Annotated in this window: 48 protein-coding genes (2 of these 48 running past the window's edge); 33 read left to right on the forward strand and 15 right to left on the reverse strand. The window is 37.6% G+C overall.

Going from position 1 to position 57,671, the window contains the following annotated elements; translation table 11 throughout:
- On the forward strand, window positions 1-2,022 hold the 3' portion of the coding sequence (locus MUB24_RS06915; RefSeq protein ID WP_244702585.1) for an N-acetylmuramoyl-L-alanine amidase. It extends 420 nt beyond the left edge of the window; only the last 2,022 of its 2,442 coding nucleotides appear in the window; its start codon lies off the left edge, out of view; the stop codon is at window positions 2,020-2,022.
- Window positions 2,023-2,104: 82 nt separating this feature from the next.
- On the opposite strand, the gene MUB24_RS06920 is transcribed toward MUB24_RS06915, so the two are convergent.
- Complete coding sequence (locus MUB24_RS06920) at window positions 2,105-5,371, reverse strand: SH3 domain-containing protein (protein ID WP_244702588.1); 3,267 nt, start codon at window positions 5,369-5,371, stop codon at window positions 2,105-2,107.
- Between the two features lie 439 nt (window positions 5,372-5,810).
- Window positions 5,811-8,504 carry a CDP-glycerol glycerophosphotransferase family protein gene (locus tag MUB24_RS06925; protein ID WP_244702591.1) on the reverse strand — a complete coding sequence of 898 codons (2,694 nt, stop codon included), beginning with the start codon at window positions 8,502-8,504 and terminating at the stop codon, window positions 5,811-5,813.
- 1,065 nt (window positions 8,505-9,569) lie between these two features.
- Between MUB24_RS06925 and MUB24_RS06930 the strand changes: the two genes are divergently transcribed.
- The gene (locus MUB24_RS06930) at window positions 9,570-13,058 is read left to right on the forward strand and encodes a CDP-glycerol glycerophosphotransferase family protein (RefSeq protein WP_244702593.1); all 3,489 of its coding nucleotides are present in this window, start codon (window positions 9,570-9,572) and stop codon (window positions 13,056-13,058) included.
- Between the two features lie 292 nt (window positions 13,059-13,350).
- Here MUB24_RS06930 and MUB24_RS06935 read toward each other — a convergent pair whose 3' ends face one another.
- The 4 genes from MUB24_RS06935 to MUB24_RS06950 form a co-directional block, all read right to left on the reverse strand.
- Window positions 13,351-13,509 carry a hypothetical protein gene (locus MUB24_RS06935; protein WP_212966904.1) on the reverse strand — a complete coding sequence of 53 codons (159 nt, stop codon included), beginning with the start codon at window positions 13,507-13,509 and terminating at the stop codon, window positions 13,351-13,353.
- Between the two features lie 518 nt (window positions 13,510-14,027).
- Window positions 14,028-14,327 carry a hypothetical protein gene (locus MUB24_RS06940; protein ID WP_158322381.1) on the reverse strand — a complete coding sequence of 100 codons (300 nt, stop codon included), beginning with the start codon at window positions 14,325-14,327 and terminating at the stop codon, window positions 14,028-14,030.
- Window positions 14,328-14,341: 14 nt separating this feature from the next.
- Window positions 14,342-15,763: a radical SAM protein gene (locus tag MUB24_RS06945; protein ID WP_244702596.1), complete on the reverse strand. Its 1,422-nt coding sequence runs from the start codon at window positions 15,761-15,763 to the stop codon at window positions 14,342-14,344.
- A 2-nt stretch (window positions 15,764-15,765) separates the two neighbouring features.
- Window positions 15,766-16,545, reverse strand: a complete 780-nt coding sequence (locus tag MUB24_RS06950; RefSeq protein ID WP_244702599.1) for a prolipoprotein diacylglyceryl transferase — start codon at window positions 16,543-16,545, stop codon at window positions 15,766-15,768.
- Between the two features lie 161 nt (window positions 16,546-16,706).
- Between MUB24_RS06950 and MUB24_RS06955 the strand changes: the two genes are divergently transcribed.
- Window positions 16,707-17,003, forward strand: coding sequence for a hypothetical protein (locus MUB24_RS06955; protein ID WP_244702602.1), 297 nt, complete (start codon window positions 16,707-16,709; stop codon window positions 17,001-17,003).
- Window positions 17,004-17,105: 102 nt separating this feature from the next.
- On the opposite strand, the gene MUB24_RS06960 is transcribed toward MUB24_RS06955, so the two are convergent.
- Complete coding sequence (locus MUB24_RS06960; RefSeq protein ID WP_244702604.1) at window positions 17,106-17,420, reverse strand: type II toxin-antitoxin system RelE/ParE family toxin; 315 nt, start codon at window positions 17,418-17,420, stop codon at window positions 17,106-17,108.
- A complete protein-coding gene (locus MUB24_RS06965) occupies window positions 17,413-17,811 on the reverse strand; it encodes an AbrB/MazE/SpoVT family DNA-binding domain-containing protein (protein ID WP_244702607.1) in 399 nt (132 codons plus the stop codon). The genes MUB24_RS06960 and MUB24_RS06965 overlap by 8 nt, the downstream gene beginning before the upstream one ends.
- A 176-nt stretch (window positions 17,812-17,987) precedes the next feature.
- Here MUB24_RS06965 and MUB24_RS06970 point away from each other — a divergent pair, with 176 nt between their 5' ends.
- The 6 genes from MUB24_RS06970 (at window position 17,988) to MUB24_RS06995 (ending at window position 24,097) form a co-directional block, all read left to right on the forward strand.
- The gene (locus MUB24_RS06970) at window positions 17,988-18,161 is read left to right on the forward strand and encodes a YjzC family protein (protein WP_212966906.1); all 174 of its coding nucleotides are present in this window, start codon (window positions 17,988-17,990) and stop codon (window positions 18,159-18,161) included.
- Between the two features lie 128 nt (window positions 18,162-18,289).
- Window positions 18,290-19,264 (forward strand): nuclease-related domain-containing protein, encoded by a 975-nt coding sequence (locus tag MUB24_RS06975; protein WP_212966907.1) that lies wholly within the window; start codon window positions 18,290-18,292, stop codon window positions 19,262-19,264.
- A gap of 889 nt (window positions 19,265-20,153) precedes the next feature.
- Entirely contained in the window at window positions 20,154-21,086 is a 933-nt protein-coding gene (cysK, locus tag MUB24_RS06980) for a cysteine synthase A (RefSeq protein ID WP_244702610.1), read from the forward strand.
- A gap of 78 nt (window positions 21,087-21,164) precedes the next feature.
- Entirely contained in the window at window positions 21,165-22,007 is an 843-nt protein-coding gene (locus MUB24_RS06985; protein ID WP_244702612.1) for an ABC transporter ATP-binding protein, read from the forward strand.
- Entirely contained in the window at window positions 21,940-22,692 is a 753-nt protein-coding gene (locus MUB24_RS06990) for an ABC transporter permease (protein WP_244702614.1), read from the forward strand. Before MUB24_RS06985 ends, MUB24_RS06990 begins: the two co-directional genes overlap by 68 nt.
- A 433-nt stretch (window positions 22,693-23,125) precedes the next feature.
- Complete coding sequence (locus MUB24_RS06995; protein WP_244702615.1) at window positions 23,126-24,097, forward strand: aliphatic sulfonate ABC transporter substrate-binding protein; 972 nt, start codon at window positions 23,126-23,128, stop codon at window positions 24,095-24,097.
- Between the two features lie 1,113 nt (window positions 24,098-25,210).
- Here the strand turns inward: MUB24_RS06995 and MUB24_RS07000 are convergent.
- Complete coding sequence (locus tag MUB24_RS07000) at window positions 25,211-25,360, reverse strand: hypothetical protein (protein ID WP_244702624.1); 150 nt, start codon at window positions 25,358-25,360, stop codon at window positions 25,211-25,213.
- Window positions 25,361-25,778: 418 nt separating this feature from the next.
- Window positions 25,779-26,564: an SGNH/GDSL hydrolase family protein gene (locus MUB24_RS07005; protein WP_244702627.1), complete on the reverse strand. Its 786-nt coding sequence runs from the start codon at window positions 26,562-26,564 to the stop codon at window positions 25,779-25,781.
- Between the two features lie 154 nt (window positions 26,565-26,718).
- Here MUB24_RS07005 and MUB24_RS07010 point away from each other — a divergent pair, with 154 nt between their 5' ends.
- The 22 genes from MUB24_RS07010 (at window position 26,719) to MUB24_RS07115 (ending at window position 51,883) form a co-directional block, all read left to right on the forward strand.
- The gene (locus MUB24_RS07010; protein WP_244702629.1) at window positions 26,719-27,459 is read left to right on the forward strand and encodes a YveK family protein; all 741 of its coding nucleotides are present in this window, start codon (window positions 26,719-26,721) and stop codon (window positions 27,457-27,459) included.
- Window positions 27,452-28,147 (forward strand): CpsD/CapB family tyrosine-protein kinase, encoded by a 696-nt coding sequence (locus tag MUB24_RS07015; protein ID WP_244702631.1) that lies wholly within the window; start codon window positions 27,452-27,454, stop codon window positions 28,145-28,147. The genes MUB24_RS07010 and MUB24_RS07015 overlap by 8 nt, the downstream gene beginning before the upstream one ends.
- A 351-nt stretch (window positions 28,148-28,498) precedes the next feature.
- Entirely contained in the window at window positions 28,499-29,266 is a 768-nt protein-coding gene (locus tag MUB24_RS07020; RefSeq protein WP_244702633.1) for a tyrosine-protein phosphatase, read from the forward strand.
- A 635-nt stretch (window positions 29,267-29,901) separates the two neighbouring features.
- Window positions 29,902-31,725: a polysaccharide biosynthesis protein gene (locus tag MUB24_RS07025; protein ID WP_244702635.1), complete on the forward strand. Its 1,824-nt coding sequence runs from the start codon at window positions 29,902-29,904 to the stop codon at window positions 31,723-31,725.
- 24 nt (window positions 31,726-31,749) lie between these two features.
- Window positions 31,750-32,628, forward strand: coding sequence for a UTP--glucose-1-phosphate uridylyltransferase GalU (galU, locus tag MUB24_RS07030; protein WP_244702637.1), 879 nt, complete (start codon window positions 31,750-31,752; stop codon window positions 32,626-32,628).
- Window positions 32,629-32,819: 191 nt separating this feature from the next.
- Window positions 32,820-33,956, forward strand: coding sequence for a DegT/DnrJ/EryC1/StrS family aminotransferase (locus MUB24_RS07035; RefSeq protein ID WP_244702639.1), 1,137 nt, complete (start codon window positions 32,820-32,822; stop codon window positions 33,954-33,956).
- A 301-nt stretch (window positions 33,957-34,257) separates the two neighbouring features.
- Window positions 34,258-34,875: a sugar transferase gene (locus MUB24_RS07040; RefSeq protein ID WP_244702641.1), complete on the forward strand. Its 618-nt coding sequence runs from the start codon at window positions 34,258-34,260 to the stop codon at window positions 34,873-34,875.
- Between the two features lie 23 nt (window positions 34,876-34,898).
- Window positions 34,899-35,840, forward strand: a complete 942-nt coding sequence (locus MUB24_RS23440) for a UDP-3-O-(3-hydroxymyristoyl)glucosamine N-acyltransferase (RefSeq protein WP_244702644.1) — start codon at window positions 34,899-34,901, stop codon at window positions 35,838-35,840.
- Between the two features lie 12 nt (window positions 35,841-35,852).
- The gene (locus MUB24_RS07050; protein ID WP_244702646.1) at window positions 35,853-36,503 is read left to right on the forward strand and encodes a PIG-L deacetylase family protein; all 651 of its coding nucleotides are present in this window, start codon (window positions 35,853-35,855) and stop codon (window positions 36,501-36,503) included.
- A 76-nt stretch (window positions 36,504-36,579) separates the two neighbouring features.
- On the forward strand, window positions 36,580-37,116 hold the full coding sequence (locus tag MUB24_RS07055; protein WP_244702648.1) for a GNAT family N-acetyltransferase: 537 nt from the start codon (window positions 36,580-36,582) through the stop codon (window positions 37,114-37,116).
- A 14-nt stretch (window positions 37,117-37,130) separates the two neighbouring features.
- The gene (locus MUB24_RS07060) at window positions 37,131-38,084 is read left to right on the forward strand and encodes a 1-aminocyclopropane-1-carboxylate deaminase/D-cysteine desulfhydrase (protein WP_244702650.1); all 954 of its coding nucleotides are present in this window, start codon (window positions 37,131-37,133) and stop codon (window positions 38,082-38,084) included.
- Window positions 38,085-38,088: 4 nt separating this feature from the next.
- Entirely contained in the window at window positions 38,089-39,066 is a 978-nt protein-coding gene (locus tag MUB24_RS07065) for an ATP-grasp domain-containing protein (RefSeq protein WP_244702651.1), read from the forward strand.
- A gap of 23 nt (window positions 39,067-39,089) precedes the next feature.
- Window positions 39,090-40,397: a phenylacetate--CoA ligase family protein gene (locus tag MUB24_RS07070; protein ID WP_244702653.1), complete on the forward strand. Its 1,308-nt coding sequence runs from the start codon at window positions 39,090-39,092 to the stop codon at window positions 40,395-40,397.
- Between the two features lie 41 nt (window positions 40,398-40,438).
- Window positions 40,439-41,506 carry a glycosyltransferase gene (locus tag MUB24_RS07075; protein ID WP_244702655.1) on the forward strand — a complete coding sequence of 356 codons (1,068 nt, stop codon included), beginning with the start codon at window positions 40,439-40,441 and terminating at the stop codon, window positions 41,504-41,506.
- A gap of 43 nt (window positions 41,507-41,549) precedes the next feature.
- Window positions 41,550-42,830, forward strand: coding sequence for an O-antigen ligase family protein (locus MUB24_RS23445; RefSeq protein WP_244702657.1), 1,281 nt, complete (start codon window positions 41,550-41,552; stop codon window positions 42,828-42,830).
- A gap of 12 nt (window positions 42,831-42,842) precedes the next feature.
- Complete coding sequence (locus MUB24_RS07085; RefSeq protein ID WP_244702659.1) at window positions 42,843-44,330, forward strand: lipopolysaccharide biosynthesis protein; 1,488 nt, start codon at window positions 42,843-42,845, stop codon at window positions 44,328-44,330.
- Between the two features lie 403 nt (window positions 44,331-44,733).
- Entirely contained in the window at window positions 44,734-44,952 is a 219-nt protein-coding gene (locus MUB24_RS07090) for a hypothetical protein (RefSeq protein ID WP_396426704.1), read from the forward strand.
- 146 nt (window positions 44,953-45,098) lie between these two features.
- Complete coding sequence (locus tag MUB24_RS07095; protein WP_244702661.1) at window positions 45,099-46,265, forward strand: nucleotide sugar dehydrogenase; 1,167 nt, start codon at window positions 45,099-45,101, stop codon at window positions 46,263-46,265.
- A gap of 149 nt (window positions 46,266-46,414) precedes the next feature.
- Window positions 46,415-46,720: a hypothetical protein gene (locus MUB24_RS07100; protein WP_244702663.1), complete on the forward strand. Its 306-nt coding sequence runs from the start codon at window positions 46,415-46,417 to the stop codon at window positions 46,718-46,720.
- A gap of 65 nt (window positions 46,721-46,785) precedes the next feature.
- Entirely contained in the window at window positions 46,786-47,232 is a 447-nt protein-coding gene (locus tag MUB24_RS07105) for a hypothetical protein (RefSeq protein WP_244702665.1), read from the forward strand.
- 465 nt (window positions 47,233-47,697) lie between these two features.
- Window positions 47,698-48,960 carry a transposase gene (locus tag MUB24_RS07110; protein ID WP_212964998.1) on the forward strand — a complete coding sequence of 421 codons (1,263 nt, stop codon included), beginning with the start codon at window positions 47,698-47,700 and terminating at the stop codon, window positions 48,958-48,960.
- 163 nt (window positions 48,961-49,123) lie between these two features.
- The gene (locus tag MUB24_RS07115) at window positions 49,124-51,883 is read left to right on the forward strand and encodes a DUF4062 domain-containing protein (RefSeq protein WP_244702667.1); all 2,760 of its coding nucleotides are present in this window, start codon (window positions 49,124-49,126) and stop codon (window positions 51,881-51,883) included.
- 954 nt (window positions 51,884-52,837) lie between these two features.
- Here MUB24_RS07115 and MUB24_RS07120 read toward each other — a convergent pair.
- Window positions 52,838-53,137 carry a hypothetical protein gene (locus tag MUB24_RS07120; protein ID WP_244702669.1) on the reverse strand — a complete coding sequence of 100 codons (300 nt, stop codon included), beginning with the start codon at window positions 53,135-53,137 and terminating at the stop codon, window positions 52,838-52,840.
- 128 nt (window positions 53,138-53,265) lie between these two features.
- Between MUB24_RS07120 and MUB24_RS07125 the strand changes: the two genes are divergently transcribed.
- Together MUB24_RS07125 and MUB24_RS23620 are read left to right on the forward strand one after the other, a co-directional pair.
- Entirely contained in the window at window positions 53,266-53,682 is a 417-nt protein-coding gene (locus MUB24_RS07125) for a PH domain-containing protein (RefSeq protein WP_244702670.1), read from the forward strand.
- A gap of 281 nt (window positions 53,683-53,963) precedes the next feature.
- Entirely contained in the window at window positions 53,964-54,038 is a 75-nt protein-coding gene (locus MUB24_RS23620; RefSeq protein WP_373306810.1) for a putative holin-like toxin, read from the forward strand.
- A 595-nt stretch (window positions 54,039-54,633) separates the two neighbouring features.
- Here the strand turns inward: MUB24_RS23620 and MUB24_RS07130 are convergent.
- The 4 genes from MUB24_RS07130 to istA all read right to left on the reverse strand — a co-directional run.
- Window positions 54,634-54,816, reverse strand: coding sequence for a PLP-dependent transferase (locus MUB24_RS07130; RefSeq protein ID WP_244702672.1), 183 nt, complete (start codon window positions 54,814-54,816; stop codon window positions 54,634-54,636).
- 6 nt (window positions 54,817-54,822) lie between these two features.
- Entirely contained in the window at window positions 54,823-56,253 is a 1,431-nt protein-coding gene (locus MUB24_RS07135) for a Na+/H+ antiporter NhaC family protein (protein WP_244702674.1), read from the reverse strand.
- 105 nt (window positions 56,254-56,358) lie between these two features.
- Window positions 56,359-57,081 (reverse strand): IS21-like element helper ATPase IstB, encoded by a 723-nt coding sequence (gene istB / locus MUB24_RS07140; RefSeq protein WP_057989004.1) that lies wholly within the window; start codon window positions 57,079-57,081, stop codon window positions 56,359-56,361.
- On the reverse strand, window positions 57,081-57,671 hold the final stretch of the coding sequence (gene istA, locus MUB24_RS07145; RefSeq protein WP_057989006.1) for an IS21 family transposase. It continues 927 nt past the right edge of the window; only the last 591 of its 1,518 coding nucleotides appear in the window; its start codon lies off the right edge, out of view — the gene reads right to left on this strand; the stop codon is at window positions 57,081-57,083. The genes istB and istA overlap by 1 nt, the downstream gene beginning before the upstream one ends.

The raw sequence follows: 57,671 nt of genomic DNA on the forward strand, positions 1-57,671 counted from the left end.
GAGGTTGGTAGAGAAACAGAGCAGGAAGAAACTGAAAATGTTGATTCGGTGCAAGAACCAACAGAGAAGATGGATAAACCAGAAGAAGGATTTTTAGAGAATGATCAAGAGATGGATAAACAAGAAAAAGAAGGTGCAGGGGAAGAAAGTTTAGTAGAAATGAAAGAAGATAAACCAAAGAGGGAAGACACCAAATCCACTGTAGTTGGGCGAGAAGATATAGATATTTCCGGCAAACAGAAGACAGTGGAGCCCATGAATGTAAAAATGTATCGCGGGATTACACTTAAAACAAAAACCTATATCCGAACGGAGCCTGCAACTACGTCAAAACCATTAAAAACATTCCCTATTGGCACAGTCTTAGAAATACAGCCTTTTAATGCTAATTGGTATACACTGGCAAAAAAGATTGATGGGCAAATTGGATATATCCATAAAAAACATCTGGAAAAGGTTACTGAAAATCAAGAGAAGTTGCGAGGGGTTGCTCTTAAGTCTCCAACCAATGTACGTATGGGCCCTTCAACAAAGGCGCAAATCATACAGACTTATCCTATTGGCTCTATTTTAGAATATAAGACATTTTCTACCCACTGGTATGAGCTATCAATTGGGGGGAAAACTGGTTATATTCATAAAAAACATGTGGAGAATGCTGTTGAACAACAAAAGAGCGAGATCGGAATTACTTTGAAATCACCAACTAATATGCGTGCTAGAGCATCGACTAATGCTCCAATCATCGCCACTTTTCCAGTAGGTTCCATTTTAGAGTATAAAACATTTTCAACCTATTGGTATGAAGTTTCTGTCGAAGTAAATGGGAAGAAAATGACTGGATACATACACCGTAATCACATAGAAAAGGCAGAAAATAAGATGCTTCGAGGTGTAGCCCGAAAACAAACGACCTATATTAGGTCAAAGCCATCAACAAAGTCGGACCCCTTAACAACTTATCGAATCGGTACCGTATTGAGCTATCAGGTTCATAATGCCCATTGGTACAAAGTTTCAATAGCTGGTAAAGGAGTGGGCTATGTTCATAAAAAACATGTGGAAAACACGGTGATGAATCAAAAGACACTCCGGGGTGTTACCTTAAAACCGAAAACATATATAAGAGAATCAGCTTCGACAAAATCAAGTGCTCTAGCTACTCGACCAATTGGAACAATATTTAATTATAAAACTTTCTCTGATCACTGGTATGAAGTTGATTTAGGCAATCGCCGTGGTTATATCCATAAAAAGCATGTAGAAAATGCTACAGCGACGGGAAAGGCTTCAAAGGGAGTTGCGCTGAAGAAAAAGACTTTTATACGCATGACACCGTCAACAAAGGCAGGATCGTTAACAACTTATGCGCAGGGAAGTATAATCCACTATACTCCATTTAATAAAAATTGGCACGAAGTTCAAATGAATATAAAAGGAAAAAAAGTTACAGGCTTTATACATAAAAAGCATATTGGTAATCAGAAGGTCGTTTTCATAGACCCGGGGCACGGCGGCTATGATTCAGGTGCATCGGGCAACGGATTACGCGAGAAAGATATTACTTTGGATATAAGCAAACGTGTGGCCGCTCAACTAAGGGCAACTGGTTATATAGCCATCATGTCCAGAGATAACGATCGTTATGTAAGTCTTGCTAACAGAACCAAGCATGCAAATTCCATGGGCGCGGATATCTTTGTCAGTGTACACGTCAATGCCGGAGGTGGAACCGGAATTGAAACCTGGATGATGAACAAGGGACCTGAGCCTGCAAAGAGTAAGGTGTTAGCTGACAATTTACAGAAGGAAATGATTAATCAAACAAAAACTACTTCACGTGGTGTAAAAGATGGCAATTTACACGTTAATAGAGAGTCAAAAATGCCAAGTGCGCTTGTTGAAGTTGGGTTTATTGATCGAAAAACTGATGCCGATAAGTTAAAGCAAGCATCCTATAAAGAAAAACTCGCAAGAGGCATAGTGAATGGAATTAAAAAGTACTTCCAGATATTCAAATAATGACTAATTCCCTCTTAATCATGTAATAAAAGCCGCCTATACCTATTTTCTAGGTATAGGCGGCTTTGTTAATTTAAAAGTATTAATACTTCAGACTGACATATTGGGCACTAACCCAACCAGTTTTGGCTTTATATTTTACCTTATACCAACCATTAGGATTCGAACCAATGATCTGGACCTTTGAGCCTTTTGGAATTTTACCAAGAGAATGATAGATCGTCCCTGGTCCATTTCTGAAATTAAGCTTATCAGCCGTTGTTGACCCGTATGCATCGTTATTATAATTGGGTAAATGATTGAACGTAGGGACGTCGAATACGGCATTATAACTATTTAACGAGTTATAAATATTATAGATATTCCTAGTTTGTAAAACGGCCCACTGAACATGAGTTGCATATTGTGGATACCCTGGACTATCTGGATTCCATCTCATCTTATATAACGTGTCTTGACCCCGATTAATATAGTTTACAATGTTTCCGGCGCCGCCAACAATAGCAGTAGGTAATGAAAACCATTCGTGATCAAAAGCATATTTGGCCCCACACTCTATTGGACAACTATCTTTGGCACCATAGCCATACATATTATAAACAATCTTAGCCGTTTTGGAAGTTTTAGCAATTTCACCTTTGGAATTTCTAGTGACAGACCCATTTTTGTCGACAGGAACACCGCTTGCTAAAATGGAATTTCCATTTCCTGTTTCATGTAGAGCGTGAGAAATTAAATAAGCCTCATTTATATTGTACTTTTTACCAGCATCAATAAAAGCTTGGCCCATACCATCTAGTACCCCTTTACCTTTGAGCAGTTTTTCATTTACCTCAACAGCATCTAATCCAGCTGGTTGAGATAGAACTAAAAACTGAAAATATTCAGGAGTACCTTTCAAAAAGTTGGAAGGGTTGGTGTAAAATTCAACTTGCCCTTTTGTAGCATTCACTTTACCACTGCCATCAGCTTTAGGTGTACCTGCCATCTGCTTATCTACCATATATTTAAAATCATATCCATAGTTAGTCCGTTTATGATATTCAGCCTTTGTTCCAACATGGTTTCTATGAATATAGCCAGTTTTTTGTACGCCATTGACAGTTACGGTTATTTCATGCCAGTAGGTGGAGAAAGTTTTATATCTTACTTTTGCTCCTTCAGGAAAACTAACTATAACCTTCGCTTTTGTTGAAGCATATGCACGAACATTTGTAGGAGACCTCAAAGCGTATCCATCGATCATTTTCTGATTCGTCTCTGCTTCTTCAATATGTTTTTTATGAATAAATCCAGTTCTTTCTTTTCCGTTCACAGTCATTATCGCTTCATACCAATGCTCATTATAGAGGTGATATTTTATAATTGTACCAATTGGAACGGTAGTTAATGGATTGGCTTTGGTTGATGGTTTTGTACGAATATACGTAGTCGGGTTAAGCGCAACCCCTCTATATATTTTGTTTTTTACATTATCGATATCATTATCAGAAATATAGCCCGTTTGTTTCTTTCCATTAACTATTACATTAACCTTACTCCAAGATTCGTTATGGAAACGATATTCCAATATTGTGCCTTTTGGATAAGTTATTAATGATTTCGATCCAGTAGAGGGCTCCTTCCGAATCGCTGTTGGCTCTCTTAGCGTTACCCCACGGAATATTTTACTATCAGTTTTCCCTAGATGATTTTTATGAATATATCCAGTTTTTTTCTGGCCATTTATTTTAATGGTAACTTCATTCCAATAAGTAGAAAATGTTTTATATTCAACGATTGAATCAACCGGAAAAGTGTAAATTACATTCGATTTAGTTGATGCTTTCACACGAACATTTGTCGGTGATTTAAGAGCTAGACCATATTTGGTTTCTTGCTTTGAGACAGAATTTTCGACATGTTTTTTATGAACAAAACCTGTTCTTTTTACTCCTCCAATGACTACATCAACTTCATACCAATGATTATTGAAAGTCTTATAGCTTATCACGGATCCAATAGGATATGAGGTTAGCACTTTCGATTTTGTTGAGGGTGTAGTTCGAATATTTGTCGGAGATTTAAGCGTAATCCCACGAAAATTGTCTTGAGTGGATACAGCATCACCCACATGTTTTTTGTGAATATAGCCAAGCCTATTCCCGTCTAAAGCAATCTCATACCAATGTGTAGAAAAAGTTTTGTATTGTAGTATGGAACCAATTGGAATACTTTTTATAACTTTTGATTTTGTTGATGCCCTCTCCCTAATATTTGTTGGAGACTTTAGTGCTACCCCACGTATAGTAATTTGGTTGTCCACAGTGGTTTCAAAGTGTTTTTTATGAATATAACCTACTTTGTTCCCGATCGAGACTTCGTACCAATTTTCATTTTTTGGATATAGTCTAATATCCAGAACGGTTCCAGCTGGTACAACTTTTAACGAATTTGCCTTCGTGGAGGGTTTCGTTCTAATATAAGTCTTCGATTTTTGCGCTACTCCACGTTGGTTAAAGGAGGAAGTGCTAAATTGTTGAAGTGAGAACGTTTTGGGCGTATTTATCTCTTTGTTCTTATTATCCTCACTAATTTCCTTCTCAGAGTCAGAATCCAGTTCGTTTTCAGCGCTATCTTCTTCAGACGCCAGCCCTTCATCTAGCTTGTTTTGCTCCTCAGAAACGATGCCATCCTGATTACTCTCAACGTCATCTTCCAAATAACTGTCATCCATGGAGTCTAGGTTACTACTATTTTCCTCTTCAGACACCAGCTCTTCATCTAGCTCGTTTTGCTCCTCAGAAATAGTATCTTCTTGATTATTCTGAGTATCGTCTTCTAAGTAACGATCATCCTCAGAATCTAGATCATTATTATTTTGTTCATTTTGGTTGCTATCATTGTTGGTACTATCGTTATCCAGTTCAATCTCCAGATATTTGTTTGCTATGTAACCTTGCCAAACATTTGATTCTTCCAGCCCCGTTTTATTTAAATCAGAGACCACTTCAGTATTTTTTGTTTCCTGTACAAATTCGACAAAAGAATATGAATCAAATTCTTCTATTACGGATACAATATCATTATTCTTTAGGTAGAATATGATATTGCTAGATTTGGAATCCTCAGACGAAATATCCTCTTCCTCTGTCGCTTCAGTTTCAATTTGCTCAACTTTCTCGTACAAAGGAACCTCATCGTTAGTATTTGCAATAACTTTTCCGACCTTTATAGAACCTACATCAGAATTTAATTGACGGGTCTTATCATTATTTGCAAATGATTGTAATGGGAAAGATAATGTATGCCCCATTAAAATAAGTACAACAAACAATATTTTTAACTTACTCTTAAATATTCCAATCACTCCTCCTTAAAACTAGAAAGATACTTTAGTACTACCAATTTATAGCAAGTCCACAACTATTGTAACATAAATAGGATGTAAAAAATGGAAGAAATTAAGAAAATGTTGGAAGGTGGATATTTTGACTTATGAAAAAGGATTCATAAATAGGAAGGTGTTGGAGGAATGGTATTGAGGACCGAGCAGATACAAATTCGGGATCCGTTTGTTTTTGTAAATCAAACGGAGGGAGGATACTTTTTTGGGATAGTACGAAGTTATTTAAATAATAATCAGCCCCCATCTAAAAAGTGAGATAGGGGCTATTTGATGCTTTCATACTTGATACATATTATTAATGTTATAAAGTTTATTTGTGGCCGAGGATGATGAACTTAAGAGAGTACTTGGTGATCTAGATGTTGATGTAGGGATGTTTCCATTATACAATGCAAAGTCACTAATCCAATGTACTTGTCGCCTGAATACTTTCCTGCAAAGCATTCCAGTAATTAGAATTTGTTTCATAGTTAACAACCTCATCAAACCGGCTGTCACCAAATAATCGTCTAGCTTCACGTTTAAATGACTGTTTATAGGCGAGCTCCATTTTCTTATTAATAAACTTTCCTTCAGAATGAAAATAATTAATTGCTGCGGCTTCTTCGAGAGTTGTTGGCATATTCTTGTCATGTGCTATAAGATTAATATCTGAATTTAGTTCCGTAAGCATTCCTAGCTTGTCTTTATCCTTCGACAATTCTTTTTTTAACATTATAGAGACAGTATTGCCATTTTTCTTAAGATGATTAAGTTTATTGACGAGATTGGGAATACCTGATTTATCACGTAACACTCCTCCCAAATAGAGGTAGGATTTTCCAGATTTTACACGATCAACAAAATTTATATCTTGATTATCGCCGTAAAAAAACCATTTTACAATTCTTTCAGAGGATCTTCCATCATCATAGGGACAAAATCTGTTTTTTGCTGCTAAGTAATGTGAACTAGGTTTATCGTTTTGAAGTTTGTTCATAACTGCATCAATTAATTGTTGGCTGTTTTTTGCCACAGTTCCAGGCAATTCGTCTTCGCTTAAATTTAAACCTCGTTCTTTGGTGTACACATCCACATCATAGAGATAATGAATAATTGGTCGCTCTGTAACCAAAAAGTCAAAAAATACACTTGAGTAATCACTAATAACGATATCAGCTATGCCTAGCAGTTCGTTAGTCAAAATATCTGGCGGCGGAACGATAATATTTTCTGGAAGTTTCACTTTCTTCAACAGGCGATTTGATATCGGATGTCCCCGAAATACGACGTTCACATCGAGCTCTGCTAACATTTTCAAATCTTCAATCAGTTTGGTTGAATCAAATTTAGTGTTGGCTTTAGTTCCACGCCAAGTTGGCACATAAAGAACAATTTTTTTTGATGAATCAATCCCTAACCTGGATGTTATTTGATGTTTGGCTTCATCCGTGATATTAATTGTTACGTCTATACGTGGGTAGCCAATCTTTGCAATTTCACCGTAATTTATACCTTTTATTGAATAACTCATTGGCTGTTTTTCAGCCATATATTCGTTAGGCACGATAATATGAGTTGCTTGCAGCAAATTACGAGTACTCCCCGCAACCCCGACCGGATTAGCCGCACTGTCACGACCAACCGTTTTATAAAATATCCCGTGGCTTGTCTGTAGATAAAGCTGGTCTGGCTTACGCACAACATAAGGCTCAAATGTTGAGTTGCATATCAGATATTTAGCACTGGCTATATATTTAAAGTAAGCATCGGAATCCTTTTTGACGAATATAATATTTTTCATGGATCTGAATTTGACCGGTATTACTTCAAATGTGTTCACTACCCATATGTGGGTGTAATTTTTAAAATCCTTTTCATCGACTATATATTCAAAAATAGCATAAGGGCTGTCCATCATCCGAGTTCCACCCAGGCTTTCATAAAAAACTATCTTATCATTTACGGAGTAATGCTCGTAACTTATAGCATAGCGAACTTTGGCTTTATTGATATGTTTTTTATAAAACTTTTGATCAATCATGCTAGGTTTATCGAAGAGCTCGGCTTCTTTGTATGCCGCTAAGGCTTCCTCGGTTTTTCCAAGTTGCCCCAGAACATAACCCAATCGTCTATAGTTTCCAGGGCGATGTTTTTCTTGTCGGGCAATTGCGCTTTCGTACCATTCAGCTGCATTTTGATAATCTTCTAGTTGTTCGTAACAGTTAGCCAGTGCAAAGTGCCAAGGTGATCGAATCTTGTCTAATTCCAGAGCCTTTTCATAATACTTTAGAGCATCTTCGGGCGCATATAATTTTTTATCTAATAATGAAGCTAATTTAAACTGCAGTTCCGCATCCTTTTCGTTTTGCTGCAATTGACTTTTGTATGCTTCTATCGCATATTCCCATTGCTTAAAATGTTCATGAAAAACACCTATACCAAAACGCTGACTTTTTAATTTCTGATCCAGTTCAATGGCCTTATTAAATGAACGAAAAGCTTGATCAGGATTATGATTCCTAAGTTGCATTAAACCCAGCCAGTAATGGGAGTCAGCAAGTGATTGTCCAACATGTTTATGATCGAGATTACTTACAGCTTGTCGATAATTTGCCTCGGCATGCTGATAATCTTCCAGCTTACGATAACATTCTGCCAATTGAAAGCTAGCTTTTGAATCTTCTGGATGTAGCTTAAGATAGGATTCAAAGCTACTAGCTGCATCTTTCCATTGGCGGAGTTTGTTATGTTCATTTGCCAGTTTATGCCAAGCTTGAGCATCTGCTGGTTTAGTCGATAAATATTCAGTAAGGTATGATACTGCTTCAGCTGATTCACCTAATTGAATATAACAATCGGCCTTAAACAGGTGATACTTGTCGGGAGAATGGTTGCCCGCTAGTTGCATGGCGCTATTAATATGGTCTAATGCTTGCCTCCACTTCTTTTGACGATAGGCTAGCCTCGACAAACGATAATAATAGTCAGTTTTATTCTTATAAATAGGCTTCAACTTTAGAAGATTCCGATACATCCCTTGTACATTATTACGTTTTGTATAGATCTTTAGTGCTACATAGCGGGTCAACAAATTATCCAGTTTATTTTTCATAAGAAACATACCCCTTACAATTTTTGGCTTTAAACGAGCTTTCTAGTTTAATAATTTTATTTGTCAAATTAGGCAATACAACATACTTTCATCAAAATTCTTACCTACCAATATGTCCGCATATTGTTCTGAACCATGCCTAATTCCAGAAATATCGATGAAATGGGTGTCGTTTTGACGTTCCAGCACATCTCTTTCCTAAATTTGCTGAAATTTCGGGTCAAGTTCGTTTCTACCTTTTACATATCGATCACAAGGTCTTTGATAGTATGATTTTTTACACAACCGCTGATCACATCGGTACCATGTATGCCAACGGAAAAAGAATGTCTAATCTATATGGATATTATAACCACATCCCTATCAAAAGAAAAGCCTTCATTCATTTAACTTGTGCTCAAACGGGGGCGCGCTTCGGCGAAGCTCATAACATCTGTAGGGAACCCATTTCTCGAGCAAGGAAACCCATAATTCGTGCGGGAAACCCATTTAGTGTATAGAGAACCCCATAAGTTTGTAAAAAACCCCATTCAGTGCTCAAATAAGCCCATAAATCCATGAGGAGACCCACTCTGTGCGAAGAAACCCATAAGTTCGTTAAGAAACCCATTTAATGAGCGAGGAAACCCGTTCAGAGAATAAGAAACCCATATTTCTTCCAAGAACCCCATTCTAAGCATGAAGAACCCCATAAGTTTGTAAAGAACCCCATTCCGTACGCAAATTTCCCCATACTTTGTCTAGGAACGCCCCATTCAAAACATGAGGAACCCCATAAGTCGATTAGGAACCTCATTCAGAACTTGAAGCCCCCCATAGACACGTTAGATGTTACGACGTGTTCGACAAAATCCCAAGCACACCAGGCATGATTATATTTTCTGTTGAATTTGGGAATAATGAGGTCGGGAATATTTTGCAAATATTGCCCGGGAAATGGAGAAATTTCCAAGTTTCGACGATAGGTGGTGGCAAGAAATTTTAAATAAAAAAGCTTTGAAGCGAAAAATCAATTATTTGTTGAATCCGGTGACGAATTATCTGCTTAGGGCGGGGCATCGGCGGGTGAATCAGTATGCGTATTTTTATGAGAAGATGCCGATTAAAGAAAATACGATTTTATATGAGAGTCGTGATGGAAATAGTATGACGGATAGTCCGTATGCGATGTTTCGTTTTATGCTTGAGCACCCTGATTTCCAGAATTATACTCATATCTGGTCGATTGAAAATGAGGAAGCTCTTGAGCCCGTGATGGCAAGATTTAAATCTTATCCGAATGTGAAATTTGTGAAGCGCCATTCGCGCGCCTATCTACAGGCATTGGCGACTTGCGCTTATTTGGTGAATAATTCTACCTTTCCTTCTTATTATCTTGCAAAAGAGGGGCAAATCTATGTGAACACATGGCACGGAACCCCCTTAAAAAAGATGGGCTATGATATCCCGGGGGATCCGTCCAATTCGCAAAATGTTGTGCGGAATTTTTTGAGCACCGATTACATATTAAGTCCCAATCCTCATACAACTAACATTTTCATGGATAGTTATAAGCTAGATGGTTTATATACGGGTGAGATTGTGGAAGAAGGGTACCCAAGAATTGACCTTACAATAAATGGAAATCCGCAAGCTGCATGTGAACAACTACGCGAGATTGGCTTAACACTCGATAGTGGGAAAAAGACCGTGTTATATGCACCGACATGGAAGGGGACGGATATCGGAAAAGTCAATGATGATGTGCTGCAGATTCATGCCGATATGCAAACGTTAGTGAAAAGAGTCGGGGATCAGTACAATTTTTTAATTAAAGTTCATCCTTTTTTATATAAAGAGGCGGTGAAATATCCAGAAATCCAGGCCCACTTAGTCCCTGATTATTTCGATACGAATGAGCTGCTTGTGGCTATCGATGTATTAATTACCGATTATTCGAGTATTTTCTTTGATTTTCTTGTAACCAATAAGCCGATTCTTTTTTACACCTGGGATCTGGATGTGTATAGCGAAGAGCGAGGCCAATATTTACGTCATGACGAACTGCCAGGGCCAATGCTTTTTAATATAAGGGAATTGGCTGAAGCAATCGAAAATATCGCCAAGATTCAAACTTCCTTTCAAGAAAAATATGAAAAAGCGAAACAGCGATTTACGAGTCATGACGATGGTAGCGTCACTGAGCGGATCGTTTCTTATATTTTTCAAAAAAAGGGGAAATTGAATACGATCAGCGATCTCCAGACGAAAAAGGAGAAAATTTTAATTTATCCGGGTGGCATGCGCAATAACGGGATCACTTCATCGTTCCTGAATCTGATGAATAATATCGATTATGACCGTTATGATGTGACATGCTTTACAGCGGCACCGCAGTCAGCAGAGGCATCGAATAATCTACAAAAAGTTCATCCCAACGTGCGCATGCTTTTTAAACCGGGTTTGCCTGTGTATACATTCTTCGAAGTATATCAGGATAAGCTTGTCCATAATCGTGGGAAAAACGGGCTTTTGGCCAGCAGTTTATTCCCAGAGCAAGCCTTCGTGCGGGAACACCGTCGTTTGTTTGGCAAAGCGCAATTTGACTATGTCATTGATTTCAGCGGATATAGCTTGTATTGGGCAAAATATTTATTGGCCGCTGAAGCGAAACAGAAGATTTGCTTTATGCACAGTGATTTAGGGGCGGATAGTGAAAAGGTTGTTAACGGGAAAAGACCGCACCGGATTAATTTACGAGGGTTATTTTCGGTTTATGATCAATTTGATAAAATTGTCGGCGTTTCGAAGGTGAACATGGAGGTAAATCGGAAAAACTTGCTCAAATATGCGGATGATGAAAAATTTACTTATGTGATGAATTCCCTTAATCCAGAGAAAATTTTAAGTCATGGCACTGAAGAAGAAGCGGAAGAGGAAATCCTCGTAGAAAACTTTAAGGCACGAGCAGTTTTAAAAGGTAGAGAAGTTTGGAACACTTTACCTTTTCACAAAGGAGCAAAGTCGTTTTCCTTGGAAGAGGAGTGGGAAGGCAAAGAAATTGCCATCTCTAGAAAAGCGACAGATCGCACGCATGTATATTACAAATGCCATGCTGATCATCAAGTACTTGGGTGGTTGCCAGCCGATGCGGTGGAACTGATTTCGGATCAAATTTTACAGGAAAAAGAGGTCAATCAAATCGGCAAAATCATCCGGCCAAAGGGAAATCAAATTTGGACGAAACCGTATCAAGTACCTGGCTGTGAAAGAGTTTCGGGGAGCAGAGATTATCAGGGACTCCTCGTTGACATTGATCAAGAGGCAAAAACGCAGCATGGTACATATAAGCGGATCTCGGTGAATGGCACCAACATTGGCTGGGTTGATCAAAGAGCCTTACATGTATTTGCATCCTGTAGTTTTACGGAAGGACAAACGGCCGTTGAAAAAGCGCGAATTACCGCAAAGAGAAAATTATTACAAGCAAGAAATGAACAGAAAAATAAAGAAATTATCCGCAATCTGCAAAATCGGGCATTAAGAGAAGCTAAAATTGTGCAACCCGTTTATGCCTATATTTCAAAACCTGAAGATCATCTCATTTGGACCCATGCCTATCCACATTGGCAGGCCAAACCATTGGGACCAGCGAGGTGGTTGAAGGGGGAAGTCGTCACCATTCGTGCCGTCATTCAAACTCGGGCAGGCCATTTTTATTTATTTTATAAGGATGAGCAAAAAGTCGGCTGGTTAGATGGGCGAGCCTTTGAAAAAATCACCCGTCCAACCTTGATCCGCGAGCGGAAAGTATCGCAACTAGCGAAGTTGACTTTGGATGGCAATCGCGCCATTTGGTCAAAACCATATGGACTCGAGGGAGCAACGAAGGTGGCCGATTTTCAAAAATACAATGGGAAAATCGTCAAAGTGGATCGGGAGGCAATCACGCAAAAAGGTCGTTCAGCACACATATGGGTGGATGACCACGAACTCGGCTGGGTGAATCGGAAGGCTTTGGACGTAAAAGAAGAACTTGGTTTTGAAGTAGATGGATGCTATATCCCTGAGCCAGATCCGGAAAATATGAATTTTGTCCACATGGGGCGACTATCACCGGAAAAAGGACAAGACCAATTGATCCAAGCCTTTGCCCGCTACCATGAGCAAGACCCAAAAAGTAATTTGTATATCATGGGAGAAGGCGCATTGAAAAAGGACTTGCAAAAGTTAATCGAAGAGTTGAATGTGGAAGATGCCGTCTATCTATTAGGGCAAGTAGAGAATCCCTTTGCGCTCATGAAAAAATGTGACGCCTTTATTCTCTCCTCCCATTACGAAGGCCAGCCGATGGTTCTTTTGGAAGCCATGACCCTTGGGATGAAAATCATCGCCACCGACATCGTCGCTAACCGCAACGTCCTCGAAAATGGAAAATACGGCCTCCTCGTCGAAAACAGTATCGAAGGATTACAAAAAGGCATGCACCAAGTGGCCAATCTTCAACCCGCTCCCTTCGATTACCAATACTATAACGAAATCGCCATGGAAACCTTTTATAGGGGATTGGAATAGCAACCGGGGCACCGGTTGCTTTCGTTATGAATGGGGAGTGTAGCTTGGGAATGGGTTTCTCGTGGGGGAAATGGGTTTCCCCGTTCGGGAATGGGCTTCTCAAGAGGAAAATGGGTTTCTTCGTTCAGGAATGGGTTTCTCTGTCCGGAAATGGGCTTCATGTCCGAGGAATGGATTTCCTCATCATGGAAATGGATCTCTCGTATGTAAGGATGGGAGAAATAAGCATCCAATAAAAAAGGAAGCAGCCCTTTTCCTTAAAAGGAAAAAACTGCTTCATTTTGAAATTAAACTATTTATTTTTATGTTTCTTCATTGCTTTTTTCATTAAGTCGCGGGTTTTCTGCCGTTCTTCCTCCGTACCAGAGGACCAAGCATAAATGCCATTGTGCTTTGTATCAATTTCATGTTCCAATTGACCAATCTTACTTAACGAGCGATGCTTAATCATAATAATATCACTCTCCTTATAATAAGTATAACTCACGTAGACGTTTTTTACTTCATCAAGAAATGGATTTTCGTTAATTCGTTATATTGGGTAATGGGTTTCTCTATTCGGGTATGGCTTCATACAAAGATGAATGGGCTTCCAGTGGAAGAAATGGGCATCTCAAAGTGGAAACGGGCTTTTCCTTCGAGGAATGGGCCTCTCCATGAGGAAATGGGTTTCCCCGTTCGGGAATGGGTTTCTTGCGGTTCAAATGGGTTTCATGTCCGAAGAATGGGGTTCTCCAAAGGGAAATGGGTTTCTCCGTTCTCAAATGGGTTTCTCATGGGGGAAATGGGTTTCTTGGTCCAAGAATGGGTTTTTCACGGGCTAAATGGGTTTCCCATGGACCAAATGGGTTTCTCCGTTCGAAAATGGGTTTCATGTCCGAGAAATGGGTTTCTCTGCCCAAGATTGGGTTTCCCCATCCCAAATTCCCAAAATAGAAGGGAGCACATTCCAATATGCTCCCTAACCATTTATAAATTGGACAGTGGCACGAGAAGAATTCCATAGCACCCGGCATTCAGTAAAAAGGTAATCCCGGCGGCGATGATGATTCCTTTGGCGAAGCCAGGTAGGTTTTTCTTTTTCCCGTAAATGATGAGCGGGATGACGTAAATGAGCTGGGCTACGCCGATAAACATTAAATAGAAAAAAAAGATTTCGGGCAAGAAATCCATGGAGTTTAATACTAGAATAAATAAAAGGAGATTGATCACTACAAGGATAAGAAAGCCTACTCCTCCATAGGTTTTCTCCTGTTCTTCATCAGGCATACGCTCGTCCTCCTCTATACTTCCGACATCGGACTTTCCGGCACGATTTCTGCACGTAATTCTTTTAAAATCTCTTCTTGTTCATCTCTATAAAAGAGGTTAAAAGTATCAAATGGAATCAAGCGCCCATCTTGATGGACAATATGTACGCATGATTTTTTCACGGAGCGCACGTCGAAATTATAGGGATCTAGGAACTGCATAATGATCACGCGAAAAACGTTGTCGTACTGAATATTTTCCGGTACTTCGACTTGCGGTAAGCAGCATAATAAATTTTTCAAAGACATGCTTGAGGACTCCGGTGAATGACTTGTCGAAAATAGGGAAAAGATGTGATCTCTTACCGTTTCATCTTGTTCATACACGATCGTGTTTCGCGAACCTTGCAACAAGACATTGGGATCAATCAATCCCGTCAATGGAATCGCTTGGCCACCCATTTTTAAAGCATAGCCCATCGCCAGACAGTCTGGATGACAGGGAACCGGGATCATATCCTCCTCTTGAAAAAGATCGGATTGATCGATAATTTCTCTACGTACTTCAGACAAGGTCAGGCGATCGACGGCAGGATCAAAATCTTCGAGTCGTCCTGCTGCTTGAATAGGTTGGAAAGTAACGCCGCGCACCGCTTTTTGCTGCAATCCATATTGGATGATCTTTCCGATTTCCTGGTCATTCAATCCTTTTTTCAACGTCACAACCAAGGTCGTAGAAATATTAAACTCGTTTAAATGCTCCAACGCTTTTTCGCGAATTTTCCGTAAATCAGCGCCACGCAACTCCATTAAAGTCTCTCTTTCAAAACTATCAAACTGCAAATACAGCTCAAATCCCGGCATATACGTCGCTAACTTTTTCACAAATTCACGATCACGTGCGATCCGCAGTCCATTCGTATTGACCATCAAATGCTTGATCGGCCTCGCCTTCGCCGCATCGAGAATCGCGAAAAAATCAGGATGAATCGTCGGCTCGCCACCAGAAATTTGCACAATATCGGGTTCAATTTCGTTACGGACCACAGCATCCAACATATTTTCAATTTGCTCCAGATTGCGAAAAGCCTTGCGGTGGGGCGAGGAGGAGGCATAACAAATCGGACATTCCAAATTACAAGATTCCGTCACCTCGACAATCGCCAAACAACTATGCTGCTCATGATCAGGACAAATCCCACAATCATAAGGACATCCGTATTTTATCGGGGTATTAAAATGCCGTGGCATCTCAGCAGGCTTCAAATAATTCCGACACATTTTATAATATTCTGCATCAGATGAAATCAGAACTTTTTCCGTCCCATGATGGGCACAGCGCTTGATCATGTACATTTTTCCGTTTTGTTCAATGATTTTCCCTTCCACTTTCCGGTAGCAAGTGGAGCAAATACTATTCGTCAATTCATGAAAAATATAGGGCCGAACTGGCATATTCAAGCACTCTCCTTTTTAAAATCTTCTCTTTTTCGTAAAAATCCTAGCAATCGGGGAATATCTTTTGCGTAATATAAAATCCCCAATAAGCAGGCGACCTGAATGGCGCCTAATCCCAGATATTCGCGTGGATAGGGCTTAATAAAATCAACCATAAGTCGGAAAAGCAAATAACCAACCATAAATAATTTGAATAGATCCCCTTCCTTATGTGGATGCTTATTTTTTAAAAATAAGATGATGCCTAAACTTAGGAGAAAGAATAATTCATAGAGTTGTGTAGGGTGTCGTAACATCCCATCCCCAAAATCCATTCCCCATGGCAAGGTGGTCCCAATGCCATATGTATTATCCTCAATCCCTGTTAAAAAGCAGCCAATTCGGCCAATCGCCATCCCAGTGATTAAGGGAAGGGTCAAATCATCTCCAGTCGATTCCGTATGACCGACGATTTTCTTCGCGAGCTCCACACCGATCAATCCACCTAATAACCCACCAACAATGCTCTTTCCCTCCATCCAAAAAGCAGGATCGGAGAGAGGATGCTGGAGATGACTCCATAAAATCGTCCAATCATAAAACCACGCCAAAAGCTTAGACCCAAGCGCTGCCCCGACAATCGCCCCGGCCAGCACCGACAAGGAAACAGAAGGAGATAAGCGCTCCGATCGCCGGGCGAACAGGTAAAAACGAAAACCAAGAAAATAACCCAAAGCCTCAAAAACCACATGGGGATGCAGCCTGAATAACCCAAAATCAATCCAGACAGGAAACTCCATCGCCTCTCCTCCTTTTACAACTGAAAACACTTACCTACAGTGTAACGAAAAACCTCGTCCACTTCATTAAATTTTGACAAACTTAGGTCAAAAGAGAGGGATATATTCGGAGATGTTGGGGCTATAGGGGGAGAAAAGGGTTTAGGAAAATGGGGTGCTTCGTGAGGAATGGGTTTCTCAAGGGGAAAATGGGGTTCCTCGTCTGGGAATGGGGTTCTCAAAAGGGAAATGGGTTTTTCTCGAGGGAGAAATGGGGTTTTTCATTCGGGAATGGGTTTCTTCATCCAGGAATGGGTTTCTCCGTTCGGGAATGGGTTTCTCACGGAAGAAATGGGGTTCAACGTCCGGGAATGGGGTTCCTAAGAGAGAAACGGGTTTCTTCATCCAGAAAGAGGCTTCTTGAGAAAAGAAAGAATCTCATAAGGAAAGCAATCGGTGCGCCGATTGCCACCCCTTAATCAAACGTTTGATTAGATTTTTTATCCTAGATCTTCACTTTTTGGTATAAGTAATGATTTTGCATACATTAATATTAAAAGTGGCTCATTTTCATTTTAGATTCATGTTAGATCTAAGTAACGCTTTAATTGCGAATAGAAATTCTCTCTTGGTCCCATTAAAAGGATAAGAACAACCTGTCCGTCTTCTAATTCTTCTAAAGAATAGCAAAGTTCATAATTCGTTCCTACGTGATGAATATCGAGGCAAAAGCAACCTTTTAAATCTCCCTTTTTCGCTTCGCCTATAAAGGGATTTTTCCTGATATCTTCAATTGCTTTACTTATTTTTCTAAATAAAACTTGGTCTGACCTTTGAATTTTCTTTAGATCTTTACCAGCTCTTTTACTAATTTTGATAGGAAGCTGTTTACTCATCTTCCGGAGTGTCCTCCAAAGACTCTAAATATTCATCCAAGCTTTCAGAAACCATAGGTTGCTTCTGTGTTTCTTTTTTCATATAGTCTAGAGCCTTTGGAATATTTCGCTTCATTTTTGAGAATTTCTGAATAAGTTCATCCCCAGTATATCCCTGTCTTACCAGATCTCTTAAAATATCCTCTGAGAAATCCTCTTCCTCTGCGATTAACGGACGGATGATTAACTCTTTTCCGGTGAATTCTACCGTTGCCTCATCATCTATGTTCAAAGCGTCATAAAACTCTTTAGGAATACTGATTTGTCTTTGTTTAGATACCTTGACACGGCGGAGTCGTTTTCCTGAAATATCTGTCATCCTCTTTCTCTCCTTTGAATACATCATTACCATAGTGTATGCCCTCCTTTAAAATAAAGATACTTTAAAAATTTATTTCCTTAAAATAAATATAACACAGAATACATGTTTGTGGGGATTTTCTAAGAGGTTAATGATGAATCTCAAATGTTTACCCCCGCTCAATGCGGGAATACAACTACTAGACAAACTTCTTGGAGGTGCTACAAATGGCAGACAAATACAAAACTGGTGAAAAAGCTCCCGAAAGTGGTAAGTTCAAGGTAGACAGCCTAGTTAATGGGAACTCTCACAATGATGACACAACGATCGACATTGAAAAAGGAGAACAATTCCCACCATCCCCAAGCAGCCATGATGCAGCATATTGGGTGAAAGCATAAAACAAACTAAGGTCTTCCCGATTAAATTCAGGAAGACCTTTTATATGAAAAAGAAGGACTTTTAGTATCGGTCTAGAATCCTATAAAAAGGGGGGAATCCCAAAATAGGAGAGGAGAAAGCAATTGGAATGGTTGTGAAACAAAGAACGAAGCCACTAGCATTAATAAAAATGGAAGCGATTAGGAGGAGAGTAACTGAAAATCATTGGAATCGGGAAGAAATTTTAAGAGAATATAAAACTCGCTTAGCGGGCTATAACGGGGAAAAGGCAGTGGATTATCACCTTTCGTTATTAAATCCAAACACCTACCTTATTGTAAACGACTTGCGCCTCGAAAATATGACGGGAACGCATTTTCAAATCGACACGATCCTAGTTGCTCAATATGGAATCATCCCCCTTTCCATTAAAAATTTCCGTGAAAAGGTAGTTTTTGAAGAGGCAACAAGACAGATGATTCACATTGTCGATGGAACGGAAAAAGGGTATGCATGCCCAACGGTTCAAGCAGCGCACCACGAATTGCAACTAAAGCAATGGCTTGGAAAAAATGGCTATCCTCAATTACCCATACACTCCTTCATCATCTTCAGCGACCCCCACACCATTCTCAAAATCAATGGCAATCCCGAACATTACCAGCATATCTTCACCAGCAATCAACTTTATCTAAAAATGACCCACTTAGAAAAACGTTTCCGTGAAAATCGCCTTAGCAAGAAAGATATGAACCTTCTAAGTCGCGAACTAGTCAAACAACACAAACCGCCCAACTATGATTTAATGAACAAATTAGCGATCAAACCTGCCGACATTCAAACCGGAGTTCACTGTCCACATTGTGGCCACCTGGCAATGGCGCGAAAATATGGAAAATGGCTCTGTCCAAAATGCCAAAAAACATCCATAACCGCACATATCCAAGCGCTCTTAGACTACTTCCTACTTATAAAACCATCCATCACAAATGCAGAATGTCGAAAATTCCTGCACCTACACTCGCGCTATCCGGCACAAAAAATATTAAACTCATTCCCTAATCTAAAAAAAGTAGGAAAAAACAGAGGCACAACCTACCATTATGTAGGATTTCAAAAATAATTCCCCTGAATCGAGGCAACCGGCTCGCCGGTTGCTTCATTTTTGTTTTCAGGGGGAAGAAGATCGTATGGGGAAAAATGGGGGAAACCCATAAATTGATTGAGAAACCCATTTATTTAATAAGAGACCCATTCCTTTCATGAGAACCCCATTCTTTTCATAAGAAACCCATACTTAGGGTAAGAACCACATAACTTGGTCGGGAACCCCATTTTTATCAGAATTAAGTCAGAACCCCATTCATTTCGTGAGAAGCCCATACTTAGATTAAGAACCCCATAATTAAGGCAAGGAACCCATTTCTAGAATAAGAAACCCATTCTTTGGGTAAAAACCTCATAATCTGGTTGAGAAACCCATATTTGGGTTCAGAACCCCATAATTACGGCAAGGAACCCATTTCTTATTGAAGATGCCCATAACTAAGGTAAGAAACCCATTTTTTTCATAAGAAACCCATACAGAGGTTAAGAACCCCATATTCAAATTAAAAGCCTCATTTCTTATTGGAGAACATCATAATAAAGGCAAAAAACCCATTCTTTATCCAGGAAACCCATTCTTTTGATAAGAAGCCCATTCCCCATTGAAGAAGCCCATTCCTCATTGGAGAACCCCATAATTAAATTAGGAACCCCATTTACCTTCTGAAGAACCCCATAACTAGCTTAAGAACCCCATACCCCGCAAAAAACTCCATACCCAGCACACCCCAAAAATAAATCCCCCTCCAAGGGACTATTTTAAAAATTGTCAAAATAATACTTGACGATTCGCTTAATTCATTGTATTTTGGTATGTATTATCAGTTATGAAATGGAAGCACGTTATTTCAAAAATTATTCGAAGTTTTCTATAACCAAGTTTTACGATCAGGAAGGTGTTCACGATGTTGAGAAGGGTTGGGTCAATCGCAGAGTTGGTGGGGGATACCCCGCTTGTCCGTTTAAACCGCCTTAATCCCCCAGCGGGTGCGGAGGTGCTGGTGAAGCTTGAGTATTTTAATCCGAGCAGAAGTGTGAAGGATCGGGCTGCTTACAATATGATAGTCGAAGCTGAGCGAGCCGGGCTCCTGAAAAAAGGGGCGACGATCATTGAGCCGACGTCTGGAAATACCGGGATCGGCCTGGCGATGAATGCGGCGGCGAAGGGGTATCGGACGATTATTGTCATGCCAGATTCATCCACTCTAGAGCGGATCAATATTTTAAAGGCCTATGGCGCTCAGGTGGTGCTGACCCCGAGTGAGGAAAAAATGCCGGGTGCGATTCGCAAGGCGGAGGAGTTAGCTGCAGGCATTCCCAATAGCTTTATCCCGATGCAGTTCGAGAATGAGGCGAATGCGGATATCCACCGAAAAACAACGGCTCAAGAAATTATCGCCGCTATGAAAGAGCACGGGAGAAAATTAGCCGCCTTCGTCTGTACGGCGGGCACAGGTGGGACGATTACAGGCACAGGTGAGGCACTCAAAGCATATGATCCCAACATCACGGTTCATGTTGTCGAGCCAGCGGGATCCCCGGTTTTATCCGGTGGGGAGCCTGGTAAACACAAACTAGTAGGCACCAGTCCCGGATTCATTCCACCGATTTTGAATACAGAAATTTATGACGAGATTTTTCAAATAAAGGACGCAGAAGCCTATGAAACAACGCGGAATTTAGCAGCGCAAGAGGGATTACTACTGGGGCCCTCGAGTGGAGCATCCGTGTTTGCGGCATTGCAAGTGGCGCAGCGATTAGCACCGGATCAAACGGTCGTATGCATTGCCCCGGATTCAGGGGAACGCTATTTGTCTAGTGATTTATTTCAATTTTAATAGGGGGACTCCCCCTTCTTTTTTTAAAACATAAACTACAGTAAAACACTAAGTTTAATAATATATGGAGGTGAAGGCATGTATCTTAGTTTACAAGGGATAGAGAAGAATTTTACAAATAAGCAGAATGAGAGATTGCTAGTCCTAGATTCCATTGATTTACAAGTTGAAAAAGGAGAGTTTGTGTCGGTTGTGGGGCCTTCGGGTTGTGGAAAATCCACGTTACTGTATTTAATCGCCGGGCTGGACCAACCAGATAAAGGAAAAATTGAAGTCCAAGGAAAAAGAATTGAAAAACCGAGTCCTGAGCGGGTCGTCGTCTTTCAAGAATCCGGATTATTCCCATGGCTCACTGTTTTGGAAAATGTCACTTATGGCTTGCTATTGAAAAAGATGTCGAAGCAGGAAGCAGAGGAACGAGCGCGGAAAGTTCTAAAAATGGTGCATTTAAGTCGCTACGAGGATTCTTATCCGCATCAGCTCTCTGGTGGAATGAAACAAAGGGTCGCCATTGCGCGGGCACTTGTCATGGAACCAGAAGTTTTATTAATGGATGAACCTTTCTCCGCATTGGATGAACAAACCCGGATGGTATTGCATCGTGAACTATTGGAAATTTGGCGGCAAACGAAGGTCACGATTATCTTTGTCACCCACAATATCCGCGAAGCCGTCCAATTATCGGAAAAAATCGTCGTCATGGCTACACGCCCAGGTCGGATCAAAGAATTAATCAACGTGCCGGTCACAAAGGATGGCATCATGCCAGATAGTGTCACCCTCCATACCGAACAGCGTGTGCTTAAAATCTTACAAAATGAAATTGAAAAAGTGTTGAAGGAGGAGATGGGGGATGACTACCGCTTTACGGCGAATCAGTTTCATCGTGATCATAGCGGTGATATGGGAAGCCACATCTAGATTATCAGGACTACCAGATTTCATGTTTCCATCCTTAATCCAAGTATTCGAAACTTTATACAATGGGATCCTCAATGGCCAAATCCTCGTCGCCATTGGAAAAAGTCTGAGCCGACTGCTTATCGGATTTTCAATTGCCATTGTGCTCGGCCTACTAATGGGTTATCTCATTTGGCGCTATAAATGGGTCGAGGATACCCTGGGCTTCCTCGTCACAGCCCTACAATCCATTCCAAGTATCGTCTGGTTCCCACTGGCGATTATCTGGTTCGGACTAAATGACATGGCGATTCTATTCATCGTCACCATCGGGGCCACTTGGACGATGACAACCAGTGCCACGAGCGGCTTTAAAAATGTCCCCCAGCTTTACCAAAGGGTGGCAAAAACATTCGGCTCAACAGGAATTCACTTTATCCGTACCGTCATTTTACCAGCTTCTGTCCCCCAACTACTATCAGGGCTACGCATCGCCTGGGCCTTCTCCTGGCGCGCATTAATGGCCGGGGAACTACTCGGTGCAGGCGGCGGCCTTGGCCAACTACTAGAAACAGGACGCTCATTGGGACAAATGGACTTAGTCATCTCCGTCATGATCATGATCGCCGTAATCGGCACCATCATCGACCAAATCGTCTTCACGCGCTTAGAGCGCTCCGTCCAAACCAAATGGGGAGTTGCTTAATTTTTTAAAAGTTAGCTTCTAATGGGGTATCTGGCGTGGGGAATGGGCTGCCTTTCGGATAAATGGGTTACTTTTCACGGAAAATGGGTTTCTTTTCAGATAAATGGGTCTCTCAACATGAGGAATGGGCCCGTTCCTTGGGGAAATGGGTTTCCTTTTGGATAAATGGGTTTCCACCTCACGGAAGTGGGTTTCTCAATGAAAAAATGTCTTTGCGCGTTGAATGGGTTTCTACCCCCTATAATGGGTTACTTCCCACATTGAATGGGTTTCATTTTGCATAAATGGGTTTATTCTCATGAAGAATGGGTTTCTCGGCACTTGGAATGGGCTTCCAACCTTGGCAAATGGGTCTCTTCCTCATAGTAATGGGTTTCTCTAGGATCAGACCCTCAAAAATACGAATTTCATATGAAAAAAGAGGAGAAATGGAATGAAAAAATTATGGATCGGTTTATTATTACTAATCGTTTTAGCTGGTTGCGGAAATGGGAAAAGTGATACCGTGAAGATCGGATATTTTCCAAACCTCACACATGTTGCGACGATTATTGGCTTGGAAAAAGGGTATTTTCAAGAGGAGCTTGGGGAGAAGACAAAAATTGAGACAAAGACCGTTAGCAATGGTGGCCTTTTTATGGAAGCCATGACAACGAAGGCAATTGATATTGGCACAGTCGGTCCAGGACCGGCGATTAATTTCTATGTGAAAAATCCCCAGTTCCATATTGTATCAGGTGCTGTCAATGGGGGAGCGGTGCTCGTAGCCGGAGAAAATAGTGGGGTCGAGACATTAGCCGACCTTGATGGAAAAAGAGTGGCCATCCCGGTGATCGGAAGTACGCAAGACGTCATGTTGCGTAAAGCACTCCAGGAAGTCGATCTAAATGTAAAAGAGAACGGTGGAACGGTGGAATTATATGCAGCAGCCCCTGCAGACACTGCCTCTCTATTTGTCCAAGAATCCGTCGATGCCGCCGCAACCCAAGAACCATGGGGCTATATACTCGAGACACAAGCAAATGGAAAGCTCTTATTGGATTGGGAAAACTTTGCGTGGGGGAAAGATTCCACGAATACCGTGGTCGTCGCCCGAGAAGATTTCCTTAAAAATGAAGATCAGGTTCATGCCTATCTTCGGGCCCATCAAAAAGCCGTGAACTTTATCCGAGAAAACCCTGAAGAAGCACAAGAAATTGTCATCAAGCACATTAAAGACCTAACAGGTAAAGAAGTGAATGCGGAAGAAACAACCGCAGCCTTCGAACACTTAGAAGTAACCACAGATGTCAACGAACAAGTCATCAAAGAAATGGCGAAAATTAGCAAAGAAGCCGACTATATCGAAAGTGATGATATTGAAGGACTCATTAACTTAGACTACTTGGAAAAAATAAAAGAATAAAAGGAAAGGGGCAAAGCCGAAAACCACGGCCTTGCCCTATTTATTTGGTTGCAACCGGCGCGCCGGTTGCTTCCATATGGAAAAATTTGAATTTCACTTGAAAGATAAAACGCCCAACTTAGAAAGAATTTTCATCACGAAGTATAGGGGCTTTCATCTGGGAAATGGGGCAATGGGCTTCTCCTCAAAGTAATGGGTTTCTTTCATGGCAAATGGGTTTCCCGTCGGAAGAATGGGTTTCTTTCTGGGAATATGGGTTTCCCGTTGGGGAAATGGGCTTCTTTCTGGGAATATGGGTTTCTCTCCGGAGAAATGGGCTTCTTTCATGGCAAATGGGTTTCATTCAAGGTGAATGGGTTTCTCTCCGAAAAAATGGGCTTCTTTCCAGGGAAATGGGTTTTCCATCAGAGAAATGGGTTTCTCCCCGGAAGAATGGGATCGTCCCCGGAGAAATGGGTTCCTTCCATGGAAAATGGGTCTCCCCTCAGAAGAATGGGTTTCTTTCCCGGAAAATGGGCTTCCCACCATGAAGAATGGGTTTCTCACCCGGCAAATGGGTTTCTTCCTCGGAAAATGGGTTTTCCATCAGAGAAATGGGTTTCTCACCCGGCAAATGGGTTTCCCTCAAGAGTAATGTGCCACTCCCCATAAAAATGGGTCCCTTGGCCATGAAATGGGCTTCTCTCCCCAGGGAATGTCCGCCCTCCCCGTAATACTAGCCCTCCCACCCAAACACGAAAAAAAATCAGTGGGGCACAGAAGTCCCTACTGATTTTCCCAACATTTACAACCGACCCACCGGTTACCTTTAGGAAAAGAACGATCAACAAAATAGAAGCGATGACAAGAATTTAAATCAGGAAATCGTGAACAGTTGTCTGCAAGCAAGGGACATAACAGGGGTAACATCTTAAGCAGGTACTTTTGTCCATGACAAGGAGTGGTTTAGACAAAGCACCCAGCTCCAACCCTATCCCATCCGAGGTTGTATTCCGTCCGCATACAATCTCGACTGCATGAGACAAAAAGTCACACCATTTCTGTACGAAGAAATGGAATCCGGCTGTGCAATTTCAAAAACCAATAGGTGATGGATAAAAATAAGCCTTCCCGCTAGTTATCAGTCCCAGCCATACTCGTCTTCATCGCGACGATGTCTGCGACACCTTCTGCACCTACAAACAAAATCGCGCTCACGGTCACGATCCCGATCATGCTCATGCTCACAATCACGGTCATGGTCGCGATCACAGTCACAATCACGATCATCTACTTCACGGCATCTACAAACTAATACACGTCGTCTTCTCCGTCGTCTATCCTCAGCGCCGCCAACAAAATCATCGTCATATTCATAATAATACATATACCTGTCTCCCTTTAGTTATTAAGGCCGGCCGACCTTACTATATACTACGGCGAAGCAGTCAATTAGATTGTACAAACCATCCAGTGCAAACGAGGATTTTTTGAAAGTATGTAAAATATAAATGTTAAAACGGACCCTTTTTTAATCTGTGAATTAAATCACAAAACAAAAGCAACATAAAAAAACGCAATTAGACTGTTCACCTCCAACATTTTAGGTGAAAATCCAATTGCGCTTTTCAAGTAAAACCAGCTTCTCTATTCAGACACTAACAGCTAGGTCAGCCGCCTAATTACTTAATCATCATCGCATTCATTCTGCAATAAAATATTCTTGCAAATATTCAAACCAAACTTCATGCCCCTTCTCATTCGGAGCACTCTCCCCACTCACCACATAATCTGAGGCATCCTCTGGCCAGTTTTCCCAGTGGTCAAGATAAGGAATGTCTTGCGCCTTCGCATATGCCTGTAAATCCTTCACTTGCTGCGGATAAATACTGGAGTCAGGAACAGGGCGGGCTGGTTGTAAAAGCACGACTGCATCTGGGATCACGTTGAGGAAGGCGTCAATATTCTCATGATTCTCATCCACATCGACAACCCCATTGTCTTCTAAAATAAACGGCTCATATAACACCAATTTAGGAGCAAAATCGACAACCTCTTCATATCGCTCCTCATCAATAAATTGCCTTGAAATTAGATCATATTCAAACAGCTTGACATCAACAACATCTTTCCCGTAGCTTTCTTCTAATGCTTCCTTCAACATCGCGGCCCAACCATCGTCACCACCTAAGGCAAGGGAACCAACAAGCGCGATTGGATAGCGTTCCCCATTTTCAACCGCTTCACGTAAGTCAGCTTGCGCCTCTTCCGGCCAGTTGCTCGCCAACTCAACAACCGCAGGATCCACATCCTTCTGTTTCTTTTCCTTATCACCTTCTTTATTAGCTGATTCTGAACTGTCATCACTCTTTGGAGTCTGATCGACTTCAGAAGCGACCACCCCAGTCCGATCTTTCCAATACAAATAACCTGAACCAAGAAAAACCAGACAAGCCAAAACAATAATGGCTGTCAACAAATTTCGCATTGTTTCAATCCCCTTCCTACTTCTACTAAAAGTGAAAATATTTACCTAGTATAAATTCCCATGTAAAATTGAAAATAGCCATTCAAAAACTTACAGACTATGCTATAATAATACACGTTAATAGAATAGTCGACAATCATCCAGGGAGGATATTATGGAAGAAACAATCAGTTTAAAAGAGCTGATGCAGACTCTACGAAAGAGAATGACCTTAATTGTACTGATTACAGTGGTGACAATGGTTCTAAGTGGAGCTGTCAGTTTTTTTGTACTTACACCCATCTATCAATCTACAACGCAATTATTAGTCAATCAATCAAAAGATGACCAGCCAGCTTATAATGTATCGGAAATTCAAACCAATTTGCAGTTGATTAATACATACAATCAAATCATGACAAGTCCGAGAATTTTGGACAAAGTGATCGCGGATTTGGATCTCGATATGACAGCAACTGAATTGAAGGATAAAATCAAGGTTGAAAGTGCCACGGACTCACAGGTTGTGAACGTGACGGTACAAGATCCTGATCCCAATCAAGCGGCTACGGTTGCCAATAAAGTCGCAGAAGTTTTTGAAAAGGATATCGTCGATCTTATGAATGTCGATAACGTGAATATCTTAACAAAAGCTGAAGTAGGACCAAAGGCATCACCGGTCAAACCACAACCACTACTAAACATAGCGATTGCCGCTGTTGTCGGCTTGATGCTCGGTGTGGGAGTGGCCTTCTTACTTGAATACCTTGACAACACCGTGAAAACAGCCGAAGATATTGAAAAACTGCTTGAATTACCCTTGCTTGGGGCTGTAGCGAATATTGAAGATCAAAAAATTCAACGGAAAGTAAGTAGGAGTCGCAGTGCACGAGTAAGGAGTGAGCAAGTTGGCTAAACAAAATCTAACACCACAATCGGGGCGACGTAAATTAGTCGCCAAAGCGAATCCGAAATCACCGATCTCGGAACAATATCGGACGATTCGGACAAACATTGAATTTTCTGCGGTCGATGAAGAAATCCGCACCTTAATGGTGACATCATCCGGTCCAGCGGAAGGAAAGTCGACAACGACGGCCAATTTAGCGGTCGTCTTTGCCCAACAAGGAAAAAAGGTACTCATTGTCGATGCCGATATGCGAAAACCAACCGTACACTACACATTTGGTGTCACCAATACAACAGGACTAACAAATGTACTCACGCGTCAAGTGACTTTAGAAGAAGCAGCAAGATCAACCGATATGGAAAATTTAAACGTATTGCCATCTGGTCCAATCCCACCAAACCCAGCTGAATTGCTTGGTTCCAAAGGGATGCAGGTTTTCTTTGAAAAGGCAAAAGAAAGATATGACATGATTATCTTTGATACACCACCTGTATTAGCAGTCACAGATGCGCAAATTTTGGCGAATAAATGTGATGGAACCGTTCTGGTCGTGGCAAGTGGCAAAACAGAGCTTGAATCTGCGCAAAAAACAAAAGAACTCCTATCAGCCGCGCAAGCGAAACTATTAGGAGTCGTTCTCAATAATAAGAAAATGGAAAAAACCGATTACTACTATTATTATGGAACCAATTAACCTAGAAAAGACCCACTTTAAAAGAGTGGGGTATCTCTTTATATAGGGTAAAAAGATTCCTGATATTTCCGTTAAAATTACAGTTTTTTCCATAAAGATTAAAGTTTCTTCACATTTTTTAAAAGAGGATTGACATTCCTATAGAAAATAGTCCAAAATGACCTTTGCGATCAGTTTGGACTATTGAGGTTGTTAGGTCAATTTGATCAGCGTGATAGTAGACTCGTTCGTTCTAAATAAGCCAGTCACTATTTAAAAAATATCCAGCAGGCTGATACGCTTTAATTTTTGGACTTTCAATTGAGAGTTTGAGAAAAAGCACTTTACATGAATGGAAGGGAGAAGAGGTAAATGATTGATATCCATTGCCATATACTTCCTGGCGTAGATGATGGCGCAAGTCATTATACAGACAGCTTATTAATGGGGAAACAGGCCGTGAGTGAAGGGATCCATACGATTATTGCGACCCCCCATCATAAAAACGGTCATTATATGAATACAAAGGTAGATATAATCGCAAGAGTGAAGGAGTTAAACGAGTATCTACAATCTGAACATGTCGATCTTGAGATATTGCCAGGTCAAGAGAATCGTATTTACGGGGAGATCATCGAGGATTATGAAGCAGGAGAGATCCTCACGCTAGGGAATGCCTCTCACTACGTATTTATTGAACTCCCAACCAACCATGTGCCACGTTATACAGACCAACTTTGTTATGACATTCAGATGAAAGGATTAATTCCAGTGATTGTCCACCCAGAACGAAACACGGAATTAATCGAACACCCGAACAAACTCTATCATTTGGTGAAAAATGGCGCTGCTTCCCAAGTCACAGCAGGAAGCCTCACTGGTTACTTCGGCAAAAAAATCCAAAAGTTTAGCTTTGATTTAATAGAAAACAATTTAACCCATTTTCTAGCCTCAGATGCGCATAATACCACAACACGGGGATTTAAAATGGCTGAAGCCTTTGATCTAGTAGAAACAAAATACGGTCTAGATTATGTGGACATGTTTCTGCAAAATGCGGAATTGATTCTAGATGGACAAGACATTGATCGCGATATTCCCAAGCCCATTAAAAAGAAAAAATTCCTAGGACTCTTTTAGAGGCCTACAGGATGTAGGTCACAAAGGTTGCGACGTACAAGGATGTACTAGTGCAGGCGAAGTAACAGGACGTTGCGCCCTTAGCCGTTCGTCCTTATTTAGCCTTTGATCCATATTAAAGAAATTTTTATATAAAGTTATACTGATATAGTGAGTCGCCCGAAAGAACTGGAACTAAAAACATATTGGTTTTCGGTTATGTCTCCAATCCGTTATCAACGGAGGCACTCGGTCACCCTGTGGGAGGAGCAGTACCTCCTCCTTAGACACATTCGTTGTCGAGAGGGTGATGTGAGGACGGGTTAGATGCCCGTATTTTAAGGCCAACAGAACGTTGGTCAGAACAGCGTTGCGACGTACAAGGATGTACTAGTGCAGGTGAAGCAACAGGACATTGCGTTTTGAACCTGCCGCCAGGACGGCGCGCCTTTAGGCCCGCAGGACGCGGGTCAGAACAGCGTTGCGCCAGGATGGCGCGCCTTTAGCTGTTCATCCTTACTCATCCTTATTGATCCTTAACTTTCGGTTTTTCCGATAAATGTCTAACGAAAGGACAAGTAGGTACTTGCTTTTTCGTTAGACATTTAAATTTGCCTATTTTGTACATATACTATGATGAAAAGAAGGGATGTTCATTGACGTATCCAAAACGATTATCGCTTTTGGTTTTGTTGGATTCAGCGATTGTGTTGTTTTCAATTTATATTGGGTATTTTATCTTACACCCATACTCAGATTTTTACTCATCAAAGTTAATCCTAATGAGTTCGCTCATTTTGTTGGCTAGCCATCATTTATTTGCTTTTATCTATCGTTTGTATAATAAAGTTTGGGAGTATGCGAGTGTTGGAGAATTAATGAGTATTGCCAAAGCCGTAACGTTTTCAATTTTAACGGCAGCTGTCGCTCAGATGGTTGCAGCTGGACATGTGTATTTGCGTGTGTTGTTTATCACATGGATGTTACATATCTTATTAATTGGCGGGTCACGCTTTTCCTGGCGGATGGTGCGTGATCGTTTAATTAAATCTAAAGCAGAAAAGCGCAAAACCTTAATCGTCGGTGCTGGTTCGGCTGGTACAACGGTCGCTAGGCAATTGCTCCATCATGAAGAAGGAGATCAAATCCCAGTTGCTTTTGTCGATGATGACCTAACAAAATATAAGTTAGAAATTTTCGACTTAACCGTTTGTGGGACGATTGATCAAATCCCAGAGGTTGTTGAAAAGAGGGGGATTGAAGATATTATTATTGCCATCCCTTCTCTATCGAAAAAAGAAATCAGACGAATTTATGGAATCTGTGCGCAAACAGATGCTGATGTAAAAATCATGCCGCTTATCGAAGATGTCATGACTGGTAAAATATCCGTTAGTGCGATCCGAAATGTAGAAGTAGAAGATTTATTAGGACGCGACCCAGTGAAATTAGATATTAGTCAAATTACGGAATCGATTACAGGGGCAACAGTTCTTGTCACAGGGGCAGGTGGTTCAATTGGTTCAGAAATTTGTCGGCAGATTTGTCATTTTGCCCCCAAAAAACTGTTGCTCTTAGGACATGGTGAATTCAGCATTTATAATATTGATATGGAACTGAAAAAGAAATATGGGCAGGAAATGGAGATTATCCCCATCATTGCCGATGTGCAAGATCGTAGCCGTATCTTTGAAGTGATGAATGACTATCAACCCGATGTTGTCTACCATGCGGCCGCTCATAAGCATGTGCCATTGATGGAATACAACCCAAGGGAAGCTGTAAAAAACAATGTCTTTGGGACACGAAATGTGGCAGAAGCTTGTGACACATTTGGGATTCATACATTTGTGCTCGTCTCAACCGACAAAGCCGTCAATCCACCGAATGTAATGGGCGCAACAAAAAGAATTGCGGAAATGATTATTCAAAATTTAGCGAAAGAAAGCCAAACGAAATTTGTCGCTGTTCGTTTTGGTAACGTATTAGGTAGTCGCGGCAGTGTCATTCCATTGTTCAAAAAGCAAATTGAAGCAGGTGGGCCGGTTACGGTTACTCATCCAGATATGACAAGATACTTTATGACGATACCAGAAGCTTCAAGGCTTGTGATTCAAGCTGGCGTATTGGCGCGCGGAGGAGAGGTCTTCGTATTGGATATGGGAGAGCCTGTAAAGATTTCTGATCTAGCAAAAAACTTGATTACTCTTTCCGGTTATACAATAGAAGAAATCGGTATCGAATACAGTGGCATTCGTCCGGGTGAAAAAATGTATGAAGAACTTCTCAATGAAAATGAAGTGCAGAAGGAACAAGTCTTTCCGAAGATCCATATTGGGAAAGCTGAGCCAATGGATAAAGCTGAGCTGTTTGAGATCATTGATCGCTTTGAACACTTAAATATAGAAGAAACACGAGATACCGTACTAGCGACTGCCAATTGGAAGAATAAGGGAAAAGCGAAAGCTGGAGTTAGCTAAGGATAAATATAGGAGGATATTTCATTGAAAACTGTCAAAAAGGCCATTATCCCTGCCGCTGGTCTGGGAACAAGGTTCTTACCAGCGACAAAAGCAATGCCGAAAGAAATGCTTCCGATCGTCGATAAACCGACGATTCAATATATTATTGAAGAAGCAGTAGCCTCCGGTATTGAAGATATTATCATCGTCACAGGGAAAGGAAAACGGGCGATTGAAGATCACTTCGATCATAATTTTGAGCTTGAAGACAATCTTGTGCAGAAAGAGAAATATGATTTACTTGAGAAAGTAAAACAACCTGCTAATGTTGATCTCCATTATATTCGCCAGAAAGAACCAAAAGGATTAGGACACGCCGTTTGGTGTGCCCGTAAGTTTATTGGTAATGAACCATTTGCGGTTCTGCTTGGAGATGATATCGTTCAAGCGGAAACTCCTGGGCTAAAACAGTTGATTCAACAATTTGAAGAGACTCAAAGCTCTGTTGTTGGCGTGCAACAAGTGCCAGAAAATGAAACCCATCGCTATGGAATTGTCGATCCTTCTGCACAAGAAGGCCGTCGTTACCAAGTGAAAAACTTTGTAGAAAAACCTAGACAAGGTACAGCACCATCCAATCTTGCGATTATGGGTAGATATATTTTCACTCCAGAAATCTTTACTTTCCTAGACCGCCAAGAAATCGGCGCTGGTGGGGAAATTCAACTAACCGATGCGATTCAACATTTAAATGAATTACAAAAGGTCTATGCCTATGATTTTGAAGGTAAACGATATGATGTGGGAGAAAAAATGGGCTTTATTCAGACGACGATTGAAATCGCCCTGCAAGATAAGGAATTGAAGGATGAATTACTTGTTTATCTGCAAGGGATTGTAAAAGAAAAAGAAGTAGTATGATAAAACAGATACCTCTGTTCAGTTTCATATTTCAAATGTGAAGTTGAATAGAGGTTTCTTTAGCTTGGTGTGTATAAATACTTTTTGGTTGTTTAGTGGTTAGTTGGAACTAACTGGTTTTAGATAAGCATTAAACAACTAAAAAAGTTTAAAGATATAGAATGAATAATTCTAGGAAGGAAGACTTGAAGATGGAAGCAACAGAAGTAAAAGAAAGAATATTTCTCTCCTCACCTCATATGAGTGATGAGGGTTACGAAATGGAATACATAAAGGAAGCTTTTGATACAAATTGGATTGCTCCACTTGGCGAAAATGTAAATCAATTTGAAAAGGAATTTGCCACCAAGGTTGGTTCTAAAGCAGCTGCAGCATTATCCTCAGGAACTGCTGCTATTCATTTAGCTTTAAAAGCTGCTGGCGTAGGAGAAGGGGATATTGTCTTCTGTCAATCTCTTACCTTTTCTGCTACAGCTAACCCCATTATTTATCAGAATGCAATCCCAGTATTTATTGATAGTGATGAGAAAACTTGGAACATGTCGCCTGAAGCATTGGAGGAGGCATTTGAAAAATACCCTAATGTAAAAGCTGTAATTGTTGTTCACCTTTATGGTTTATCTGCTGACATGGATAAGATTTTAGAGCTTTGTAAAAAGTATAATGTGACATTAATAGAGGATGCTGCAGAATCTTTAGGAACATATTATAAAGGGCAACATACTGGGACCTTTGGAGATTACGGAATCTTCTCTTTCAACGGGAATAAAATCATCACCACATCAGGTGGTGGGATGCTGGTTTCTAATAATGAAGAAAAAATTGCAAAAGCAAGATTTTGGGCCACACAAAGTCGGGATCAAGCAAGACACTATCAACATAGTGAACTTGGCTTTAACTACCGAATGAGTAATGTAGTAGCTGGAATTGGTAGAGGGCAGTTAAAAGTATTAGATCAAAGAGTAGAGAAGAAAAGGTATATTTATGAGTATTACAAAAGAGAATTAAGTGAACTAGAAGGTGTTCAGTTCATGCCTAGTAATGAGTGGAATGAACCGAACTACTGGTTAAGCAGTATGACATTGACAAGTATTGTTAGACCTGCTGATGTGATGGAGGCGCTTGAAAGGGAAAATATCGAATCAAGACCGGTTTGGAAACCGATGCATATGCAGCCATTTTTTAAGAAATATGATTTTGTTGGTAAAGGGGTTTCGGAGAGATTGTTTGGGAATGGCATTTGTTTGCCATCTGATACGAAGATGACGGATGGGAACTTAGAGAGGGTTGTAAAAGTTATAAAAAGTGTAATTGAAGAAAATGATTGAAAAATGCTAAAAGCATCATGAATTGATCAAAACTGGGCCTTAAGCAAAGATCATATCATACAGTTAGTTATTATGTTAATAAAAGATGGAATGAAAAGAGCAAAATATGTGAACAAGATGAAGTAGGAATTAGTAAACAAAAAACAAAAAAAGAGTTAGTAGAATTATCGTAGGGTAAAATCAAAGTGAAGAAAGCTAATATATTTCGAAGGAGCAAATCCTGTCTAAACTGAATTGTTATCCAATTACCTAGAGATGGAGAATTATAGTAAAAATCTGATTGTTTTTAGGAGGAATAATTTTGTATCAAAAGTATTTTAAGAGATTATTGGATTTTATTTTTGCGCTAATATTAATAATATTATTGCTCCCACTTATGCTAATAATAGGGTTAGTAGTTAGAATAAATTTAGGGAGTCCAATAATATTTAAACAAGAAAGAACAGGATTAAATGAAAAAACATTTACATTAAACAAATTTCGTAGTATGACCGATGAAAGAGACGAAAATGGAGAATTATTGCCTAATGAATTAAGAATGACGAGGTTTAGTAAAATTTTTCGTTCTACCAGCCTGGATGAATTACCAGAGTTATTCAACATATTAAAAGGGGAAATGAGTTTTATTGGGCCAAGACCGTTGCTCACAGAATATTTAGAACTTTATAACAAAGATCAAAGGAAACGACACAAAGTAAGGCCGGGATTAACAAGTTATACAGCTGTAAACGGCCGATCAACGTTATCTTGGGATCAACGCTTTGAAATGGATGTTTGGTATGTTGAAAATGTTAGTTTTCTTTTAGATTTTAAGATTTTAGTAAAAACATTTATTACTGTAATTAAAAGAGAAAACACGACAAGTGACAGAGGAAAGTTCCAAGGAACGGCTGATGCAAACAAAGAGAAAAGTTCATAATAGTTTCAAAACGGGGTGACAAAGTGATAAATGAATTTAAAATTAAAGACATTTTAAACTTCTTAAAGGGTAAAAACTTTGATTTTTCCTTTCAAGGCAATGAAAATGATAGCATTAATGGGTTCTCCACCCTGTTTAATTATAAAGTGGAAACGATAACCTTTATTTCAACGTTGTATAGTTTCAAAGACTATAAACATTTATTTAAAACCAAAAAGATTCGTTTAATACTTACGGATCCTTCTGAAAAAGTTTTTGGTTGTTTTGAAAATATAATCCACGTTAAAAAGCCAACAAATGCTTTTTTTTCAATTCTAGAGCATTTTTTCGGTGAAAGATCTAATTATTCAGAACAACTTATAACAAACGACTCAAGTTTATACCCTAGGCAATCCTTTATATCAAAAAAAGCATTGATAGGGAAAAATGTAAAAATTGGAATAGGTTGCGTCATAGATGAAGGTGTTATTATTGGAGATAATACTGAAATTCACCATAACGTGGTTATAAAAAGTGGGACAAAGATAGGTAGAAATTGTACTGTATTTTCTGGTGCGGTTATTGGTGAAAGAGGTTTTAATCCTTCAACTCTTAGAGATGGAAGTAGAAAAATGCTTTCACATTTTGGTGGAGTGACTATTGAAGATAACGTGCATATTGGAGTTAACTGCAGTATTCATAAAGGCTCAATAGACGATACGGTGATCAGAGAAGGAGTAAAATTAAACACAATGGTTCATGTAGCACATAACTGTATTATAGGGGAAAATACTGTAGTTACAATGCCAACTCAAATTTGTGGAAGTGTTAAAATTGGTAAAAATTGCCACGTTGCTGCTACCACAATACGTAATCAATGTGAAATTGGAGATAATGCAGTATTAGGATTAGGATCAGTTGTAGTAAAAGATGTTGGGGCGGGAATGACAGTTGTTGGTAATCCTGCAAAACCATTACAAAAGTAGAGGTGTGATATTATGAAAGTATTAGTATTTGCTCCGCATAATGATGATGAAGTTCTTGGAGTAGGGGGCACAATAGCAAAACACGTAGCAAACGGTGATGAGGTTTTTGTTTGTGAAGTTACAGTTGGCAAAAATAAAGAAAGAGCAAATAAGATAAAACAAGAAGCACTTGCAGCCCATAAAATATTAGGTGTTACTAAAACACTTTTTTTGGATTTTCCAGTGGTTGGTTTAGCTGATTTACCAAAAGTAGAGTTGAACAAAGCAATTCATATAATAGTACAACAAATTAAGCCAGAAGTTGCTTATATACCTCATAAAGGGGATATGCATATTGATCATAAAATAGTAGCTGAAAGTGCGATGGTTGCCTTAAGACCTGTTGAGTGCCCAGATCTTAAGGCTATTTATGCATATGAAACATTATCGGAAACTGAATGGAACATTCCATCAATTGATAATATTTTTGTACCAAACGTATATAATGACATTACAGATACGATAGATAAGAAAATTGAGGCTATGAAATGCTATAAATCGCAACTTTACGTTTTCCCACATCCTCGATCATTAGAAGCTATAGAATCTTTATCCAAACTAAGAGGATCTACAGTTTGTATAAATAATGTAGAGAGTTTTATGTTAATTAGACAAATAAATTAATAATATAGATAAATGATTTACAAAAGTGATGTGAATCAAAATAAATACGACAACCTTAATAAGGAAGGAATTTAATATGTTGCATGGTAATAAAGTATATATACGTTTAATGGAAGAAAAGGATGTAGTATACAAAGTAAAATGGATTAATGATCCGGAAATACGTCATACGTTAAACTTTGAATATCCAATCTCAGAAATAGGAACTCATAAATGGTTACATAGTGTTTCTACTAATCCCGCCAGAAAGGATTTCGTCGTATGCAGTAAAGAAAATGATGAACCGATTGGTTATTGTGGTTTATTAGGAATTGATTATAAAAACAGTAAAGCAGAGTCTTATATGGGAATTGGAGAAAAATCTTTTCAAGGACAAGGTATCGGCTTTGAAATTAGAAAAATTTTATTAGACTATGCTTTTTATGAGCTGAATTTGAATAAAGTTTATGCTTATGTGTGGAAAGAGAATACACCTATGATTAAATTAAACGAAAAAGTAGGTTTTCAAAAAGAGGGGCTAATACGAGAAGATATTCAATCACATGGTGAAAAAAGAGATAGATATATTATGGGGATATTGAAATCAGAGTATCTAAATAAAAATGAAAGTTAAAAGCAGGTGTAATAATGAACAGGATTAAGTTTAATACTTATCCAACACCAATTGAATTCTATGGTGAATATAATAACAACAATATATATATTAAAAGAGATGATTTAACAGAACCTGCTTTAGGTGGCAATAAGGTAAGAAAGCTAGAGCTGTTTCTTGCAGACGCTAAAAATAAAAATGCTGATTATATTGTTACTTATGGGGCACCCCAATCTAATCATTGTAGATTAACAGTCGCCATGGCTCATAAGATGGGCTTTAAAACACTTTTAATCTTATCTGAAAGTAAAGTAGTTAATTATAATGGCAACTTTTTCATTTTTGATCTATTTGATACGGAAATTGTTTGGACAGGCACAGATAGAGTTCCGAAAACAATCGAAAATACATTAGGAGAATTAAAAAGAAAAGGTTTCAATCCATATTTTATTCAAGGCGGAGGGCATGGAAACATAGGTACACATGCATATAAATTAGCGTTTGATGAAATTAAGGAACAAGAGCAGCAAATGAATGTATCATTTGACTATATATTTCATGCATCAGGAACAGGTACAACGCAATCGGGGTTAATAGCAGGTAAGTTAATAAATAACAGTAATATTAATATTGTAGGGATAAGTGTTGCCAGAAATGAAGAACGTGGTAAAGAGGTTATTGAAGAAAGTTTAGTAGGTTATTTTGAAGAGTACTCTAAAGAAATTCAAATCTTTAAAAATGAGATTATATTCATAGATGATTATGTCGGCAAAGGATATGCTGATATATATCCCGAAATAATTTCAACTATAAAATATGTCGTTAGAAATTCTAGTTTATTATTAGATCCAGTGTATACAGGAAAAGCCTTTTATGGTATGTTAAAACATTTGGAAAATAATGAAATTAAAAATAGAAATATATTATTTATTCATACAGGAGGAATTCCTTTATTATTTAATTATGCAAGTAATTTTAAAGAGGAGTAGCAAAATGAATATATTAGTAACGAGTGCTGGAAGAAGAGTCAAAATTGTGGAATATTTTAAACGTGCATTGGAACCTTTTGATGGAAAAGTCATTACTTCTGACTGTGATATGAACGCTCCAGCAATTCACTTTTCAGATGGTTATGAAATAGTTCCAAGAATTGATCATCCAGAATATATTGATATAATAATCGATATTTGCAAAAAATATAACATTAATGCAGTTATTTCTTTAATCGATCCGGAATTGGAATTATTAGCGAGAAATAAAGAGAAATTTATACAAGAGAATATCACATTAATATTATCTCCGCTTGACTCTGTCGAAATAACGTTTGATAAATATGAAACATACAAATATTTAGATGATAAAGGGATGCCTGCCGTACCAACATATAATAATTTAATTGAAGTAAAGAAATTGATTGGAAATAAATCACTATCGTTTCCTCTCATTGTAAAGCCAGCTAAAGGTAGTGCAAGTATTGGACTATATATCGTCTCGAATGAAAAAGAATTAAATGAAGCATATCATAAACATGAAGATCAAATCATTCAACCTTATTATAAGGACAAAGAATACGGTATAGATGTATACGTTGATATGATCAGCGGTGAATTGGTTGATTTATTTATAAAAGAGAAAATAAAAATGCGTGCTGGTGAAACAGATAAATCAAGGTCGATTCACAATGAAAAAGTTGAGACTTTAATAAAACAAATGATTAAAAAAACAAATTTCAAAGGCCCGATAGATATTGACTGTTTTGAGTTTAATGGACAGTTTTATATTTCGGAAATTAATCCTAGACTTGGTGGGGGATATCCACATGCTTATGAATTAGGCTGTAATTTTATGGAGTATATTTTAATTAATTTACAAAATAAAAAAAATGTATCTTATGAATCATATAAATATCATTCTAATATAGTGATGATGAAATACGATAATTTAAAATTAATAAACGAAACGAAAGAATAAAAACAGTATCGGAGAGTTTATTTATGTTTTTTTTGCAGCAATTACGTGAACGAAAAATGAAACCACAATTACAACATGAGAAGGAATTCTATAATAGTATATCCTTTGATCAGATAGAAGACTATCAATTAAAAGAATTTAATAAACAATGGAAAATGATTAAAGAACACGTTGAATTTTATAAACAACTAGTTTACAAAAAACAAGTCCCTGAAAAGTTTGATTCGTTTGATCAATTTAAGGAACTTCCAATTATTACAAGGGATTTTGTAAGTGAAAATATCAATTTATTTACTAATAATAAACAGGAAATAGAGTCTTGGGGCACAACAGGAGGATCTACTGGAAATCCGTTGCAGTTTCCAAAGTGGAAATCTGAAACAATTCATTGTGAGCCATCTGTATGGTATGTAAGAGATTTTTATAATATTAAACGATCAGATAAAATGTTTAGGCTATGGGGCCATTCACATACGTTAGGTAAAGGGTTAACTAAAATAAAAAATAAGTTGAAATTTGATATTGGACTACCATTAATTGGGTATAAGCGTTTTTCAGCATATGATTTATCAGAAGAAAAACTAAAAGAAGCAGGGGAAGAAATTTTAAAATTTGAACCAAGATATATTATTGGATATAGTAAAGCTCTTTATATGCTTGCTAAAGCAAATAAAGATAAAAAAGATGAATTTCATAAGTTGAAATTAAAAGTAGTATTAGGGGCAGCGGAAGGGTTTGAAAGAAGTGAAGATCGAGATTATGTATCTGAAATTTTCGGTTGTCCTGTTGGATTGCAATATGCCGCAATGGAAACAAATTATTTAGCACAGACTCATCCAGATGGTGAATATAAAGCATTATGGAAAAACAATATAATTGAATGTGTAGATGATAATGGGAATACTGCAGATACTGGCAGAATTATTTTGACATCACTTTATTCAAAAGCATTCCCTTTAGTGAGGTATGAACTAGGAGATATTATTAGTGAGTGTAAAAAGGATAAAAATAGTGTGTATTCGTTTAAAGAAATTAAAGGAAGAAATAATGATTTTTTAATGTTAGACGATAAAACACCTATCCATTCTGAGGGTATTACACATGCAATAAAATTTTCTGAAAAAATAACTGCTTATCAAATTCGATATACGGAAGATAATATTTATACGATTTATATAAAAAGTAATGATAAATTAAATACAAGTGATATTAATGAAATTAGAAATCGATTAAAACAAATTGATGAGAGGCTGAGTAAGCTAGCCATAAAGCAATCAGATCAACTTAAACATACTATAGCAGGTAAAACGAAGTGGTTGATTGAGGAATAGTGCTGTTATTATAGCTAAATCTAATGTAAAGGGAGATATTAATGAAAAAAGTTAGTATTATAGTTCCTGTATATAATGCAGAAACTTATTTACCTAACTGTCTTGAAAGCATAGTAAATCAATCTTATAAAAATATTGAAGTAATATTAATAAATGATGGTTCAACTGATGAATCTCTTAAAATATGTAATAGTTTTGCTGATAGGGACGACAGAATAAAAGTTCTTTCTATAAAAAATTCTGGAGTATCAACTGCAAGGAACTTGGGGATACAAAATGCATCGGGTGATTATATTACTTTTGTTGATAGCGATGATTGGATTGAATTAAATATGATTGAGTTTACTATCAATAAAGCTTTAGAAAGTAATGCCGATGTTATTGTGTGGTCCTATTTTAAAAATTATGTGAACCAAGAAAAAGAATTATCATTAATTCCTGGCGGGAACCAAACATTTACAAATGAAAAAGATATTTTATATTTAAAGTCTATCTATCAATTTTACGGTCAACAGAAATTAAGTGATACTGTATCAGCAGGAACTACTTGGTGTAAATTATATAAAACTGAAATGATAAAAGCTAATGGTCTTAATTTTAAAAAGGAATTAACTAGATCTCAAGATGTTATCTTCTGTTTAGAAGCGTTTAGTAAGGCCAAACTAATTAAGTATTATGATAAAAGCTTATATCATTATAGAATAAATAATTCTTCAACTTGTTCCGGGACTAGATATATCGAGGATACTGATACACCTTTTAGTTCCTTATTAAATGAGATGGAGAGATTTTCAGGAAAATTTAACGATAATAAAGAATTCCAGGAAGCAATAAATGCTAGAACTGTGCAAGTTATTTTATGGCATTTAGATCATAAATATTTTCATGAAAACAATAAGGAAAATATATTCACAAAAAGAAGACAAATAGTAAGACTAATTAAATCTAATCCTTATAAAAGAGCAATAAAAAATGTAAATATGGATTTACTGCCTAAAAAAGAACGTACCGCTGCAAAGTTATTTAAATATAATTTTATATTAACCTTTTATGTGATTTATAGTTTACATCAATTTTATTTAAAGTTAAATAATAAAAAGTATGAATAAACGAAATGATGCCAATAGCCTTAGCTATTCGAGGTGTGAAATTGTGGATAAATCATTAAAAAATAATAAATCCAAACTTGAAACTATTATTAGCTTAATGATAGCTTTTTTCCTAACGGGAGGCTTCACAGCCAAAATTTTTGCTTCTTTAGGTATTATCGAAGAAGGAATGGTTCCCGTTATATTAATAATAGTTTTATTAATTGCCTATATAGCAAACTTTTTGCATAGGAATACTAGTTACAACTTAAATAAAAACAATATTATTATTGTTTATTTATTAACTATATTATTGCTTATTAATGTGTCAGTTAAAGGGTTAGATTCTTTTTCTTTTAAGTATTTAATCGACTTTTTTGCGTTTGGGCTTATTGGTTATTTATTAATCTTGTTACCATTTAATCCGAAAAAAGTAATATTCTTTGTCATGATAATTGGAAATTTAATCATAATAAATCCCTCAGCACTATTAGATTTTGCCGTTGAAGGTTATTATTATGAACGTTTAACCATGGGAACAACCTATGCTTTAATACCAAGTATATCGGCAACTATTATATATTTCTTCTTTCTTAAAAATAAGAGGTTTAAAATAGTACAATTAATAAGTTATCTTTCTAATTTCTACTTGTTTTATTTAGTGTTAACTAAAGGTAATAGAGGAGCAGTTTTGACAATAATTATTTTATTATTATTAGTGATATATATTAAGATTAGTAAAATGTTAAAAGGAAAAAAATTGCTGTTATTACCGATAATATATTCATTAATAATAACTACTGTTGTGTTTTTTATCCTAAATTCTGCGAAAATCTTATATAAAATATATGGGCTTTTACAAGAACAAGGAATAGAAGTTGCCGCTATCATAAAAACAGTTAATATGTTGGAAAAAAATGGGTTTATTGGTGTTTTGAATGCAAGAGATGTTGTTTATGAAAGAGCATTTACAATGATTTCAAATTCCCCGATAATTGGAAATGGTATTGGAAGTTATGGTGATGATACTTATGTTTCATTCCCTTATCCCCATAACTTATTTCTACAATTATTTGTGGAAGGTGGATTATTATTTATAATACCTTCCACTTTTATTTTTATAATTATCCTATACCTTTTATTAAAGCCATGGAATGATAACGAGCAAAAAAGTGACTGGAGATATTTTATTTTATTTTTATTTATTTTATGTATACCTAGATTGATGATTTCATCGTATTTTTGGAGAGATCAATCTTTTTGGTTACTAATTTTTATTAGTTTAATGTATATACAAAAATTTAAATTGTTTAAAAAGATGAAATCACCGATACAAGGAAAGTGAGTGTATAGCTTCTTGACTAAAAATTCAACTTTAACAGAGAAAACATTCAATGGTCTTTTTTGGATGTTTTCTGGTAAAGGATTTCAAGCAGTTTTTCAATTTATAGTTACAATTGTTTTAGCGAGACTTCTTACACCTAATGACTTTGGAGTAGTAAGTGCCGCAACAGTTGTAATTACTTTTACAACTATGTTTTCTATGGTTGGAGTGGGCCCTGCGATTGTCCAAAGACCAAACTTAACTGAATTACATATTCGAACAGGATATGTAATAACAATTTTGCTTAGTGTAATTTTCACATTACTAATGTATACTTTTTCAGGACTAATTGCGAATTTTTTTAATATAGTTGAATTAATTAATGTATTAAAAGTAATGTCAGTTATATTCCTATTAAAAGGATTTTCAATTATCTCTGAATCACTAATGCAACGAGAACTCCGTTTTAAATTAATTGCAGGAATAGAAGTTATTTCTTATTTTATTTATGCAGTTACGGGAATTATTTGTGCATTGCTTGGATTTGACTATTGGTCGTTAGTTTATGCACAGATTATCCAAAATATAGTAAAAACCTTCTTACTTATAAAATATCAACGTCATAATATGGTCCCTAAATTTGATCTTAAATCGGCTAGAGAATTACTTTTCTTTGGTGGTGGATATACAATTGCTCAATTAAGTAATCAAATTGCATTACAGGCTGATAACTTAGTTGTGGGGAAATGGCTTGGCCCAACAGCTTTAGGTCTATATAGCCGAGCATATCAATTAATACTAATGCCTGCTAATTTATTTGGACAAGTAATGGATAACGTGCTTTTCCCAGTAATGTCACAAATTCAAAACAAGCGTGATCAATTAACTCAGTCATTCAGATTAGGAATAACAGCAGTTGCTTTTTTTACAATTCCAGTAGGGATAATGATTTGTTTATTATCTGAAGAGATTGTTATAGTATTATTTGGAGAAGCGTGGATAAATTTAGTGCCAGCTTTACAAGTTTTGTCTTTAGGACTTGTGTTTAGAACTGGATATAAAATTAGTGATTCTTTAGCGCGAGCAACTGGAGCTGTATATAAAAGAGCTTTAAGACAAATTATTTATGCTATTGCTGTATTTACTGGAGCGTGGGTAGGTCATCATTGGGGCATTGCAGGTGTATCAGTAGGAGTATTATTTGCGATAATTATTAATTATTGTTCAATGACACAATTAAGTATGCAGTTCGTAGATCTAACAATTGTTGAAATCATTAAATCACATTTCCCCGGTGTTGTTTTGGGTATATTTGCCTATTTAAGTGTCTTTATAGTTAAAACAATAACAAATTTCATTTTTTTACCTGCTATTTTTATTATTCTTTTTTCGGGAATTATATTTTTATTAATAGTCCTAATTTTATTTAGGCTAAATATTGACCGTATATTAGGGAAAGAAGTAATTTTGGTAAAAGCTAAAATAGTAAATCTGGTTGCAAAGAAGGTTTCATCTAAATGAGTTTTTTAAAGAAATTTGTACATGGTAAGTAATAACTTTAACTTACAAATGCGCGGTCTAACTCCACCGTTCTTTAGACGGTATCAGCTTTTATCCTTATCCTAGCGTGTCCATACTAAGGGATGAGGTGATAGTATGGACTGATATAGAAAAAGCAGTCATGCGGCTTATGATATAAAATATCATAATGGGTCACAAAATAAAGATATCACATGCTGGGGGGCAATAGCAATAAGGGTTACAATCTTGCAAGAAAGAGCAGGAAAAGATCGTATTCATTTATTATTATGCCCCCAAGTATGGCAGTATCTAAAAGGGAAATCTTCGAGATTATTACAGGATGAGTTTCCGAAACTCAAAAAAAAGTATTAGGGATAGTATTTATAGGCAAGAGGCTACTTTTGTGCCATTGTTGGGACTAAACTACATCCAATCTCTTAACATGCAACAATCCTTTAGCCACAATGAATGTCCTTATGATAATGCCCGTGTCGAGTTATTCCATGCCATTCTAAAAAAAGAAGTCAGCCGAGTACAATATTTGGACTATGAGTATGCTAGGCTTGCACTATTTAAATACATGAAGGATGATAAAATCGCAAAAGAATCCATGGAAGCATAGGTTACAAGACTCCCCAGAATTAGAAGATTGTAACCACTAATCGTGCAATGAGGTCACGGCTTTACATGGAGTGGTAGGCAGAGCAAAAGGGAAAGCTGATAGTGACCTTAAAATATGAAATCTGGTGAACTAGGAGATGTGAAGCTATGAAAATTACAATAGCCGGAACGGGCTATGTTGGCTTATCAAATGCGGTATTATTAGCCCAACATAATGAAGTTATCGCACTTGATATTATCCAAGATAAAGTGGATATGATTAATAATAAGAGATCCCCGATTGCGGATAATGAAATTGAGGAGTTCTTGGCAACAAGGGATTTGAATTTAATAGCTACAACGGATAATTATACAGCATTTAAAGATGCGGAATATGTTATCATCTCAACGCCAACTAATTATGAACCGGAATTGAACTATTTTAATACTAAAACAGTTGAGGCCGTGATCGAGAGTGTACTATCGATTAATCGAGATGCTGTTATGGTGATTAAATCAACTGTCCCAGTCGGTTATACGAAGATGATAAGAGAGAAATTCGAAACTGATAATATTATATTCTCACCTGAATTTTTAAGAGAGGGAAGGGCCCTTTATGATAATCTTAACCCATCCAGGATTGTTGTTGGAGAGCAGTCAGAACGAGCAAGAATATTTGCCGGTTTATTAGTAGAAGGCGCTCAAAAAGAGAATATTGATGTCTTGTTTACGAATTCAACAGAAGCGGAAGCTATTAAACTATTTGCCAATACTTATCTTGCGATGAGGGTGGCATTCTTTAATGAATTGGATTCTTATGCAGAGGTAAGAGGATTGGATGCAAAACAAATTATTGATGGAGTTGGGCTTGATCCACGAATCGGAACCCATTATAACAACCCATCCTTTGGGTATGGAGGCTACTGTTTACCAAAAGATACAAAACAGCTTTTGGCCAATTACGCCGATGTGCCGAATAATATTATGACCGCTATTGTGGACGCCAATCGAACACGAAAAGACCATGTTGCAGACATGATTATTAAACGGAATCCTAAAATTGTTGGGATCTATCGATTGACCATGAAAACTGATTCCGATAATTTCCGCCAATCGGCTATCCAAGGTGTTATGAAACGCATTAAAGCGAAAGGCATTGAAGTGGTCGTATATGAACCAGCCCTATCTGAGGATAACTTCTACAATTCTAAGGTAGTCAACGATTTTGAGGAATTTAAGAAAATCTCCGATGTGATTGTCGCTAATCGCTTATCCGAAGACTTGCAAGAGGTTAAGGATAAGGTCTATACGCGGGATTTGTTTAGTCGGGATTGATAATTTTTATGTGAGTAAAAAGTATAAGGGGCCAGAAGGTCCCTTTATTCATAATTTTATCACGGAAAGCACATACAGAAAGAAGAAGAGCTTTTGAAGTTCAATATACATTATATAATAATGGAGATGGGGCTCGCTTTAATTTTTCTATGTTTACTAGTGCAACAAGTGAATTACCACCGGAAATTTATACTGGTTTAGGATCTTTTGCGTTAATTTTAACTATTGCAGTATTTATATATGAAATTTCAACAGAAGATGAACAAGATAATAAAAAAAGAAAAATTAATTTGACTGATTTGCTATTTCTTGCCGCTGCTCCAATTTCTATATTGATTGCATGTATTATTGGTGGTTTGTTTGTTGAAGAATCAATTGGAGTTTTTAACAATGCAATAACCTTGGCATCAGTAGGATTTTTATTTTTATCAATTTCATTAAAGATAAAGCAATAATCAGTTGGGATATTCAATCTATAATAATAAGAGTGATATGTAATCAGTGAAGGAGGAAAAGGGTTGTGAACTTAAGTGAATGGATTCAATTATTAATAGCCGTATTCACAGCTTTGGCTGCAATTAGTGCCGCATTTTCAATACATCAAAGTAAAAAAGACAGAGAACTACAATATAAACCTCAATTTGAAATCATTACCGATGAATTAGAGAATAATGAGTTAAATATCGCAAATCTAAACCCAAATTATCAATCATATGAGGTAGTAAGCGTAAAAAACCAAACAGTGAATAAAAATTTAGACTTTGAAAAACAACTTACAGTGCTTAATGGTGGATTGAACTTTTTAAAGATAGATTTTAAAAAAGACAATAGATCACATTCCAAAGAAAATATTATTAAAATCAAATATAAAAGTGTAATTGGTATTATATATGAAGAACAAGTTATACTGCATGTTGATAAAAATTACCAAATAACTCATGACATTAAAGGTCTAGTTTTTAGATGAACAGATTTTAAGTCATATGTTTGTTTCTAGCCTATTTCTGATTGCGAGTGTTTTTATTCTTTATAAACACGCATTAATCAAAGGAAATTCGTATATGGGCCAGCTTAAAATGGTGACTTTGTTAAAATTAAAGAAAATATCTGATGTCGGAGTCGCCAATTGTTTATCCGAAAATCTGCATGAAGGATAGGATAGGGCGATACAAGTGATTTGTTTGATTAAGAGCTACAGTTGAATTGTAGGTGTTATAAATTCAAATTAGGATTCTAACGGTGGTGAATGATATTTGAGTTTCCGCAAAAAATCAAGAGGTGACTGAGTAGGACCAATTCAAGAGGTGATTTTTCAATAAAAACACGGAAAGGTGGCGAAAATCGGGGTGAAAACAGCGAAAAGGCCTCAGTTGTTTGGTATAATTTTAACACCAACTAAAACGCTACTAAACAATTTTAAGGAGGCCTTTCCATGTTCCAATCTACCACAGATGTATACCGAGTAAAACGTAAATCAGTTCAATTCGCGAAAAGTATCGTATCAAAAGCGGGTCAAGTGGAATCCAAGTTCGTGATCCAGTCCATCTACGGCATTTTAAAATCCGGTAGTATCATCCTCAAAGACATTGCCGTCGCTTTAAATGAGCCCGTCCAGGTTAAAAATACCATTGAACGATTAAGCCGGAATTTAGGGCGTTCCCTGTCCCCGTCTATCCTTTCTCGTTACACACAAAAAGTGGTGAAGGCGTTAGGAAAAGAGCCGCTCATTTTGGTGGATGATTCGGATGTCATTAAACCACATGGGCGGGCATTCGAAGCACTGGGGAAAGTCAGGGATGGCTCCAGCAAAGACCACAAAATCGAAAAAGGATACCACGTCACAGAAATCGTCGGGTTGAGTGCCAATCAAAAACAGCCCATCAGTCTGTTTTCTCGCATCCATTCCTCTTGGGAGAAAAGCTACAAGTCCACCAATGAAGTTCTATTTCAGGGATTGAACTTTGTGATCAGTCACCTTAAAAGGAACGCAACCTTTGTCTTTGACCGAGGGTACGACATGAATGCCCTATTTGACTTTATGCATCAAAAAAAGCAGCAGTATATCGTCCGATTAACCGAGAATCGCAAGATCTTTTGGAAAGGAAAATGGTTTAAATCCACAGTGCTGCGCGATTCACGGAAAGGAAAGATCAAAACGACGCTCACCTTCAAGGAAAACGGGAAAGTCAAAAAGGAAACCATTTACGTAAGCCACCTCAATGTGAAGATCACAGCGGGGAAGCGTTCCATTCGTCTTGTGCTTGTATATGGGTTAGGCGAAAAACCTATGATGTTGGCCACCAACAAGGTCATCAGGGGTAAAAAGGATGCCATTCAAATTGTGCGGGCCTATATGTCTAGATGGCGGATTGAGGAATATTTCCGATTCAAAAAACAGCACTTTGGATTCGAAGACTTTAGAGTGAGAAGTTTAACGTCTATGAATAACCTGAATCAACTTCTGACCTATGCCATGGGCATGCTTGGGCTCTTGGCAGATGAATCCGAACATAGCGGGCTTTTCCAACGGCTTATTCATAATTCTCGTGCGCTTCGCAAAGATATCCGATTTTATTACTACCAGTTAGCTGAAGGCATATCAGCAACGCTGTCCCACGCCAGAACGGGAATCAAAGACTGGATTCCTATACGAAACACAGGACCTCGGCAGTTAACGTTGAAACTTGTCTGTTGAATGGAAAAAGTGAAAAGTGAATCGTTTAAAAAAGAGCCTGCCCAAGGCTCTAGTTCAGTGATCGCAAAAATCCCTTTTTAAACGATCACACGGCTTAAAAACGCAGCGACTACATTACACTCTTGTTTTTCAGCCTGCGTCTCTGCATTTTGCGGAAACTCAAATGAATGATATGGTTGAAAAAACAATAGTAAGAGATAAAATAAAGGTGTTCATTAGTTCCCGCTGCGGTGTTACTAAATATGATGATGTGCGCAAAAAATTAAAAGATCTTATTGAACAGACTGGTCTAGCAAGAGTATACTTATTCGAAGACGGATTAGCGTCCACTCAAACAGCTGAGCAGAATTATCTATATGCTTTAGATGATAGTGACGTTTGTATTTTTCTAATTGATAATGCTGATGGGGTAACACCTGCTATAGTAAATGAAATAAATCGCGCAAAGTCACAATCTAAAAAATCAATCTATTTATTTTGTAATGAAAGAGAAAAGGAACCTACCCAAATCCAGAATGAACTAATAGGAGCAAAAGGTTCCCGTTTTTATATAGCAAGCTCATTTAGTGAGTTTATTACTATAGGATATGAAAGTTTAATTAATGACATTGGGGAAATTTATAGACTTTATTGTAAAAACCGCTTAAGGGACCAAGAGTTCAGTGATTATAGTGAAACAAAAATAGAAATTGCTTCTCAGTCATATGAATCTATTAAAAAGGATGTATTAAAAGGTCTAGATAAAACAAAAGCCTTTATTACCCGTCAAATTTACGATACCAAAAGAAAGATTAAAGATACAAGTAAATTAGACGATTATTGTGAAGCCTTTTTACATGTGCTTTTTGGGTTGAGGAGTATAAGAGAATTTAATACGTCCTTATTACTTGATTACCTAGAAAAAGCGCAAAGTGAAATTTTATTCAAAATAGTGAAAATTCGCTGGAAAGCGATACAGAGCTATTGGCAAGGAGACTTATCTAGTTGTTTGTCGTACTTAGAGGATGCTTTGATAAAAGCAAAGGAATCCTCATTACCTGATTGGTTGATTCAAGATATTTTGATCGATCTTCGTAATACTAGCAATAGATATGGAGAGGAAAAGAATCAGTATTTTATACAAAGTGATGCTCAAGAAGAATTGGATAAGATGGAAAAGGCATTATATTACCCACTTCTTGACCGTTATACAAATAATTTATATGAAGAAATCGATAAACAGAGAATAAAGTATAAGACCCAATCTCCATACAGTGTAAGTTTTGGTAACCATATTGATATTTTTGCTGATAAAATAGCAAATAGCTTTGTGATTGCCGTTTTTAATGGTTCTCTCATCCATATTATACTTACGTTAGATAGGATAAAAAGTGTTGCTTTTCATTTAAGTGAGAAATATAGTAATTGGCAATTTCGAGTCTTGTTACTTAAGATGGGAATTTACAAAGGAAATAAAAAGGAAATTGATAGTTATATCAATACTTTCAATGACGTATTTGGAAAAATGAATTCATCTGATGCATTGGAAATATACAATTTTTCTAAATCTAATTCAATTAAACACTTACGAAGCATCTCAGTTTTGGAGGCGTTTAAACACTTAGGGTATTATTTCTCAGATAAAGATTATGAAGAAATAAAACTGGAAGTGCTACAAATAATAGATATTTGGTTAAAGGATAAAGAACGTTTAGTCGTGGTTGGTAATCATATCTTCGATGCTTTAAAAAATAATAATTTGAGACTGGATAACAATATAATTGCTCAAATATGCCTTGATGTAATATCTCAGGGGCTGTACCGGTATTATGATAATGTTTTTAATCTGTTATCGTTCATTGGTTTGGAAGAGGTTAATAACGAACTTTCAACAAAATTAATATCGGAAATTAACAAGATTGTCATCGACGAAGCAGAATATGATAAGTACCATAACCTAATTTCTGCAATTATCAGCATTAGGAAAACAAAAGGAGAACTGAGTGATGATTTTCACGAAAATGTAATGAAACATTTACCGGAAAAGGATAAAAGTACTTATACATTAGAAGTTACGGGGAAATCCCGGGATGAGAATAGGAAACAATTATTAAAATATATAGCTGAAATTAATGAACGAAATAAAACTCAAGGTCAAAATGGACAGTACTCGGGATATGCTAATGACCCTTATCAAACTGCCTCGAATATAATTAGGTACGGGAATGTAGATTTATCAAAGGAGTTAGTACAGTCTATTTTTGAAGCGGCGACGGGAACATTACTAAGTAACAAGCAATTAATATCTGATAAAGTAAGTGCAATGCAGTTAATTGTATTTGTTAAAGCATATTGCGGTAGTAAAATGTCTGTTACATATGATTTCTATGCAAAGCTGGTTGATGAAATAGAAGTTGTTAAGAATGGTCACGATGGTTTTCTTGAAAGGTATTCAACTACAACTTTAAATGTGAATTTTCTTATGCTTGAGGTAGTGTTTAATGATGCTGATTACAGGAGCTTTTTCGAGGTGTTAAGTGGCTATAACAAGCTAGATGATTTTGAGAAAATAGAGGCGTTAAAAGCTATAGTTAATCTGTTAGAGAATGAATATTGTAAAAGCATAAATAGAGACATATTATTCATGCTTCTGCAATTTGTATTAACATTGTGTAATGAAGAAAACCATGACATTAGATATTATTCGGCAAAAGCATTACTTCTATTAATCACGGAGGATACTGAAAAAACCATTTTGACACAGTTATCACAATTTATGGATTTTGATAGTAGCTTTATAAAGCATCTCATTATGGATCATTTTGATCAGTTGATTGAAGTGAATCCAGATATAACAAAATTTATGATACAAAAGGCCAGTGTGGATAATCATTTTGTTATTAGGGAGAAAGGGAAGGAGTATTTGGAGAAATTGTTGGGATAGTACAGGAAGCCGTACTAAGGCTGGTCGATACCACATAAATTCGGCTTGATGTATATCTGACTATAACAGAATGCTACTCCTGCTTCATCATCGTTAGCTGGGAATAGACCAAATCCTTGAAATTGACTGTGTGGAAGGTTCAAATGACCCCTGACATTGAGTTAGTAAGTGATTGTCAGTTGCGTTTAGGGTTGCCATTTCACTAGTCAAAAATATATCGACCTATTCTTGAACAGGAAAGTTTATGCAAATGAAGAAACTAATTTACTTGCGAATTTGTGAAGGGTTAAAGTTGGTATTTTATATTAGTTTGTTTAAGGCCTGGTTTAGATTGAAGATGATATCTAAACCAGGCCGCCAATTTTATTCATTGATTAAAAATATCTAGATGTCCAAAGGGACTAAGTGTATCCCTAGAAAACCTAAATGGTTCGATAATAAAAATATAGTATGACTAGAATCCATAAAAGGAATTTTTTAAAGACAATACCTTTACAAAATTGATAAATAGGGTATATACCACCAGATATCATGTTAAAGATAGTCGATTGACTTTGTGTATAAATAATAATCCGGTTTATGTTAAATATGAACATAAACTTGAATTTTTCATTTTCAAAGTGGATGTTCATTAAATCACCATCCTTTCGGACGGCCTAGGTTTATAAAAATCATACATTATTTGAGGAGTAAAGTCCAGCCTGAAATTTCCCATTGCCTAAAAAATTCAAAAGGATATATAAAAGAAGGTAGAGATTCCTTTTCCAGTTATACATAAGGAGATACAACAATCAATGTACGCAAATAGTTAATGAACGAGGATTATGCTCATAAGCAGGATGATTATGGATCACAGACCTAAAACATGGGTGAATTGATGAAAAAATAGGAGGATGCCAGGTTCCTACACAATTTTAAATTGTTTCAGAACCTGGCGCCCGGTATTTACTATTCTTACATAAGAATAGAAGAATCAGAGCCTGACGAGATATAATTATTTTCAGCAGTTTCCTTCACAACCGAAATTCCATATTTCTCAAGCTCCTTATAAATCATTGGGCTGTCTGCAAGCCCTTGGCAATAACTATATTCAAGGAAAATGCCATACTTTCTGTCCCATTCCGATTCTAATTCAAGGAGCAATTCCTTTTGTTCCGCGGTAGATAGTGATTCTTTTAATCGTGAAAAGAGACGACTAGAACCTTCTTCTGCATCACGGAATTTCGAATCAGCCATAACCTTCTTAAAGGCCAATTGGTGAACACGCCCAACAAAGACAACGTCTATAAAAAAACTTCGAATCATATTTTGTAGGGTGATAAATACATCAAACACCGGTACCATAAAGATGTGAACAAATTAATTAAAGGGAGGAAATACAATTGAGAAAGATTCGAGAACAATTAGTAAAAGTGGCTGAGGAACAACTACTAGAAGGGGTAAGTTCAACGTCTTTTACGAAAAGTGAATTGGAACTTTTACCTATTATATTAGAAGATGGGGAAGTAGTAAAAAAGGTTGTGAGTGGTGAAGTTGAGAAAAAGTTAGGCAAGCTAATGGCAACAAACCGAAGAGTGATATATCTAAGATCTTTTTTACCTGGGTGTAGTGATACGGTAGCATTTCATTATGGTGACATACAATCTATCACAGAACATAAAACAAGGGGGCTAAGTGGGCAATCTATAGACTTAACCTTTACAGAAACAACTGGATATGAATATACAGTCTACAATATATTAAAGTGGCAGATACCTGATTTCTTGGAGTATGTGAATGCTATGAATATAAGTGATTGATGCCAGGTCCTCATTTAATTCTGAATATTTATTTTTTCGATTTGGAGAAATATGACAAATTACTAAGCTAGTAGTGTAGAAATTAGGTTCTGGAACAATTGAAAATATCCAAATTACCACAGGATAATACTAAATTATCTATAGCATCATTGTAATCTAGTTAATGCATAAACAGTTCATTTAGGATATACATAAATAAGTAAAACCGAATAGGTTTAGTGGCGGTCAGCACCTATCGCTGTCTCTAGCCTTGGAAAATCCAGGTAGTAAGGGGGCTGCGAGTGAGCACTTTTGAATCCTTGATTTTAATGATCCGTTTTTCTACGCTGATCGTGGCGATCATCGCTCTTTTTTAGACAAAAAATAATCCGCCCATCAGCCTCCCAGCAGTAGAGCGAATTATTTTTGCAAAATTGCTGATCGCTCATAAGCGACTTTTCTTGCACTTTGACCCGTATGGTGTCGATACACCAAACGATCTTTTCTATTATATTCAATCTTTTATTTAAACAGGAGCCAGGTGGGGGGATCCCACCCACTTACAGAGGGTATTCTACAAAAAGTGGCTCACTTTTGAGGTGGGCGCTCTGGCTCAATTTAATATTGACAAAAGCCTCGGTCTCATAGACATCATGGTGTTCGTGGAACTTCTGAGCATTCGGTGCTAAAAGTTGAAGCTAATTGTGAGTTTTTTTCAAGCCCCTATTATACAGGATTTTCCATTTTATAAAGATCGACATTCATTCAAACACTCGCCTTCGCCCAGGTTATATAACCTATATACTAATATTGCAAATTAAAGAATGGATTGTCAACGTTAGGTTATATAACCTATAACACTTACTTTATATAGAAAGGATGATTGTATGGCCGTTGATAAAAAGAAAAACAAGCAAGTATTAGTCACTTTTCCAAATGAACTGTTGGAAGAAGTGGAGGATTTCCAATTTGCTAAACGCCAGGGTTTTTCCCTCTTGTATAAATTGCGTTGTCTGTAGGATCATCAAATGCCTGATCAATGTCATCCCAATCCTCAAAAACAAATAATGAATTTTGATAAATAGGTGGGACAACTGCCCCTTGATATTGATCATGTTCCTCGCCATGGTGGATTAACATCGTTTGATTTTTCATAAGGTGTTATTCTCCTTTTTCAGGTGTTTTCCTTTTTTCATTATAGAAACAACCAATTCCCGTAAGCGCTAAAATAATAGCTATGACAAATCCATATAAAGAGACAAATTGGAATTTCCAATAATCAAGAGCGGAAACCCCTAATGCCCCGAACATAAATACTCCTGTGGTCGTCCAAGGAAGTAGATTTTCTATCATTGTTCCGTAATCTTCAATACTTCGCGATAATACCTTTCTAGGAATTTTAAATTTCGAATAAATTGGGCGAAAAGCCTCTGCGATAATATACGAAGTAGCAAACTGGTTAGATGTTAAAGCGTTTGTAAGACCTGTTGCAAATAAAGAACTGATAATTGTTTGCGGTCTTGACTTAATCCAAGCAAAACTTTTATTAATTATATTAGGGATCGCATCAATGCAATCTAATGTTCCGACAAAAATAAATACCATAATTGAAATAATTACAGGCCCTACCATACTGTATAAGCCGCCTCTATTTAAAATCTCTGTTACATTTTTACTAATCTCAACATCTGGGAAAATAAGACTCGTATCAAATCCTGTGTTTAAAGCTGCTAGCATTTGCTCATATGAAAACCCATGTAAGAATACCCCAATTAAGGCAGCGATAATAGAAGAAACAATTAATGTTGGTACAGTTGGTTTCTTGGTAAAAGAACCATATAAAACGATAATGATAGGGATTAGTATAATAATAGTTAGAAATAAATTACTGAAGTTAAACAGACTTGAAAGTTCATCTTTAAGAATAACGATGTCGTTTAATTGCGCGGCATCACTATTGATCGATGTAGTAAAACCAATGATTGCATAGGTAATGGCTGCTAAAATATAGGCTGGACCTGTTGTATTGATCATTGAGCGAATATGATCCATTAAAGGTACATCAGCTGCTAACGCTGCAATATTTGTAGTGTCTGAAAGGGGTGACATCTTATCACCAAAATATGACCCACCGACCACTGCCCCTGCAACAATGGCTAAATTTGCATCAATTGCGGCTGCAATCCCTAACAATACAACCCCAATTGTTCCTGCACTACCCCAAGATGTACCAGTTAGGATACTAAATATGGAAGGGACGATGAAAGCAACTAAGTATATATAATTTGGATTAATTAAATCTACACCATAATAAATTAACATGGGTATTGTACCTGAAAAAACCCATGAACCAACGATTAAGCCGATAGAAAAAAGAATCATTGCAGCAGGGACTAGCTTTGCCACCTTTTTGACAACTTTATTTTCGATCTCTTTCCATTTAAAGCCCATACTAAATAAATTAGCAATACTGATAATAGTCGCAAAAATAAAGACTAATTCTAATGGCATGGGTTCTCCTGGTTCCTTAACTGTCGATACAGTACCACTGGAATCGGTAACTTCAATCATAGTTGCAGTTAATTGTGGCATAATAATAACACCCAGTAGTATGAGAAGGAACAAACTTATGATGTGTATTTGGCAAGTGTAAAATGCATGAAACGGCAGCCCTTTTTGTAAACCACTTGCCAACCTCTAATTTTTCATCATCATAGACTCCTTCATTCGTTTACTTTCACCCCCAAACAGAATGAGGTGGGAGTGGTGGATTAGGCGATCCACTACGGCTTCCGTTAGAATTGGATCGCCAAAGACATGGTTCCACTGTCCGAATTGAAGATTGGTAGTAATGATAATGCTCCGTTTTTCATAACACATAGATATCACTTGAAACAGTAGTTCTGCACCTTGCTTATGCAATGGAATATAGCCTAGCTCATCTAATATTAATAGATCAAGCTTATCTATTCTGTTAAACAGCCTGGTCAACGTACCTTTTTCATTCGCTTCCAACAGCTCATTTGCCAATGAAGCAACGGTATAGAACTTCACTCGCTTGCCATACTTCTGTATGGCATTGATTCCTATGAGCGTAGAGAGGTAGGTTTTACCTGCACCTACTCCACCATAAAAAATCATATTTTCCTTTGCCTCGATAAATTCTCCTTCTAATACCGATTCTTGACTTAACCCCTGACCCAATTGAATATCTGTCCAATCAAAAGGATTGCCAGACACGTTCGGCAGCGTTGCCGTTTTGAATAATAGGTTTATCTTACGCTCCTCACGCTGCTTCACTTCCTTTTCAAAAAGTGTTAATAAGTATTGTTGAGGATCTTCTATGTTCACCGTATGGAAATTCTCACGAATCCAGCTGAGTTTTAATCGCTTTGCGTACTCCTGAATCATTTCATGCATTATGCCTGCCTCCTTTTAGAGGAAAAGAAGACATCATATTTCTTAATCCCTCGCTCAGCGACTGGCATGACTGGGATGCTAGGCTTCATCTCCAACGTATCACGATAACCCCGCCCGTGAATAAGTTGATGGAAAACCTGTTTGATTGATTCGGAAGATGGATGGATCCTTTTAGAAGCTATCTCCAACGCTTCTGTTGCCTTTTCTAAACTATGTTCTTTCAGTAATGTTGATAATAGTTTGAGAGCTTCTTTCTTCTCCTCAACGGTGCATTCATTTAAATAGCTTCGCCAGCGTTCCGGTAATTGGCCATAGAACGTCGTATATTTCAAAGCTGTTGGCCTTGTGGCCATAAGAGATAGGTAGGGTTGCCATACCATTGATTTTGATGCATTTCCGTAGATTCGGTTATGTCTTACAATTTTTTCGTATCTATCCGAAAGGATAGTAACTTGATCATATGTGATTGCCACCAAGACTTTTTGTTTTGCGTAACGTGGGGAAGTGGAGTATTTTTTTGTATCCACTTGGACAAACCCATATTTATCAGCTTTCAAAGTTTCATAGCGTACACAACTATACTCCTTGGC

The organism is Lederbergia sp. NSJ-179 (assembly GCF_022867885.1).
Taxonomy (GTDB): domain Bacteria; phylum Bacillota; class Bacilli; order Bacillales; family Bacillaceae_C; genus Lederbergia.

Bases quoted from the DNA above. Each gene is read 5' to 3' on its own strand.
- MUB24_RS06925 (WP_244702591.1), bottom strand. From the start codon at position 8,504: ATGAAAAATAAACTGGATAATTTGTTGACCCGCTATGTAGCACTAAAG.
- MUB24_RS06935 (WP_212966904.1), bottom strand. From the start codon at position 13,509: ATGATTAAGCATCGCTCGTTAAGTAAGATTGGTCAATTGGAACATGAA.
- MUB24_RS06940 (WP_158322381.1), bottom strand. From the start codon at position 14,327: ATGCCTGATGAAGAACAGGAGAAAACCTATGGAGGAGTAGGCTTTCTT.
- MUB24_RS06945 (WP_244702596.1), bottom strand. From the start codon at position 15,763: ATGCCAGTTCGGCCCTATATTTTTCATGAATTGACGAATAGTATTTGC.
- MUB24_RS06950 (WP_244702599.1), bottom strand. From the start codon at position 16,545: ATGGAGTTTCCTGTCTGGATTGATTTTGGGTTATTCAGGCTGCATCCC.
- MUB24_RS06960 (WP_244702604.1), bottom strand. From the start codon at position 17,420: ATGAGTAAACAGCTTCCTATCAAAATTAGTAAAAGAGCTGGTAAAGAT.
- MUB24_RS06965 (WP_244702607.1), bottom strand. From the start codon at position 17,811: ATGGTAATGATGTATTCAAAGGAGAGAAAGAGGATGACAGATATTTCA.
- MUB24_RS06970 (WP_212966906.1), top strand. From the start codon at position 17,988: ATGGCAGACAAATACAAAACTGGTGAAAAAGCTCCCGAAAGTGGTAAG.
- MUB24_RS06975 (WP_212966907.1), top strand. From the start codon at position 18,290: ATGGTTGTGAAACAAAGAACGAAGCCACTAGCATTAATAAAAATGGAA.
- cysK (WP_244702610.1), top strand. From the start codon at position 20,154: ATGTTGAGAAGGGTTGGGTCAATCGCAGAGTTGGTGGGGGATACCCCG.
- MUB24_RS06985 (WP_244702612.1), top strand. From the start codon at position 21,165: ATGTATCTTAGTTTACAAGGGATAGAGAAGAATTTTACAAATAAGCAG.
- MUB24_RS06990 (WP_244702614.1), top strand. From the start codon at position 21,940: ATGACTACCGCTTTACGGCGAATCAGTTTCATCGTGATCATAGCGGTG.
- MUB24_RS06995 (WP_244702615.1), top strand. From the start codon at position 23,126: ATGAAAAAATTATGGATCGGTTTATTATTACTAATCGTTTTAGCTGGT.
- MUB24_RS07005 (WP_244702627.1), bottom strand. From the start codon at position 26,564: ATGCGAAATTTGTTGACAGCCATTATTGTTTTGGCTTGTCTGGTTTTT.
- MUB24_RS07010 (WP_244702629.1), top strand. From the start codon at position 26,719: ATGGAAGAAACAATCAGTTTAAAAGAGCTGATGCAGACTCTACGAAAG.
- MUB24_RS07020 (WP_244702633.1), top strand. From the start codon at position 28,499: ATGATTGATATCCATTGCCATATACTTCCTGGCGTAGATGATGGCGCA.
- MUB24_RS07035 (WP_244702639.1), top strand. From the start codon at position 32,820: ATGGAAGCAACAGAAGTAAAAGAAAGAATATTTCTCTCCTCACCTCAT.
- MUB24_RS07050 (WP_244702646.1), top strand. From the start codon at position 35,853: ATGAAAGTATTAGTATTTGCTCCGCATAATGATGATGAAGTTCTTGGA.
- MUB24_RS07055 (WP_244702648.1), top strand. From the start codon at position 36,580: ATGTTGCATGGTAATAAAGTATATATACGTTTAATGGAAGAAAAGGAT.
- MUB24_RS07060 (WP_244702650.1), top strand. From the start codon at position 37,131: ATGAACAGGATTAAGTTTAATACTTATCCAACACCAATTGAATTCTAT.
- MUB24_RS07065 (WP_244702651.1), top strand. From the start codon at position 38,089: ATGAATATATTAGTAACGAGTGCTGGAAGAAGAGTCAAAATTGTGGAA.
- MUB24_RS07070 (WP_244702653.1), top strand. From the start codon at position 39,090: ATGTTTTTTTTGCAGCAATTACGTGAACGAAAAATGAAACCACAATTA.
- MUB24_RS07075 (WP_244702655.1), top strand. From the start codon at position 40,439: ATGAAAAAAGTTAGTATTATAGTTCCTGTATATAATGCAGAAACTTAT.
- MUB24_RS07095 (WP_244702661.1), top strand. From the start codon at position 45,099: ATGAAAATTACAATAGCCGGAACGGGCTATGTTGGCTTATCAAATGCG.
- MUB24_RS07100 (WP_244702663.1), top strand. From the start codon at position 46,415: ATGTTTACTAGTGCAACAAGTGAATTACCACCGGAAATTTATACTGGT.
- MUB24_RS07110 (WP_212964998.1), top strand. From the start codon at position 47,698: ATGTTCCAATCTACCACAGATGTATACCGAGTAAAACGTAAATCAGTT.
- MUB24_RS07115 (WP_244702667.1), top strand. From the start codon at position 49,124: ATGAATGATATGGTTGAAAAAACAATAGTAAGAGATAAAATAAAGGTG.
- MUB24_RS07130 (WP_244702672.1), bottom strand. From the start codon at position 54,816: ATGAAAAATCAAACGATGTTAATCCACCATGGCGAGGAACATGATCAA.
- MUB24_RS07135 (WP_244702674.1), bottom strand. From the start codon at position 56,253: ATGCCACAATTAACTGCAACTATGATTGAAGTTACCGATTCCAGTGGT.
- istB (WP_057989004.1), bottom strand. From the start codon at position 57,081: ATGCATGAAATGATTCAGGAGTACGCAAAGCGATTAAAACTCAGCTGG.